This window comes from Stenotrophomonas sp. YJH_SMC_21 (genome assembly GCF_059369555.1).
This window is the reverse complement of record NZ_JCAFSU010000001.1, coordinates 449,848-506,450: the sequence shown is the minus strand read 5'-3', so window position 1 is coordinate 506,450 and position 56,603 is coordinate 449,848. Positions and strand designations below refer to the sequence as shown.

General features: G+C 67.0%; 51 protein-coding genes and 2 tRNA genes (2 of these 53 only partly in view). 32 read left to right on the top strand and 21 right to left on the bottom strand.

Annotated features, from left to right (window positions below; genetic code table 11):
- Positions 1–154 carry the 5' portion of a cAMP-activated global transcriptional regulator CRP gene (gene crp, locus AC5P67_RS02305; RefSeq protein WP_012481435.1) on the bottom strand. The gene continues 536 nt to the left of window position 1, outside the view, so only the first 154 of its 690 coding nucleotides appear in the window; the start codon lies at positions 152–154; the stop codon falls past the left edge of the window.
- A 149-nt stretch (positions 155–303) separates the two neighbouring features.
- Here crp and speD point away from each other — a divergent pair, with 149 nt between their 5' ends.
- Together speD and AC5P67_RS02295 are read left to right on the top strand one after the other, a co-directional pair.
- Positions 304–1,098 (top strand): adenosylmethionine decarboxylase, encoded by a 795-nt coding sequence (gene speD / locus AC5P67_RS02300; RefSeq protein WP_005411315.1) that lies wholly within the window; start codon positions 304–306, stop codon positions 1,096–1,098.
- A 168-nt stretch (positions 1,099–1,266) separates the two neighbouring features.
- Positions 1,267–1,587, top strand: a complete 321-nt coding sequence (locus AC5P67_RS02295) for a DMT family transporter (RefSeq protein ID WP_005411314.1) — start codon at positions 1,267–1,269, stop codon at positions 1,585–1,587.
- Positions 1,588–1,670: 83 nt separating this feature from the next.
- On the opposite strand, the gene coq7 is transcribed toward AC5P67_RS02295, so the two are convergent.
- The gene (gene coq7, locus AC5P67_RS02290; protein WP_005411313.1) at positions 1,671–2,315 is read right to left on the bottom strand and encodes a 2-polyprenyl-3-methyl-6-methoxy-1,4-benzoquinone monooxygenase; all 645 of its coding nucleotides are present in this window, start codon (positions 2,313–2,315) and stop codon (positions 1,671–1,673) included.
- Positions 2,316–2,513: 198 nt separating this feature from the next.
- Here coq7 and rplM point away from each other — a divergent pair, with 198 nt between their 5' ends.
- Positions 2,514–2,942: a 50S ribosomal protein L13 gene (rplM, locus tag AC5P67_RS02285; RefSeq protein ID WP_005414692.1), complete on the top strand. Its 429-nt coding sequence runs from the start codon at positions 2,514–2,516 to the stop codon at positions 2,940–2,942.
- Positions 2,943–2,944: 2 nt separating this feature from the next.
- Entirely contained in the window at positions 2,945–3,337 is a 393-nt protein-coding gene (gene rpsI / locus AC5P67_RS02280; RefSeq protein ID WP_005411311.1) for a 30S ribosomal protein S9, read from the top strand.
- A gap of 323 nt (positions 3,338–3,660) precedes the next feature.
- Here the strand turns inward: rpsI and AC5P67_RS02275 are convergent.
- Together AC5P67_RS02275 and AC5P67_RS02270 are read right to left on the bottom strand one after the other, a co-directional pair.
- Positions 3,661–3,735, bottom strand: a tRNA-Gln gene (locus AC5P67_RS02275).
- Positions 3,736–3,790: 55 nt separating this feature from the next.
- Positions 3,791–3,867: transfer RNA gene (locus AC5P67_RS02270), tRNA-Met, on the bottom strand.
- A gap of 121 nt (positions 3,868–3,988) precedes the next feature.
- On the opposite strand from AC5P67_RS02270, the gene AC5P67_RS02265 reads away from it, so the two are divergent.
- From AC5P67_RS02265 to bfr, 3 genes are all read left to right on the top strand, one after another.
- Positions 3,989–4,609 (top strand): RNA pyrophosphohydrolase, encoded by a 621-nt coding sequence (locus AC5P67_RS02265; protein WP_005411310.1) that lies wholly within the window; start codon positions 3,989–3,991, stop codon positions 4,607–4,609.
- Between the two features lie 108 nt (positions 4,610–4,717).
- Entirely contained in the window at positions 4,718–4,927 is a 210-nt protein-coding gene (locus AC5P67_RS02260) for a (2Fe-2S)-binding protein (RefSeq protein ID WP_005411309.1), read from the top strand.
- A 142-nt stretch (positions 4,928–5,069) separates the two neighbouring features.
- A complete protein-coding gene (bfr, locus tag AC5P67_RS02255) occupies positions 5,070–5,540 on the top strand; it encodes a bacterioferritin (RefSeq protein WP_005414691.1) in 471 nt (156 codons plus the stop codon).
- Between the two features lies 1 nt (position 5,541).
- On the opposite strand, the gene AC5P67_RS02250 is transcribed toward bfr, so the two are convergent.
- Genes AC5P67_RS02250 through AC5P67_RS02240 form a run of 3 tightly spaced genes read right to left on the bottom strand, consistent with a single transcriptional unit; the run spans position 5,542 to position 10,326 of the window.
- Complete coding sequence (locus AC5P67_RS02250) at positions 5,542–7,776, bottom strand: ATP-binding protein (RefSeq protein ID WP_171969053.1); 2,235 nt, start codon at positions 7,774–7,776, stop codon at positions 5,542–5,544.
- A gap of 1 nt (position 7,777) precedes the next feature.
- Positions 7,778–9,664 (bottom strand): EAL domain-containing protein, encoded by a 1,887-nt coding sequence (locus AC5P67_RS02245; protein ID WP_005411306.1) that lies wholly within the window; start codon positions 9,662–9,664, stop codon positions 7,778–7,780.
- A gap of 44 nt (positions 9,665–9,708) precedes the next feature.
- Positions 9,709–10,326, bottom strand: a complete 618-nt coding sequence (locus AC5P67_RS02240) for a DUF4126 domain-containing protein (protein ID WP_005411305.1) — start codon at positions 10,324–10,326, stop codon at positions 9,709–9,711.
- A 179-nt stretch (positions 10,327–10,505) separates the two neighbouring features.
- Here AC5P67_RS02240 and AC5P67_RS02235 point away from each other — a divergent pair, with 179 nt between their 5' ends.
- From AC5P67_RS02235 to ampE, 5 genes are all read left to right on the top strand, one after another.
- Complete coding sequence (locus AC5P67_RS02235) at positions 10,506–11,249, top strand: DUF6776 family protein (RefSeq protein WP_005411304.1); 744 nt, start codon at positions 10,506–10,508, stop codon at positions 11,247–11,249.
- A gap of 4 nt (positions 11,250–11,253) precedes the next feature.
- Entirely contained in the window at positions 11,254–11,718 is a 465-nt protein-coding gene (locus tag AC5P67_RS02230; RefSeq protein WP_005411303.1) for a bactofilin family protein, read from the top strand.
- Between the two features lie 31 nt (positions 11,719–11,749).
- Positions 11,750–12,142: an iron-sulfur cluster insertion protein ErpA gene (erpA, locus tag AC5P67_RS02225; RefSeq protein ID WP_005411302.1), complete on the top strand. Its 393-nt coding sequence runs from the start codon at positions 11,750–11,752 to the stop codon at positions 12,140–12,142.
- A gap of 121 nt (positions 12,143–12,263) precedes the next feature.
- On the top strand, positions 12,264–13,169 hold the full coding sequence (gene nudC / locus AC5P67_RS02220; RefSeq protein ID WP_005414687.1) for an NAD(+) diphosphatase: 906 nt from the start codon (positions 12,264–12,266) through the stop codon (positions 13,167–13,169).
- Positions 13,170–13,303: 134 nt separating this feature from the next.
- On the top strand, positions 13,304–14,191 hold the full coding sequence (gene ampE / locus AC5P67_RS02215) for a regulatory signaling modulator protein AmpE (protein WP_005414686.1): 888 nt from the start codon (positions 13,304–13,306) through the stop codon (positions 14,189–14,191).
- Between the two features lie 565 nt (positions 14,192–14,756).
- Here the strand turns inward: ampE and AC5P67_RS02210 are convergent.
- From AC5P67_RS02210 to AC5P67_RS02170, 9 genes are all read right to left on the bottom strand, one after another.
- A complete protein-coding gene (locus AC5P67_RS02210) occupies positions 14,757–15,182 on the bottom strand; it encodes a DUF2752 domain-containing protein (RefSeq protein ID WP_308310419.1) in 426 nt (141 codons plus the stop codon).
- A gap of 43 nt (positions 15,183–15,225) precedes the next feature.
- Complete coding sequence (locus AC5P67_RS02205) at positions 15,226–15,504, bottom strand: CD225/dispanin family protein (RefSeq protein WP_005411298.1); 279 nt, start codon at positions 15,502–15,504, stop codon at positions 15,226–15,228.
- Between the two features lie 34 nt (positions 15,505–15,538).
- On the bottom strand, positions 15,539–15,826 hold the full coding sequence (locus AC5P67_RS02200) for a CD225/dispanin family protein (RefSeq protein WP_005411297.1): 288 nt from the start codon (positions 15,824–15,826) through the stop codon (positions 15,539–15,541).
- A 182-nt stretch (positions 15,827–16,008) separates the two neighbouring features.
- Positions 16,009–17,898 (bottom strand): MFS transporter, encoded by a 1,890-nt coding sequence (locus AC5P67_RS02195; RefSeq protein WP_099527789.1) that lies wholly within the window; start codon positions 17,896–17,898, stop codon positions 16,009–16,011.
- A gap of 98 nt (positions 17,899–17,996) precedes the next feature.
- Positions 17,997–18,791 carry an SDR family NAD(P)-dependent oxidoreductase gene (locus AC5P67_RS02190; protein ID WP_012481431.1) on the bottom strand — a complete coding sequence of 265 codons (795 nt, stop codon included), beginning with the start codon at positions 18,789–18,791 and terminating at the stop codon, positions 17,997–17,999.
- Positions 18,792–18,947: 156 nt separating this feature from the next.
- On the bottom strand, positions 18,948–21,125 hold the full coding sequence (yccS, locus tag AC5P67_RS02185) for a YccS family putative transporter (RefSeq protein WP_043034292.1): 2,178 nt from the start codon (positions 21,123–21,125) through the stop codon (positions 18,948–18,950).
- A gap of 168 nt (positions 21,126–21,293) precedes the next feature.
- Entirely contained in the window at positions 21,294–24,416 is a 3,123-nt protein-coding gene (locus AC5P67_RS02180) for an efflux RND transporter permease subunit (protein ID WP_005414681.1), read from the bottom strand.
- A 31-nt stretch (positions 24,417–24,447) separates the two neighbouring features.
- The gene (locus tag AC5P67_RS02175) at positions 24,448–27,681 is read right to left on the bottom strand and encodes an efflux RND transporter permease subunit (RefSeq protein ID WP_005414680.1); all 3,234 of its coding nucleotides are present in this window, start codon (positions 27,679–27,681) and stop codon (positions 24,448–24,450) included.
- A gap of 74 nt (positions 27,682–27,755) precedes the next feature.
- Positions 27,756–29,000 (bottom strand): efflux RND transporter periplasmic adaptor subunit, encoded by a 1,245-nt coding sequence (locus AC5P67_RS02170; protein ID WP_043034293.1) that lies wholly within the window; start codon positions 28,998–29,000, stop codon positions 27,756–27,758.
- Positions 29,001–29,188: 188 nt separating this feature from the next.
- Between AC5P67_RS02170 and AC5P67_RS02165 the strand changes: the two genes are divergently transcribed.
- The 11 genes from AC5P67_RS02165 (at position 29,189) to AC5P67_RS02115 (ending at position 41,047) form a co-directional block, all read left to right on the top strand.
- Positions 29,189–30,508, top strand: coding sequence for a M20 family metallopeptidase (locus tag AC5P67_RS02165; RefSeq protein ID WP_005414678.1), 1,320 nt, complete (start codon positions 29,189–29,191; stop codon positions 30,506–30,508).
- A 552-nt stretch (positions 30,509–31,060) separates the two neighbouring features.
- On the top strand, positions 31,061–31,879 hold the full coding sequence (gene queF / locus AC5P67_RS02160; RefSeq protein ID WP_012481425.1) for an NADPH-dependent 7-cyano-7-deazaguanine reductase QueF: 819 nt from the start codon (positions 31,061–31,063) through the stop codon (positions 31,877–31,879).
- Between the two features lie 285 nt (positions 31,880–32,164).
- Positions 32,165–32,458: a LysM peptidoglycan-binding domain-containing protein gene (locus tag AC5P67_RS02155; RefSeq protein ID WP_005411287.1), complete on the top strand. Its 294-nt coding sequence runs from the start codon at positions 32,165–32,167 to the stop codon at positions 32,456–32,458.
- Between the two features lie 45 nt (positions 32,459–32,503).
- Entirely contained in the window at positions 32,504–33,016 is a 513-nt protein-coding gene (locus AC5P67_RS02150) for a hypothetical protein (RefSeq protein ID WP_005411286.1), read from the top strand.
- Between the two features lie 342 nt (positions 33,017–33,358).
- Entirely contained in the window at positions 33,359–35,581 is a 2,223-nt protein-coding gene (locus AC5P67_RS02145; RefSeq protein WP_005414674.1) for an NADP-dependent isocitrate dehydrogenase, read from the top strand.
- A gap of 314 nt (positions 35,582–35,895) precedes the next feature.
- Complete coding sequence (locus AC5P67_RS02140) at positions 35,896–36,858, top strand: hypothetical protein (RefSeq protein WP_495214277.1); 963 nt, start codon at positions 35,896–35,898, stop codon at positions 36,856–36,858.
- A complete protein-coding gene (locus AC5P67_RS02135) occupies positions 36,851–37,399 on the top strand; it encodes a GTP-binding protein (protein WP_495214276.1) in 549 nt (182 codons plus the stop codon). The genes AC5P67_RS02140 and AC5P67_RS02135 overlap by 8 nt, the downstream gene beginning before the upstream one ends.
- Positions 37,392–37,808 carry a roadblock/LC7 domain-containing protein gene (locus AC5P67_RS02130; protein ID WP_005414671.1) on the top strand — a complete coding sequence of 139 codons (417 nt, stop codon included), beginning with the start codon at positions 37,392–37,394 and terminating at the stop codon, positions 37,806–37,808. The genes AC5P67_RS02135 and AC5P67_RS02130 overlap by 8 nt, the downstream gene beginning before the upstream one ends.
- A gap of 53 nt (positions 37,809–37,861) precedes the next feature.
- On the top strand, positions 37,862–38,221 hold the full coding sequence (locus AC5P67_RS02125) for a hypothetical protein (protein WP_005411280.1): 360 nt from the start codon (positions 37,862–37,864) through the stop codon (positions 38,219–38,221).
- Positions 38,222–38,367: 146 nt separating this feature from the next.
- Positions 38,368–40,098, top strand: coding sequence for a bifunctional isocitrate dehydrogenase kinase/phosphatase (gene aceK / locus AC5P67_RS02120; protein ID WP_308310011.1), 1,731 nt, complete (start codon positions 38,368–38,370; stop codon positions 40,096–40,098).
- A gap of 61 nt (positions 40,099–40,159) precedes the next feature.
- Complete coding sequence (locus AC5P67_RS02115; protein ID WP_308310012.1) at positions 40,160–41,047, top strand: energy transducer TonB; 888 nt, start codon at positions 40,160–40,162, stop codon at positions 41,045–41,047.
- Positions 41,048–41,081: 34 nt separating this feature from the next.
- On the opposite strand, the gene AC5P67_RS02110 is transcribed toward AC5P67_RS02115, so the two are convergent.
- The 3 genes from AC5P67_RS02110 to trxA all read right to left on the bottom strand — a co-directional run bounded on the left by AC5P67_RS02110 (position 41,082) and on the right by trxA (position 45,169).
- Positions 41,082–42,656: a sensor domain-containing diguanylate cyclase gene (locus AC5P67_RS02110; RefSeq protein ID WP_005411277.1), complete on the bottom strand. Its 1,575-nt coding sequence runs from the start codon at positions 42,654–42,656 to the stop codon at positions 41,082–41,084.
- Positions 42,657–42,865: 209 nt separating this feature from the next.
- A complete protein-coding gene (gene rho / locus AC5P67_RS02105) occupies positions 42,866–44,611 on the bottom strand; it encodes a transcription termination factor Rho (protein ID WP_005414668.1) in 1,746 nt (581 codons plus the stop codon).
- Between the two features lie 228 nt (positions 44,612–44,839).
- Positions 44,840–45,169 (bottom strand): thioredoxin, encoded by a 330-nt coding sequence (trxA, locus tag AC5P67_RS02100; RefSeq protein ID WP_005411275.1) that lies wholly within the window; start codon positions 45,167–45,169, stop codon positions 44,840–44,842.
- Between the two features lie 510 nt (positions 45,170–45,679).
- On the opposite strand from trxA, the gene rhlB reads away from it, so the two are divergent.
- From rhlB to AC5P67_RS02060, 8 genes are all read left to right on the top strand, one after another.
- Complete coding sequence (gene rhlB, locus AC5P67_RS02095; protein ID WP_065183232.1) at positions 45,680–47,407, top strand: ATP-dependent RNA helicase RhlB; 1,728 nt, start codon at positions 45,680–45,682, stop codon at positions 47,405–47,407.
- A gap of 177 nt (positions 47,408–47,584) precedes the next feature.
- A complete protein-coding gene (ftsE, locus tag AC5P67_RS02090; protein ID WP_005411273.1) occupies positions 47,585–48,271 on the top strand; it encodes a cell division ATP-binding protein FtsE in 687 nt (228 codons plus the stop codon).
- Between the two features lie 3 nt (positions 48,272–48,274).
- A complete protein-coding gene (ftsX, locus tag AC5P67_RS02085) occupies positions 48,275–49,222 on the top strand; it encodes a permease-like cell division protein FtsX (RefSeq protein ID WP_005414664.1) in 948 nt (315 codons plus the stop codon).
- A 7-nt stretch (positions 49,223–49,229) separates the two neighbouring features.
- Entirely contained in the window at positions 49,230–50,072 is an 843-nt protein-coding gene (locus AC5P67_RS02080) for a response regulator (RefSeq protein ID WP_005411271.1), read from the top strand.
- A 9-nt stretch (positions 50,073–50,081) separates the two neighbouring features.
- Positions 50,082–50,795 carry a uracil-DNA glycosylase gene (gene ung, locus AC5P67_RS02075; RefSeq protein WP_005414662.1) on the top strand — a complete coding sequence of 238 codons (714 nt, stop codon included), beginning with the start codon at positions 50,082–50,084 and terminating at the stop codon, positions 50,793–50,795.
- A 278-nt stretch (positions 50,796–51,073) separates the two neighbouring features.
- The gene (gene rpoH / locus AC5P67_RS02070) at positions 51,074–51,949 is read left to right on the top strand and encodes an RNA polymerase sigma factor RpoH (protein ID WP_005411269.1); all 876 of its coding nucleotides are present in this window, start codon (positions 51,074–51,076) and stop codon (positions 51,947–51,949) included.
- A 176-nt stretch (positions 51,950–52,125) separates the two neighbouring features.
- A complete protein-coding gene (locus AC5P67_RS02065) occupies positions 52,126–52,509 on the top strand; it encodes a type II toxin-antitoxin system RelE/ParE family toxin (protein ID WP_060381068.1) in 384 nt (127 codons plus the stop codon).
- The gene (locus AC5P67_RS02060) at positions 52,493–52,825 is read left to right on the top strand and encodes a helix-turn-helix domain-containing protein (protein ID WP_099473492.1); all 333 of its coding nucleotides are present in this window, start codon (positions 52,493–52,495) and stop codon (positions 52,823–52,825) included. Before AC5P67_RS02065 ends, AC5P67_RS02060 begins: the two co-directional genes overlap by 17 nt.
- Positions 52,826–52,984: 159 nt before the next feature.
- Here the strand turns inward: AC5P67_RS02060 and purD are convergent, their stop codons facing one another.
- On the bottom strand, positions 52,985–54,268 hold the full coding sequence (gene purD, locus AC5P67_RS02055) for a phosphoribosylamine--glycine ligase (protein ID WP_495214275.1): 1,284 nt from the start codon (positions 54,266–54,268) through the stop codon (positions 52,985–52,987).
- Positions 54,269–54,329: 61 nt separating this feature from the next.
- Positions 54,330–55,913 carry a bifunctional phosphoribosylaminoimidazolecarboxamide formyltransferase/IMP cyclohydrolase gene (gene purH, locus AC5P67_RS02050; RefSeq protein WP_049459116.1) on the bottom strand — a complete coding sequence of 528 codons (1,584 nt, stop codon included), beginning with the start codon at positions 55,911–55,913 and terminating at the stop codon, positions 54,330–54,332.
- A 223-nt stretch (positions 55,914–56,136) separates the two neighbouring features.
- On the opposite strand from purH, the gene AC5P67_RS02045 reads away from it, so the two are divergent.
- Positions 56,137–56,603 carry the 5' portion of a CDP-alcohol phosphatidyltransferase family protein gene (locus AC5P67_RS02045; protein WP_005411264.1) on the top strand. It continues 151 nt past the right edge of the window, so 467 of the gene's 618 nt are visible here — the first part of the coding sequence; its start codon is at positions 56,137–56,139; its stop codon lies beyond the right edge, outside the window.

Genomic DNA, 56,603 nt, shown 5'->3' with positions numbered 1-56,603 from the left:
CCGCCGGGTCACCGGGTCGGAAGACGTCGGTACGGGTGGGATATCGCCGCCGGTGGCTGTGCGCCAGGAAACGATCGATGGTGGCGATATCCAAGGCCAGTGGACTGCTAGCTAGGCGCACGGTTGACACGATAGGGGCGCTCCCTCTGCGCATGAACGGATTCACGGGGTCGATAGCGGAGCTTAACCAGCGCAATTGTTAAGGGCAAACAGTGTGCCAGAACTCTTGCGTCTTCACGTTCCCCCCGGGGGCAGTTTGCCCCATAATTCCCCCTTTCCCTTCTTACACAGGAATCGACCGCCGTGGTCAAGCCGTTGCCTCGCCTGAGGCTGCAGGGTTTCAACAACCTCACCAAGGCGCTGAGCTTCAACATCTATGACGTGTGTTACGCGCGCACCGAAGAGGAGCGTCAGCGTTACATTGAATACATCGATGAAGAGTACAACGCCGACAGGCTGACTCAAATCTTGACCGATGTCGCCGAGATCATCGGCGCCAACATCCTGAACGTGGCCCGCCAGGACTACGACCCGCAGGGTGCCTCGGTGACCATCCTGATCTCCGAAGAGCCGGTGATCGACAAGAAGCTGGCCGGCAAGGAGCTGATCTCCGACGCCGTGGTCGCGCACATGGACAAGAGCCACATCACTGTCCACACCTACCCGGAAACCCATCCGCAGGAAGGTATCGCGACGTTCCGCGCGGACATCGACGTGGCCACCTGTGGCGTCATTTCCCCGCTGAAGGCCCTGAACTACCTGATCGAGAGCCTTGAGTCGGACATCGTGATCATGGACTACCGCGTCCGTGGCTTCACCCGCGATGTGAAGGGCAAGAAGCACTTCATCGACCACAAGATCAACTCGATCCAGAACTTCCTGGCCAAGAACATCAAGTCGCGTTACGAGATGTTCGACGTCAACGTCTACCAGGAAAACATCTTCCACACGAAGATGCACCTGAAGGACTTCGACCTGGACCAGTACCTGTTCGAGGAAAAGGCCAAGAACCTGTCGTTCAAGGAACGCATGAAGATCGAAGCGCTGCTCAAGCGCGAGATCGAAGAGCTGTTCCACGGCCGCAACCTGTCCGAGTAAGCCCATGTGCGATGCCCGCAGGCATCGCCACCCAGGCGGGACGACCCGCCCCGTGGAACCAGTGCCCCCGCACGCGTTACAGTTCCACGGTGATGTACCGACCCACGGCCCGGTGTGAAAACACCGGGCCGTTTCGTTTTTTTCAAAAAAGGTAAGGAGCCCCCACCCATGCCCTGGATCTACCTGCTGCTGGCCGGCCTGTTCGAGATCGGTTTCGCCCTCGGAATGAAGTACTCCGAAGGCTTCAGCAAACCCCTGCCCACCGCTGCCACGGTGGTATCCGCGCTGATAAGCCTGTACCTGATGAGCCAGGCGATGAAGAGCATCCCGGTCGGCACGGCCTACGCGATCTGGACCGGTATCGGTGCCATGGGCGTGGCGGTGCTGGGCATCTACCTGTTCAACGACAGCGCATCGCCGGCCCGCCTGGCCTGCGTGGGCCTGATCGTGGCTGGTGTGATCGGCCTGAAGCTGGTCTCGCCGAACTGATTGATGGCCCGACCAACGGTCGGGCCCCACCGTCGCCCCCCCGCATCTCCTGGTAGGCCCGCACCGTTGGTGCGGGCGACCCTTCAAATGCGGTAGGCGATGGTCTTCATCACCCTGGAGGCCAGTGCCATCACGCCCGGGATCGGGAACGGCAGGCGGCGAGCGCCGGCCTGCTCGGCGTGGTCCGCATGGCGGGCCTCGTCTTCCTTCATCACCGCGATGACCGCGCGGCTGCGCAGGTCGCCGGCCGGCAGGTCGACCAGGTGCTCGTCCAGGTGGGCCTCCACCTGGCGCTCGGTCTCGACCACGAAGCCCAGGTTCCAGCCGTCGCCGCGCAGCCCGGCCAGGGTGCCGATGGTGTAGCTGCCGGCGTACCAAAGCGGGTTGAACAGGCTCGGACGGCTGTCCAGTTCGGCCAGCCGGGTGGCGCACCAGGCCAGGTGGTCGGTTTCTTCCTGCGCCGCTTCCAGCAGGTGTTCCCGCGTGGCCGGGTCGCGCGCCACGGCGGCCTGGCCGAAGTACAGGCCCTGCGCGCAGACCTCGCCGACGTGGTTGATCCGCATCAGGCCTGCGGCATGGCGCCGCTCGGCGCTGTCCATGCCGGGCTCGCCGGTGTCCGTGGCGGGGTAGGGGCGGGCCGCCGGCGGATTGCCGAACACTGTGTCCAGGGCGCGCTGCGCCTCGGTCAGCAGGTGGTCCAGCGGAGTGGTCTGGCGGAGCACGGTCATGGCAGTACGCGGTGGGGCGGAAGACCCCCCGATTCTCGCCCGGCCCCGCGCCCCTGCCAACCCGGCCCAGGGGACGGGTTGCGCTCCCGCGGCAGGATGAGTACAATCCCGCCTCTTACGCTTCACCTTTTCACAACGCGTGGCAGAGTTCCGGCGAGCCTTTCGCCGCAATGAGCCCGACCTAACCTAGAGTTCTTCATGAGCACTTTCACTGCCAAGAACGAGACCGTCCAGCGCGACTGGTACCTCGTCGACGCCGAGGGCAAGACCCTGGGCCGTCTCGCCACCGAGCTGGCCCGCCGTCTGCGTGGCAAGCACAAGCCGGTCTACACCCCGCACGTTGATACCGGCGACTACCTGGTCGTCATCAATGCAGAAAAGATTGCCGTCACCGGCAAGAAGCTGCAGGACAAGATGTATCACCGTTTCACCGGTTACATCGGCAACCTGAAGACCGAATCCCTGGCACAGGCGCTGGAGCGCCACCCGGAGCGCGTGATCGAGATCGCCGTGAAGGGCATGCTGCCGAAGGGCCCGCTGGGTCGCCAGATGTACCGCAAGCTCAAGGTCTACGCTGGCACTGAGCATCCGCACGCCGCACAGCAGCCGCAGGTTCTGGATATCTAATCATGGCTATCACTCAAAACTACGGCACTGGCCGCCGCAAGTCCTCCACCGCTCGCGTGTTCCTGCGCAAGGGTTCGGGCAACATCACCGTCAATGGCCGTCCGCTGGACGAGTTCTTCGGTCGTGAGACCGCGCGCATGATCGTGCGCCAGCCGCTCGAGCTGACCAAGAACACCGAAAGCTTCGACATCCTGGTCACCGCCGCTGGCGGCGGCACCACCGGCCAGGCCGGTGCGATCCGTCTGGGCATCGCCCGTGCTCTGGTCGAGTATGACGAAACCCTGAAGTCCGAGCTGCGCAAGGCTGGCTTCATGACCCGTGACGCCCGTGAAGTCGAGCGTAAGAAGGTCGGTCTGCACAAGGCCCGTCGCGCCACCCAGTTCTCCAAGCGCTGATTTACCGCGCCTGGTTGGGCTCCTTCGGGAGCCCGCTGGATGGAAAAGCAAAAGCCCGGCTTCGGCCGGGCTTTTGTCGTTCCGGGGTCATGGATTTCCTGGTTGCCGGCCAGCGGCCGGCACTACCCGTGGTTTCGCGTGCCGGGAGGGTGGGGTCAGGGCCTTTCCCTGCGGAAAAGGATCCGACCCCCGGGGTTCTCTCTGGGGAAGAGTCCCCTTGTTGTTCAAGGGGGTGTGCCGACAGGCGCGGGGACAAGGTGGAATGCGCGACCAGATTAAAAACAAAAGGCCAGATCTTTCGATCTGGCCTTTTGTTTTTAATCTGGCTGCCCCGGATGGATTCGAACCACCGAATGCCTGAGTCAGAGTCAGGTGCCTTACCGCTTGGCGACGGGGCAAAACGTGCAACTATTTTCTCACTTTTCACGCTGAAAAACAACTTGATTTTCAGTGTGGTGGCTATGGGTGGACTCGAACCACCGACCCCAGCATTATGAGTGCTGTGCTCTAACCGGCTGAGCTACATAGCCTTGGTGAGCCCGCTATTCTGCGGATGTGTACCGCCCCTGTCAACACTTTTGTGTCGTGCTTGTGGGCCGACAGAGGGCATGGGATAGTCCCGGCCAGTAGATTTTCTTAGGAGTCCGCATCGTGATCGATCCGGACGGCTATCGACCGAACGTCGGCATCGTGCTGATGCGGCAGGACGGCCAGGTGTTCTGGGCACGACGCGTGCGCCGGGACGGCTGGCAGTTCCCGCAGGGTGGCATGAACACCGACGAGACGCCTGTCGAGGCCATGTATCGTGAACTGCAGGAAGAGACCGGCCTGCTGCCCGAGCATGTGGAAGTGCTCGGGGCGACGCCCGGCTGGCTGCGCTACAAGCTGCCGGCGCGGGCCATCCGCCGCAATGAGCGGCAGGTCTGCATCGGCCAGAAGCAGGTCTGGTTCCTGCTGCGCCTGACCGGCGACGAATCCCACGTGAAGCTGGACCACACCGACTCGCCCGAGTTCGACCACTGGCGCTGGGTGGACTTCTGGTACCCGGTGGAGCATGTGGTGATGTTCAAGCGTGGCGTCTATGCGCGTGCGTTGCGACATCTGGCGCCGCTGGCCCGCGGGGTGGCCGGGCAGGGGGTTACCGCCATGCCCAAGAGCGCCGCCGAAGCCTGGATGCCTGGCCATACCGCCGGGCACGACCGCCCACGCAAGCGCCCTCGGACCCGCGGCTACTGGCCGAAGAAGGCCACGGGCGATGGCCCGGCCAGCTGACGGGCTGAACGGTATCGAGAATGGTTCAGGTCTCTGATTGACAACCATTCTCGTTTCCATTGGAATAGCCAACAGGCCGCTTCTGGCCTGCCAGCCCGGTTCACGCCTGTGTACGTCTGCATCTGCAACGGAGTCACCGACCACCAGATCCGCGAAGCCGCCAGCCATGGCGTCAGTACGGTGGCCGAACTGACCATGCGTACCGGCTGTGGCGCTACCTGCGGTTCCTGCCTGGACATGGCCGGCGATCTGCTGGCCAAGGCGCGTGCCACCCACGATCTGCCGCTGCCGGTATTGGGTCTGGCCCAGGTCGCTTGATCGTCTCTTGGCGGCGCGTTGACGGCGCGCTTTCGCATTCTTCACGTGCGGCCGCACAGGCCAATGCGCACGATTCGCGTTCCTTCACGGCTGCAGGCAAGGCGTTAAAGTGCCTGCGTTTTCAGCGTGCAGGAGCATCCCCATGAAGGGCGACACCAAGGTCATCGAATTCCTCAACAAGGTCCTCTACAACGAGCTGACCGCGATCAACCAGTACTTCCTGCATGCCAAGATGCTGAAGAACTGGGGCATCAAGGAACTGGCCGAACACGAGTACAAGGAATCGATCGACGAGATGAAGCATGCCGACATGCTCGCCGACCGCATCCTGTTCCTCGAAGGCCTGCCGAACTTCCAGGCGCTGGGCAAGCTGCGCATTGGTGAGAACCCGACCGAGATCCTGCAGTGCGACCTGTCGCTGGAACGCGATGGCGTGGTCACCCTGCGCGAGGCCGTGGCGTATGCCGATTCGGTCGGCGACTACGTCAGCCGCCAGCTGTTCGTGAAGATCCTCGATTCGGAAGAAGAGCACATCGACTGGCTGGAAACCCAGCTCGACCTGATCGAGCGCATCGGCGAACCGAAGTACCTGCTGAGCAAGCTGGAAGAGTGAGTCAGCCGGCCTGGCCGGCGCGATGCTGTGCCAGGTAGCCCGTCAGTGCCACGCGTGCTCGGGCGAATTCCGCAACCAGCAGCGCCACCGCTACTGCGGGGCGCTGCAGGCTGCCGCTGCGGGCTTCGTGCTCGATGCGCTGCGCGACTGACGACAGCGACAGTGCGCCCACGTTCGCGCTGGATGACTTGAGGCTGTGCGCGACGGCCTGCAGGCGAGGCTCGTCGCCGTTCTGCGCGGCCTGCTGCAGCTGCTGCACCATTGCCGGCGCATCCTCCAGGAACACCGAGACGATCTGGATGGCGCTCTCCCCGATCACTGCATGCAGTTCGTCCAGCACGTCGCGGTCCAGCACCGGCTGCGGCTTGGAGCCGACTCGGCTGTCATCGTCCTGTAGAGCCGAGCCATGCTCGGCTGATGGAGCGCGACGGCTATCGGCCGTCAGCCGGGCATGGCTCGGCTCTATCGAAGGCCGTGCAGGTGATGCGGTTTTGCCGCCGCCCCAGCGCTGCAGCAGCGCATGCAGGGTGGCGCGTGCAATCGGCTTGGACAGATAGTCGTCCATGCCGGCCTGCAGGCAGCGCTCGCGGTCACCGGCCATGGCATTGGCGGTCATCGCGATGATCGGCAGGCGCGGGCGCCCGTTTTCCACTTCCTCAGCGCGCCAGCGGCGGGTGGCGGCATAGCCGTCCAGCACCGGCATCTGGCAATCCATCAGCACCACATCCACGTCGTCTTCGCGCAGGGCAAGCAACGCCTGCTCGCCATCGGCGGCGTTGCGCACTTCGCACTGGAACACGCGCAGCAGCTGCTCGGCCACCATGCGGTTGACCGTGTTGTCCTCCACCAGCAGCACGCGCAGGTGCAGCGGCGGCAGCGTGGGCGTGGGCTGGCCCTGTCCGGCGTTGGCCAGCAGCGCGGCAGGGCGCGCATGCGCAACCGGTGCAGCCAGCAGTGCATGCAGCCCAGCGTCGTCGAAATGCGAGGGTAGCTGCCGCTGGCGTGGGCGTGGCGGAAGGGCATCGTCCTGCAGCCACAGCACCTGCAGCCCGTCGTCTTCGCCACGTTCGGCCAACGCCTGTTGCAGCGTCGCTTCACCGATGCGGCGCGCACGTGCATCGACCAGCAGCCACGCCGGTGCCGGTTGCCCCGGCCTCGGCACCGCGCGCAGGCGCTCGACCACGGCATCGAACTGCGCCAGGGCGTGCACCAGCAGTCCATGATGGGCCGCGATGCGCTCGATGCGTGCCTGCAGGATGGCATCGCTACTGAACAGCAGCACCGCGTCTGGCGTGCGCGCCATGGCCGGCAGGTCGCCGGGCACCTTCAACAACGGGATCTCGAACCAGAACGTGGCGCCTTGGCCGGGCGTGGACAGCACGCCGATGCGCCCGTGCATCAGGTCGATGATGCGCTTGCAGATCGCCAGGCCCAGGCCGGTGCCACCGTAGATGCGGGTCGTTGAGGCATCGGCCTGGCTGAAGGACTGGAACAGGCGCGCCTGCAGTGCGTCGTCGATGCCGATGCCGGTGTCGATGATCTCGAAGCGCAGCTGGTGCTGTGCGGGACCTTCGCCCAGGCGCTGCACGCGCAGCTGTACCTGGCCGCGCGCGGTGAACTTGATCGCGTTGGCCAGCAGGTTGCTCAACACCTGGCGCAGGCGTACCGGGTCGCCACGCACCGGCAGGCGCACCGACGGGTCCAGCTGCAGCCCCAGCGACAGGCCCTTGGCGTCGGCGGCGCGCTGCATCAGCTGCACCACGCCATCGAGCAGGTCGCGCAGGTTGAAGCTGGTGATCTCCAGTTCCAGCGCCTGTGCTTCCAGCCGCGAGTAGTCGAGGATGTCGTCGACGATGCGCAGCAGCTGCTGCGAGCTGGCCGAGGCGGTGGCCAGCATCTGCCGCTGGTCCTCGCCCAGCGGGCCGCGTGCGATCAGCTCCAGCATCGGCAGGATGCCGTTGAGCGGCGTACGGATCTCGTGGCTCATCGTGGCCAGGAACTCACCCTTGGCCAGCACCGCCGCCTCGGCGGCCTGCTTGGCCTGCAGCAGCTGCTGTTCCAGCTGCCCCTGTCGTTCGGTGGTGCGGCGCAGCTGGTCACGTTCGGCGGCCAGCAGGCTGCGCTCGCGTTGCAGCTGGGCCAGTACCCGGTTGCGCGCGCGCAGCCGCAGGCCCAACAGCAGCGCGCTGATGGAGGCCGCAGCAAGGGCAACCAGCAGCGCGACCCACATCGGCACGTCAGAGCACCGCGTTGTGGAAGTCGAAGTTCAGATCGCTGCCGGCCGACTGCACCATGTTGCCCTGGATGTAGTCGACACCGCCCACCCACATCGCGGCGGCGGCCTGCGGATCTTCGATCTGCTGGCCGATGATCTGCTGCCCGGCGGCGTGCGCCCGCTCGATTGCCCGGCGCAGCTCTTCGCGCGTGGCCGGATTGGAATGACTGCTGGAGAAGCGCGCGGCCATGCGCACGAACGACAACGGCAGCTGGGTCAGCAGCGCATCGGCTTCGCCCCCGGGTTCGAACTGGCTCAGGCAGAAGCGCACGCCGGCGCCGGCCATGCGCTGGCAGAACTGCTGTAGCGGCACGGTATGGATCAGCGCGTCGGGCAGGCGGACGTCGATCACCAGCGCGCTGCCGGGCAGGTCGCGCTGCTGCAGCGATTCCAGCAGCCAATCCGCGAACGCATCGCGTTGCAGGGTGCGCAGCGACTGCGAAACGAACAGGTTCAGTGGTTGCGTCGCGTGCCGGTAAAGGTCGAGAAGGCCCAGTGCATGGTCCATCACCTGCTGGTCGAGATCGGCGATGCGCCCGGCAGCCTCTGCGGCCGGGATCACCTGGCCTGCCGCCAGCAGCGTACCGTCGGCCTGGCGAAGGCGCAGCAGCAGCTGGTACTGCGCGGTGTTGCCGCCGGCGACGGCGACGATCGGCTGGTAGGCCAGCTCAAGCTGGCCTTCCAGCAGTGCCAGGTGTTCCTGCTCGCTGGTCACGTCGCGGTGCACGTGGCCGGCCACGCCGGCGCTGAGCAGCCGTGCCTGCAGGGTGGTGCGCTCGACTGCTTCCAGCGCGCTGTTGGCATCGTCGAAGCCCGGCGACAGCGGTGCATAGCCGACCACGCCCCGCAGATGCACCGATTCGTCATCGCGGATCACGAAGGCCCGCGCCGACAACTGCTCGCGCAGCGCAGCGGCAATGCCTTCCAGGCTGTCCTCGCTGACATTGCGCGCAAGCAGCAGGAAGCTGTTGTCGTTCAGGCGCGCCAGCAGGTGCGGGTGGCCGGCTTCTGCCAGGCGTTGCCCGGCCTGCACCATCAGGCGCTCGAAGGCGGCATAGCCATAGCGCTCGCGCAGGCCCAGTGCGCTGGATATCTCGACGAACAGCACGCCGCCCTGGTCGCGGTGGGCGAGCGCGGCGTTGAGCTGCTGCAGCACGTGATGCCGCGTCGGCAGCCCGGTTTCCGGATTGCTGGTGGCCGGGGTGCCGGATACGCCGGGCAGGGTTGCGGCCTGCGCCCGCGCGCGGCGGATGCGGTTGGCCACGGCGGCGATCAGGTGGCGCGGGCGGATCGGCTTGCTCAGGTAGTCGTCGGCGCCACTGTCGAGCACCTCGAACTGGCGTTCCGGGTCCGGGTCGCCGCTGAGGAACACGATGGGCAGCAGCTGCAGGCCGGGCTGCTGGCGGATCAGCGCGGTCAGGCGCATGCCGTCCAGACCGGGCAGGTGCAGGTCCATCAGGATCAGGTCGGGGCGATGTTCCTTGATCGCCTGCAGCGCACCGTCGGCATCGCTGTGCACGATCGCCTGCATGCCGGCGCCATGCAGCACGCTCTGTGCGAACAGTGCCTGGGCGCGATCATCCTCGACGATCAGCACGCGGTAGGGCGAATCGGAATGCAGCGGTGCCGGGTCATTGCCGCCGGCCTCGGCCAGCAGGGATGGGCCGGGCAGCGGCGGCGGTGCGCTGCCGATCGATGCGGGTGCGTCGGAGGCGGCCAGCGGCGGAACCGCTGCCGGCGCTGCGGCGACGGCGCTCGCCGGTTCAGCGGTCCAGCGTTGCCAATGATCGGCCGGAGGGGTTTCAGCGCGTCCCGGGCGGGCGCCCGCGGGGGATTCGTTTGCGGCCATCGGTGCTCCTGGTGTTCGCGTCCATTATGCGACAAGCCCGGCGATCAACCGGTGCCGGGCTGGCGTGGACTGTCGGGCGACGCACTGCGTGCCAGCCAGCGCACGCCCTTCCACAGGGTGCGCCAGACCAGCCACACCAGCAGCGCACCCGCCAGGCTGCAGGCCAGCACCACGATCAGCGCGATCCACGGGTGTGCCAGGGCCAGGGCCAGGCCACCGACCACCACGGTGTCCTCGGCGGCGGAGGCCACCCAGTTGCTGGCAGGCTCGGGCGAGGTATTGAGCAGGGCGCGGGTGCCTGCCTTCAGGCCGTGGCTGGCCAGCGCGACACCTGCACCGGCAGCAAGTGCGCCGGTGCCCAGCTGCCCATCCGGCGACAGCGTGGCTGCGGCAAGGAAGGCACCTGCGGGTACACGTGCCAGGGTCTGCACCAGATCCCACGCCGAGTCGACGCCGGGAATCTTGTCGGCGAAGAATTCGGTCACCGCCAGCGCCGCCGAGGTGCCCAGCACCCACCACGATTCAGTGGCCTGCAGGGCCGGTGGCAGGTCGACCCAGCCGAGCAGGCCGGCCAGGCCGACACCGAACACGGTGAGGTAGACGCGGATGCCGGCCAGCCAGGCCAGCAGGATGCCGATCACGAACAGGTGGGCTTCGGTCATGGCGATGCTCCGGCGACGGAACTGTGCAGGGGACCACACTATCGACGATGGCATGCCTGAACGCCACAGACCGTGGCTCGCCACTGCGCAGGAAACCCACCCGTCCTGTCATACACTAGCCCGTCGTTTGCCACAGGGGCCGTACCGGTGTCGCCCTCGCGATGCCCCGGAATCCACCCATGACCAACCGTCCTCCCATGCGCGTGCAGGTCCGCCTGCCCGGCGCGCCGCAACCGCCGGCCGACCGCCGCCGCCTGCTGGTGATCGGCGGCATCTGGCTGCTCAGCCTGGTGCTGGCGGTGCTCGGCGGCTGCTGGATGGCCACCCCGCGCGATGCGCAGGGCCAGCGCCTGCAGGCCGCCGAGAAGCGTGCCGAGACGCTGCAGGCGCAGCTGACCGAACTGCGCCAGAAGCAGGCCACGCTGGAAGCCTCCGACCGCATCAGCCGCGCCGCCAACACCGAGGTGCAGTCCTCGCTGGCCGAGCGCGATGAGGAAATCGCCGGCCTGCGTGCCGACGTTGCTTTCTATGAGCGCCTGGTGGGTTCGACCAGCCAGCGCAAGGGCCTGAACACCCATTCGATCGAGTTCAGCCCGGAAGCGGCCGGCACCTGGCAGTACACCGCGGTGCTGACCCAGAACCTCAACCGCGGCGCCATCAGCCAGGGGCAGATGCGCTTCACCGTGGAAGGCGTCAAGAACGGCAAGCTGGCCACGATCAGCTGGGATGATCTGCACCAGCGCAGCAAGGTACCGGGACAGGATTACTCGTTCCGGTACTTCCAGCAGCTCACCGGCAGCGTGATGCTGCCGGCTGACTTCACCCCGCAACGCGTGCGGGTGACATTGGGGAGTGGTACGGGGGGTACCACCCAGGTATTCGACTGGAAACAGGCCGGTGCGCCGGCCAGCAAAGGGGAGTAGGCAGATGTTCGGAAGCAGCAAATCCAACCGCGAAGGCCAGCTGGTGGTGGATGCCCTGATCGGCAACCAGGTGGTGATCCGCGGTGATGTGGAATTCAGTGGTGGCCTGTACGTGGAAGGCCGCATCCATGGCAAGGTGATCGCCGCCGAAGGCGCCAGTGGCGCAACCCTGACGGTCGCCGAGCATGGCGTGATCGAGGGCGAGATCCGTGCCCAGGTGGTGGTCATCAGTGGCCGCCTGGACGGCGACGTGCACGCCAGCGAGAAAGTCGAACTGACCCCGAGTGCGCGGGTCAACGGCAACGTCCATTACCAGGTGGTGGAGATGAATGCGGGCGCCCAGCTGAACGGTCGCCTGATCCACGCCAGCGCCCCGATGGCCGCCCTGCCGGCCCCGGAAGCTGATGAGGCCACTGGCGGCAAGGGTGACACCGCCGCGCGCCGCAAGCTGGCCGAGGCGATGGCTTGAAAGCCATCGTCGGCACCCCCATGCTGACACCATGAGCACGCTAGTCTCCCTGCCCGGCGCCACCCCGGCCGCCGCGCCCGATTACCAGTCGCTGGAGCGCCCGCTGAACTTCACCGAGTCGGCGGCCGCCAAGGTCAAATCCCTGATCCAGGAAGAGGGCAACCCCGACCTGGCCCTGCGCGTGTACATCGAAGGTGGTGGCTGTTCGGGCTTCCAGTACGGGTTCGAGTTCGACGAGAACCGTGCCGAGGACGATCTGGCGGTACAGACCAGCGGGGTGACCCTGCTGGTCGACCCGTTGAGCCTGCAGTACCTGATGGGCGCCGAGGTGGACTACACCGAGAGCCTGACCGGTGCACAGTTCGTGATCCGCAACCCGAACGCAAAGACCACCTGCGGCTGCGGCAGCAGTTTCAGCATGTAGGCGGGGCGCGGGGCCTGCGTCCCGCGCGACAAGGTGTGTGGAGCACAAGCTCCACACCCACAGATGGCTTCGGCAAAGCCCGCGGCTTGCCACCCGCATCGATTGGCGGCACGCTTGCAGGATGCCCAATACTCCTTCGCCGCTTTCCGGTTTCGCCTTCGTGGGCGAACCGCTGGAGCGCGCCGATGCCCTGCGCGAAGATGCCGATGCACTGGCGCGCCTGTGGCCGGGCGCGCACATTCTGGTGCTCGATCAGGACGGCAGCGCCTTCACCGGCGATGACGACCAGCCGCTGGCGCTGACCGGCGCCGACATCGGCGGCGGTCCCGGCTCCGCGATCTTCCTCGGCCTGCGCGGGGAACAAGCGTGGTTCTCGGTTGAAGCCGCCAGCGTCACCGTCACCGCACCACGTCGCCTCGACCTGCGCCAGGCCGCCCTGCTGTGGTCGGTGGCTGATGCGACCGCTTTCAGCTACGCACGTGGCATGTCCTACTGGCACTCGCGCACCCGTTTCTGCGGGGTATGCGGTGGTGCCGTGGCGTTTGCCCGTGGCGGCTTCGTGGGGCGTTGCGCGCAGTGTTCCACCGAGCACTATCCGCGTGTCGACCCCGCTGTGATCGTGGCGGTTGAAAACCAGGGCCGCCTGCTGCTCGGCCGCCAGTCGAACTGGGCGCCACGTCGCTACTCGGTGCTGGCCGGCTTCGTCGAACCGGGCGAGACCTTCGAGCAGACCGTGGTACGCGAAGTCCACGAAGAGAGCAAGGTGCGGGTGACCGCTTGCCAGTATCTGGGCTCGCAGCCGTGGCCGTTCCCGGGCGCACTGATGGTCGGCTTCAGGGCGCAGGCGCAGGATGACCTGCCGACCGTGGACGGCGAGCTGGAAGACGCGCGCTGGTTCAGTGCCGACGAGGTCGGCGCGGCACTGGCGCGCGATGTGGAGGACGATGGCCAGGGCATCCGCCTGTCGCCGCCGATCTCGATTTCGCGCGGCCTGATCGAGCACTGGTACCGGCAGCAGAAGGGCTGAGAGGGGCCGGCTGGGGCGATTGCATTGCCGCCACCTGAACACGGCACGGGTTACAGTCCGGTTCACCGCTGAGGGCGCCGCTGCGACAGGTAAGGTAGCGGCGCCGAGCGTTCTGTTTCGTAGGGAGACCCGCCATGTTCACCACTCTGGCCGCCGTGCTGGTGGCACTGGCCCTGGGCCATGTTGCTCCGGCCGCTGCTGCCTCGCTGCGCCGTTTCGACGGTTTCCGGCGTTGGCTGGGCTGGCTGGATGCGCGTGGTGGCAAGGCCTGGCAGGGACCGGCCGGCGTTGCCTTGGCCCTGCTGCCGCCGCTGTTGCTGATGGCGCTGCTGGCGTGGCTGTTGCGCGGGGTGCTGTTCGGCCTGCCGTCGCTGCTGCTGGGCGTGGCGGTGCTGGCCTGGTGCTGGGGCCCGCGTGACCTGGACCGCGATATCGAGGCCATCATCGATGCCGATGATGCGGCGACGCGGCAGGCTGCAGTGCGCAACCTGCAGTCGGCCGGCGGCAGCCTGCGCGAGGACATTCCGTCACTGGTCGAGGCGACGGTGCTCAACGCACTGCGGCGCTGGTTCGCGGTGCTGTTCTGGTTCCTGTTGCTGGGCCCGGCTGGCGCGCTCGGTTACCGGTTGCTGGCGCTGATGGCGGAAAGCCCGATGCGTGCCCGCGTGCCGGTGGAGCCGCTGGCGCTGGCGCAGCGGCTGCTGGGCTGGATTGAGTGGCCGGTGGCACAGCTGATGGCGTTCTCGATGGCGCTGGTGGGCAACTTCGATACGGCGTGGAAGGCGTGGCGCCAGGCCCATGGCGAGCGCCTGACCGGCAACACCGGGTTCCTGGGTGCGGTGGCGCGGGCCAGCGTCAACGCCGAACTGCGCGAGGATGCGCACGACTACACCGAGGCGGGGCTGTTGCCGGTGTGGCAGCGGTTGCCGGACCTGCGTGATGCGATGAGCCTGGTGTGGCGGATGCTGCTGCTGTGGCTGGCGATCCTCGCCCTGCTGGTGATTGCAGGCTGGGTGACGTAGGTGTTTTGGCAGGGCTTGCAGCCCTGCACCTGCAGAGGCAACAGAGCAACAGCAACAGCAACAGCTGGATTGCTGCGGGTTGGCGGGGTGGGTCGGATGGCGGGGGACACCGTGAATCCGTCCATGGAGGCTTGGTCGCCGCTTGCTCGTGTGCGCTGTCCTGCGCACACGGCAAGACCCGGGTTGGGCGTCCTGCCCAACCCGCCCGAGGCATGCCTCGGGCCCATGCGGCTCACACCCCCGCCATCCAACCCACCCCGCCTTCGACAGTTTTCCGCGCACGGACGTTCTCCAGAGCCGAGCCATGCTTGGCTCCGAGCGAGCGTAGCGAAGCGATCCGCTTCTGCTTTTGATCTTTTCTTTCTTTTCCGTGGTGGACGCGCACGGAAACTGTCCGTGGCCGGGCGGGATGGGTTTGCGGGGGTGTCCGCGGCATGGATGCCGCGGCCAAGCCTCCACGGACGGATTCACGGCGTCCCCCGCAAACCCATCCCGCCCGGCCAACCCCAAGGCTTCTGCCTTCAAACGCCGCCCACCACGAGGGGCTGCGCCGTTGGCTGGAAACCTAGATCGGTGCCAGTGCAGTGAACGGTGCCCACGGCAGGTTGCGCAGCAGCGCATACCCGGGCAGCACCCAGAGCCAGAACACAGGATTGGCCAGCACCCGCATCAGCGGGTCGAGCACGCGTGGGCGGATGCCGGCGATGTTCAGCAGCATCAGCAACAGGAACGGCAGGCTGATGACCAGCAGCGGGTTCATCGCCATCGCGCCGGGCAGGTCGAAGTGGACCAGGGAATACAGGCAGCGCGTGCTGCCACAGCCCGGGCAGTACAGGCCGGTCAGGGCGTACAGCGGGCAGCTCGGCAGTGGATTGCCGGCGACATACGGATTGACGTTGCGCAGCATCACCGTGGCACCCACGGCCAGGCCGGCGGAAGCCAGCAGTGGTGCCCAGCGGGCGAGTCGGGAACGAGCGGGAAGCGCGGACATGCAACAACGGATCCGGCGCAGGCGCCGGATCCGTCCAGGCGTATCAGTAGCCGCTGTTGCTCATCGCGCCCATGCCGCCGAGCACGACGAAGAACAGCACGTACAGCACGACCAGCACGGCCCAGGCAATGGCCGACCAGATGGCCCACTTCTTGGCCTTGGCGGCGGAGTCCTGGGCGCCGGCGATGTCGCCAGCGGCCAGCTTGCCGTTGACCTGTGCGGCGTAGACGATCGACACGATGCCGGCCGGCAGGCAGCAGAACAGGGTGGTCAGGATGGCCCAGACCAGGTTGTTCGGGACCTGCGGAGTAGCGGTATTCATGGGTTCAAGCTCCTTGATGGGTGGTGGTGGTGAATCATTGGTCGGAAAGAGCGCCCAGTACGGCCAAGCCGCCGAACAGCCCGAGCCACAACAGCAACAGGACCGGCAGGGCCACGGCCGAAGCCACTGCCCACCAGCCCGCCTTGCGCGACGCGCTGTAGGCCCCCGGCAGATCGCCAGCCGCGCGGCGGCCATCGACCTGGGAGGCATAGACGATCGACACCACGCCCAACGGCAGGCAGCAGAACAGCGTCGTCAGGATCGCCCAGACCAGATGGTTGGGGATGTAGACCGGACGGCTGAGCGGTGGTGGTTGATTCAAAGCGAGACTCCATTCCTTGGTGGCCGGCCTTGGTGAATCGGCCGAACCTCCCCCCTGTGGGTGCGTAATCTACCGCAACCGGCGTTGCATGTATGCGTTTACACGCACGGCATGTCGTGTTCGCCACTGGACGGTGGCGTATGCGGGGGAGGTTGCCGGGCCTGCCTGTCAGTCCGATTCTGTCAGGCGTGATCGCCGCGCAGGGCCCGCACCTGGGCTTCCAGCGCCTGGGCGTTGGTGGTGTGGCCGTCCATGGACGGTGCCGCCACTACCTCGACGGTGGCTCGGAAACGGCGCGGCACCCGCATGCGGCCGAGGCGGCTGTCGCGCCGGCTCCACATGCTCGACCACATGCCGCGCAGGGCCATCGGCACCACCGGCACCGGCCGCCGTTCGAGGATCTTCTCGACGCCGGACTTGAACGGGGCGATTGCACCATCCCTGGTCAGTGCGCCTTCCGGGAAGATGCAGACCAGCTCGCCTTCGGCCAACGCGGCGTCGATGTCATCGAACGCGCGCTGCATCAGCGCCGGGTCTTCGCGCGCACCGGCGATCGGGATCGCCTTGGCGGTACGGAAGATCCAGCGCATCACCGGGATGTTGAAGATCCTGTAGTACATGACGAAGCGCACCGGACGCGGAATCGTCGCCGACAGGATCAGTGCGTCCATGTAGCTGACATGGTTGCAGACCAGCAGCGCGGCGCCTTCGTCGGGCACGTTGGCTTCGATGCCGTGCGGGCGCAGCCGGTACAGGGTGCGCACCATCAGCCAGCTGAGGAAGCGCATCAGGAATTCGGGAACGATGGTGAAGATGTAGATCGCCACCAGCGCGTTGGCGATGGCCAGCGCCAGGAACTGCTGCGGGATGGTCCAGTGCAGCAGCTTGTGCGCGGCCAGCGACAACAGGGCTGCGCCGACGATGAAGCCGGAATTCTGGATGTTCAGCGCCGCGAACACGCGCGACATCTGCGCCTTCGGCGTGCGGCTCTGGATCAGCGCGAACAATGGCACCACGAAGATACCGGTGAACAGGCCGATGCCGATCAGGTCGATGACGATGCGGATGCTGCCCGGCTGCTGCAGGAAGGTGCCGATGGTCAACCCGTGCACCGTCGCCTCGCCGCTGCGCGCGAAGTACAGGTCGAGCAGGAACGCGGTCATGCCGAACGCGCCCAACGGCACCAGGCCGATTTCCACCGTGCGCGCCGACAGCTTCTCGCACAGCAGCGAGCCAACGCCGGTGCCGACCGAGAACAGGGCCAGGGCGAACAGATACAGTTTGGGTTCGCCGCCGAGGTTGGCCAACGCGTAGTTGGGCAGTTGCGAGGTCAGCACGGTGCCGACGAACCAGAACCAGGACACCCCGAGGATGGCGTTGCGCACCGCCTTCTGCTGCCGTGCCATGCGCAGCACGACCCGCGACTCCGGCAGGGGGTTCCAGTTGATCTTCAGGTTCGGATCGCCGGCGTCGACCTTGGGGATCAGGCGCGCGGCGATGTTGCCGCAGATGGCTAGAACGATCACCGCTGTGGCGGCCACGATCGGGCCGTGGCTCCCCGCAAGCAGGAACACCGAGCCGCCGATGATCATGCCGGACAGGATCGAGATCGAAGTACCCATCTCGACCAGGCCGTTGCCGCCAGTCAGTTCCTCGGGTTTCAGCACCGAGGGCAGTACCGAGTACTTCACCGGGCCGAACAGGGTCGACTGCATGCCGGTACAGAACAGCGCGACCAGCAGGAACGGCAGGTTCTCGGTAACGAAACCGACAGCCGCCATCGACATGATCACGATCTCCATGGTGGTGGTGATCACGATCAGCCGCGATTTTTCCAGTTTGTCGGCGATCTGCCCGGCCAGCGCCGAGAACAGGAAGTACGGGAGGATGAAGATGGCTGGCGCCAGCGTGGTGTAAAGCGAACGCTGCTCCTCCGAAACGCCCAGATAAAACAACAGGCCGATGATCGCCTGCCGGTACACGTTGTCGTTGAACGCACCCAGCGCCTGGACGACGAAGAACGGCAGGAAACGGCGCTGGCGCAGCAGGGCGAACTGGTTGTGACCGGACATGGAACCTCCTTGACCGGCGCAGCCTAGCATTCCTGCCTATCCGCTGTGGATGCGGACCTGTGGGTGCGGACCGTTGGTCCGCACACCTGTCGATGGTCTCAGACGATATCGTCGACCACGCCGCCATCCACGCGCAGTGCTGCACCGGAGGTGGCGGAAGCCTGCGGCGAGGCCAGGTACACCACCATGTTGGCCACTTCCTCGACCGTGGCGGTGCGCTGGATCACCGAAGACGGCCGGTGTGCCATCACGAACTCGCGGCCGATCTGCTCCAGCGGCTTGCCGCTGCGCTGGCGTTCATCTTCGAACATCGCCGCGAAACCGTCGGACAGGGTCGGGCCGGGCAGCACCGCGTTGACGGTGACGCCACTGCCGGCCACGCGCTTGGCCAGGCCGCGCGACAGCGACAGCTGCGCGGTCTTGCTGACACCGTAATGGATCATGTCGGCGGGAATGTTGCGTGCCGATTCGGAGGAGATGAACAGCACGCGGCCCCAGCCGGCGTCGACCATCGCCGGCAGCAGTGCCCGCGACAGACGCACGCCGGACATCACATTGGTCTGCCAGTAGCGCTCCCAGGTGGCGTCTTCGGTCTCGAAGAAGTCCTCGGGGCCGAAAATGCCGGCGTTGTTGACCAGGATGTCGACCTTGGGCAGGCCGGCCAGCAGCACATCGACACCGGCTGCATCGGAAAGGTCGGCGGCGACGCCGATCACCTCGGCACCCGGAACGGCGGCGAGCAGGCGCTGGCGGGCGCGTTCGACACTGTCGGTGCTGCGGCCGTTGAGAATGACCCGCGCACCCGCCGCGGCAAGACCCTGGGCGATCGCCAGGCCGATGCCGGCGGTGGAAGCGGTAACGAGCGCGGTGCGGCCGGCGAGTTCGATCTTCATGGGGGGAGTCCAGGAGCAGGGGATCACCCAGTATCCGCGCAGGAACGTGATCGGGATGCAGCGCCAGGCGCAACACACGGTTGCACACGGTGCAGTAGATCCACGCCATGCGTGGATGGACTGCGGGTCGCGCCAGGCCCTGCCCGGCGCCGGCCTTCAGGTGAGCGTGCGCACGGCCTCATTCGCCGCCGCCCGCACCTTCGGCAGCATCCGCAGCACCAGCGCCATCTGCGTGCGGATCAACTGCAGCTTCGCCGGCATCGCCTCGTCGATCTGCTCCAGCTCGGCCGCCACCGCGCGATCAGCGTCGTTGTCGTCCTCGTTGACCGGCTGCCGTGCGGTCAGGGCCGAGGCCAGCTGCTGCAGCGCTTTCCGCACGCGGTCACCGGCGGCCAAGGCCAGCGGATCGCCGGCGTAGCTGTCCACCTGGTCGCGGTGTGCACCCAGCGCCGACAAGTGCCCAAGCAGCGTGTTGGAGAGCGCCAGGAAGTGGAAGCCGGCATCCAGGTTGCGGCGCACATGACCGGGTTCGCGCAGCATGTTCGACAGCGCGGTGGACAGCGCGGCGTCGGCGTTGTGCATGTCGCGGCGGGCGATGCGATAGGCCAGGTCATCGCGCATGCCGCTGCGGTACTGGCCCAGCACCGAATCCAGGTAGCGCGCGGCGGTATCCAGCACCCGCGCCAGCACAAGGTGCAGCTGGCGGCCCTGCCAGTCGGGCAGGATCAGGAACGCGGCGGCAGCGGCAATCGCGCAGCCCAGCAGCGTGTCGACCATGCGCGGCACGATCAGCACGAAGCCATCGCCGATCAGGTTGAAGCAGGTCAGGGCCATCACCGTGATCGCCGCCGATGCCACCAGGTAGCGGTCGGTGCGGGTGAAGAAGAACAGCAGCGCCGACAGCAGCGCGATCAGCAGTTGCACGTGCAGTTGCGGGAACAACTGCAGCAGCGCCCAGGTGAGCACGAGGCCCGCCACGGTGCCGACGATGCGCTGCGCCAGGCGTTGGCGGGTGGCGCCGAAGTTGGGCCGGCACACGAATACGATGGTCAGCAGCACCCACGAGCCGTTCTGCGCATTGAACAGACGGATCGCGGCGAAACCGGCGATCAGCGCCAATGCCATGCGCAGGCCGTGGCGGAACAGGACCGAGCCGGGCGTGAGCTGCTGGCGCACGCGCACGCCCATCTCGCGCAGGGTATGCGGGTTGCTGTCGCGCAGGCGCGTATCGACATTGTCGAGGCTGGCCTCGGAGCGTTCGGCGTCCAGCAGGCGGCGTTCGATGCTGCGCAGGTTGTGCACCAGCAGGTCCAGCGAACCCAGCAGTCGCTGCCACTGCGGGCGCTGCTGGTCGCGCAGGTAGGCCAGCGCATCGGCCAGGTCGCGCCCGGCCTGCTGGTTGGTTTCGCCATACACGAACGGGCGGCGCAGGCGGATCGCCTCGCCCAGGCGCGCGCAGGCCTGGCCCTGAAGATCGAGCAGGCGCTGGCAGCGGTACAGCACGTCGCTGTGGAAGAACGCATCGACCAGGGCGCCGTAAGGGTAGTGCGAGGAACTGGCGCGCTCGTGGAAATCCTGTGCCATGTAATAGAGGCGCAGGTACAGGCCGGAGTTCACGCCCGGCCGCCCGGAACGGCCGAAGCGGGCGAGAATCGCGGTCTTGGCCTCGTTCAACGCGCCGACCACGCGCCGGTTCTGCTCGGCCAGGTCGAGCTGGCGGCGTTGCAGGTCGGCCTCACGTACCGGTTCGAACAGGGCGGCCTTCAGCTGCAGGTAGCGGCCCAGCTCGATGTAAAGCCGCGCCACGCGCTCGCGCACCGGTCGGTTGGCGAACAGTGCGGTCCACAGGATCGACAGCAGTCCGTACCAGACGGCGCCCGCCAGCAGGTGGCTGACCGCTTGCAGCGCGGTATGCAGGTCGCTGGCACCGTGCTGCTCCAGCCCGATCATGGTGTAGATCGCCAGCGTTACCGTGGCCTGGGCGATGGATGCGTAGCGCTCGCCGAGCGCGCCCAGCAGGGTCAGGCCGAAGGTGGACAGTGCCAGCGCGCCGATGAAGATCCACGGCCAGGGGAACAGCCAGATCACCGACGCCGCAGCGATGCAGAAACACAGCAGCGACAGCGCCACCGCCTTGGTCCGGCCCCACCAGTTGTCGTCGGTCTCGGCGATGGCGCTGGCGATGATGCCGAGGAAAACGCCGGGCAGGGCGGTCAGCGCATCCAGCTGCCAGCACACGGCAAGCGCTGCGGTCAGGGCGATGAACACGCGCAGGCCGTAACTGGCCTTCTCGTGGGCCCACAGGCGGCTGAGGCGGGATTGGCGGGCGGGCATGCAGGCTCGGCGGAAGGATCTCCCACCATTATTGCGGGGTGCGCGTGAAATATGGAGGGCGGACCACCGCGGTAGTGCCGGCCGCTGGCCGGCAGATTTGCCGTACCGAGAAAGCCGGCCAGCGGCCGGCTCTACCCTTAGATCCACGCCATGCGTGGATGGGCCGTTCTACGCACGCTGCGCGCGCTTGAGCAGCTTCGCTTCGCGCTTGCGCGCGCGACGGGCCCGCCAGCGTTCGGCCAGACACGAGAAGATCACGTACAGCGCCGGCGTGCTGAGCAGGGTCAGGCTCTGCGAGAACAGCAGGCCGCCGATCATCGCGATGCCCAGCGGGCGGCGCAGTTCGGAGCCTTCGCCCAGGCCGATCGCCAGCGGCACCGCCGCCAGGATCGCCACCATCGTGGTCATCATGATCGGGCGGAAGCGCACGATGCTGGCCTCGCGCGCGGCATCGCGCGGTGCCAGGCCATGCTCGCGCTGCGCCACCAGCGCGAAGTCGATCATCATGATCGCGTTCTTCTTGACGATGCCGATCAACAGCACCAGCGCGATCATCGAGATCACCGACAACTCGGTGTTGGTGCCGAACAACGCGAGCAGTGCACCCACGCCCGCCGCCGGCAGCGTGGACAGGATGGTGACCGGATGGATCAGGCTCTCGTAGAGCATGCCCAGCACCAGGTACACGGTCAGGATCGCGGCGAACACCAGGATCAGCATGTCGCTGGGGTCGGAGTTGAAGCCGAAGCCCGCATCATCGGCCAGGCGGATGTCACCAGGCATGCGCATGCCGGCCACGGTCGCGTCGATGATCGCCTTGGCCTCACCCATGCTCACGTTCGGAGCCAGGTTGTAGCTGAGGTCCATCGTCGTGTACTGGTTCTCGTGGGTGATCTGCGACGGGGCCAGGCCGGGCATCTGCGTGGCCACCGCGGTGATCGGCACCATGTCGCCGTTGCGCGCACGCACGTACACCTCGTCCAGCGCGGCGGGGGTGGCGGTCTGCGAGGGCAGGGCGTTGACCACCACGCTGTACTGGTTGATGTCCGAATAGATGGTGGAGATCTGGCGCTGGCCGAACGCACCGTACAGCGCACCGTCGATGGCACCCACGGTGATGCCCAGGCGTGCGGCCTTGGCGCGGTCGATCTGGATGTTCTGGCGCAGGCCGGCGTTGTCCACGTCGGTACCGACATCGCGCAGCTTGGGGTTCTTCTTCAGCTCCGCCTGCAGCTTGGGCAGCCATTCCTGCAGCGATGCCAGGTCGTTGCCCTGCAGCGAGATGCGGTACTGCGCGCCCTGGCTGGAACCGCCGCCATCGTTGCTGGGCAGATCCTGGATCGCGCGCAGGCGCAGCTGCAGGTCGGGGTAGCGGTCGGCCTTGGCACTCAGCCGTGCGAGTGCGTGCGCGGTGGTCTCGCGACGGCCATCGCTGCGCGACTTCAGCTCGATGTTGAACTGTGCGCTGGAGCCCTGGCGGCCGCTGCCCAGGCGCACGCCCACGGTCTTCACCGCGGGGTCGGCCATCAGCATGTCGGTGATGCGGCGCTGGCGGGCGACCATGTCCTCGAAGGACACCGTGGCGCTGGAATTGGCGCGGCCCCAGATCAGGCCGGTGTCCTGCGGCGGGAACGCGCCCTTTTTCACCGCGCCGAACAGGAAGACGGTGGCGCCGATCAGGATCAGCGGGGTCAGCGACAGCAGCAGCGCGTGGCGCAGCGAGAAGTCGAGGAACACGGTGTAGACGCGAAGCATGCGCTCATGGCCGGCATCCAGCCAGCGGCCGAAGCGCGACGGCGGCGCGCTGTGGTCGTGCGCGCTGAGGAACCGGCTGCACAGCGCCGGAGTCAGCGTCAGCGAGACGATCATCGAGACCACGATGGCCGCCACCAGGGTGACGGTGAATTCGCGGAAGAACGCACCCATCATGCCGCTGGCGAACAGGAGCGGGATGAACACCGCCACCAGCGAGGCGGTGATCGAGACGATGGTAAAGCCGATCTCGCGCGCGCCGGTGAGCGCCGCCTGCATCCGCGGCATGCCTTCGTCGAGGTGGCGCATGATGTTCTCGATCACCACGATCGCATCGTCGACCACGAAGCCGATGGCGATCACCAGCGCCAGCAGGCTCAGGTTGTTCAGGGTGAAGCCCATCACGTACATCACCAGCGCGGCACCGGCCAGCGACAGCGGCACGGTCACCGCAGCGATCAGCGTGGGTGCCAGCCGGCGCAGGAACAGCGCCATGGTCAGCACCACCATCGCCAGGCTGATCAGCAGGGTGATCTGCACTTCATGCAGCGACGAGCGGATGGTCGGCGTACGGTCGAAGTACGGCGTCATCGTGGTGCCGGGCTGCAGGTAATCGCGCAGGGTCGGGATCTGCGCCTTGACCCGGTCCACGGTCTCCACGATGTTGGCGCCGGCACGGGTGAACACGTACATCACCACCGCCGGTTTGTGGTCGAACCACGCGGCCTGGTAGGCATCCTGCTGGCCGTCGTAGACGTTGGCGATGTCCTTCAGGCGGATCACCCGGCCATCGCCCTGGGTCTTGACCACCAGGTCGGCGAAGTCGGCGGCACGCGCCACCGAGTCGTTGGCGATGATCGCGGTAGTGGTGTTGCCGTCGCTGAGGAAGCCGGTGGGCGAGGTCACGTTGGCCGCGCGCACGGCGTTGCGCAGGTCATCGGCGGTCAGGCCGAGCGCGTTCATCAGGCGCAGGTTGACGTCCACACGCACCGCCGGCGTCGAAGCGCCAGCGATGTCGACCGAAGCAACGCCGCTGATCTGGCGGATGCGCTGGGCCAGCAGCGAGTCGGCGACGTTGTACAGCTCGTCGGCCGACTGCGTCTGCGAGGTCAGCGCGATGGCGATGACCGGGTCGTCGTTCGGATTCGCCTTCTGGTACATCGGCGAGCCCATGCCCGAAGGCAGGTCGGCCTGCGCCGAGTTGATCGCGGTCTGCACGTCCAGCGCGGCCGAATCGATGTTGTGGCCGCTCTGGAAGATCATGAACACCAGCGAGCTGCCTTCCGAGCTCGACGAGCGCATGCGGTCGATGCCCGGCAGCTGGCCGAGGTGGCGCTCCAGCGGCGCGGTGACTGTCGAGGCCATGGTCGCCGCATCCGCGCCGGACTGGCTGGCGTGCACGAAGATCACCGGGATCTCGATGTTCGGCAGTGCCGATACGCCCAGGCGCAGGTAGCAGATCAGGCCGACCATGAACAGGCCGATGGCCAGCAGCGCGGTGCCGATCGGGCGGCGGATGAAGGGGCCGGACAGGTTCATCGTGCGGCCCACCGCAGCAGCGGGGCGTGGATCATGCCTGCGGCTCCTGCAGCGAACCGTTGCGCAGTGCGCGCTGCTCGCGGCGGCGCGCCAGCCATTCGGAGAAGCGTTCCATGTACAGGTAGATCACCGGCGTTGTGTACAGCGTGACCAGCTGCGACAGCAGCAGGCCACCGACGATGGCGATGCCCAGCGGGCGCCGCAGCTCCGAGCCGATGCCGGTGCCCAGCGCCAGCGGCAGCGCGCCGAGCATTGCCGCGGCGGTGGTCATCATGATCGGGCGGAAGCGCAGCAGGCAGGCGCGGCGGATCGCTTCATGCGCGTTGGCACCGGCGCGACGCGCCTCGATCGCGAAGTCCACCATCATGATGCCGTTCTTCTTGACGATGCCGATCAACAGCACGATGCCGACGATGCCGTCCACCGACAGGCTCAGCCCGCACAGCATCAGCGCCAGCAGCGCGCCGACGCCGGCCGGTGGCAGCGTGGAGATGATCGTGATCGGGTGGATGTAGCTCTCGTAGAGCACGCCGAGCACGATGTAGATCACCACCAGCGAGGCCAGCAGCAGCCACACCACATCGGTCTGGCTGCCGGTGAATTCGGCAGCCTTGCCGATGAACTCGGCATGCAGGTGTGCCGGCATGTCCAGGCTGTCCTTGGTTTCCTGGATCGCACGCACCGCTTCGGACAGCGAATAGCCCGGCGCCACGTTGAACGAGACCGTCACTGCCGGCAGCTGCTGCTGGTGGCTGACCACCAGCGGCGCACTGCTGACCTTGCCTTCGGCCAGCGCCGACAGCGGGATGATGTTGCCGGCGCCGACCGTGATGCCGGTGTTCTGCGCGCCGATGCCGGTGGCGGTGGACGAGTTGGACGAGGTGACCTGGCCGAAGCTGGTGGCATTGGTGCCGGTCAGCGCGCCGGCGCCGTTGGAAGCCACGGCCAGCTGTTCCATCAGCGCGGTGCTGGTACGGAACTCCGGCGCCACTTCCAGCACAACCCGATACTGGTTGAGTTCGGTGAAGATGGTCGAGATCTGGCGCTGGCCGAACGCATCGTAGAGCGTGTCGTCGATGGTCTGCATCGGCACGCCCAGCACACTAGCCTTGTCGCGGTCGATGTTCAGTTCAAGCGCGCGGCCCTGGTTGGACAGGTTGTTGTCCACGTCGGCCAGTTCCGGGCGCTTGCGCAGCGCTTCGGTCAGGCGCGTGGCCTGCGTGGCCACTTCGGCGCTGTCCACGTCCGACAGCGAGTACTGGTATTCGGTGGCGGCCACGCGGGTATCGAGGGTCACGTCCTGCACCGGTTTCAGGTACAGGGCCACGCCCGGAATACCGGCTACCGCCTTCTGCAGGCGCGGCAGGATCTCATCCAGGCCATCACGCTGGCTGCGCTCCTTCAGCACGATCGACAGCTGGCCCTGGTTGAGCGTGGGGTTCATGCTGCCAGCACCGATGAACGCCGACACGCCGGTCACGTCCGGATCCTGGCGCAGCGCTTCGGCAACCTGCCTTGTGCGCTGTTCCATCTGCGGGAAAGCGATGTTCTGGTCGGCCTGCACCACGCCGGTGATCAGGCCGGTGTCCTGCTCGGGCAGCAGCCCCTTGGGAATCAACACGTACAGCAGCACGGTCAATACCAGCGCGCCACCGGCCACGGCCAGGGTCAGGCGCTGGTGGCCCAGCACCCAGTCCAGGCTGTGCTCGTACAGGCCGACGGTGCGCGTCCACAGGTTCTGTTTGCCGGCCGCCGCTGCGCGCTCATGCGCATCCTCGCCCTCGGGCAGGGCGTCGGGCTTGAGCAGGTAGGCGCACATCATCGGGGTCAGCGTCAGCGAGATCAGCATCGACAGCACCACGGCGATGCTCAGCACCCAGGCGAACTCGTGGAACAGGCGGCCGGTGACGCCGGGCATCAGCAGCAGCGGCAGGAACACCGCCACCAGCGAGACCGTCAGCGACAGCACGGTGAAGCCGATCTGGCGCGCGCCGATCTCGGCCGCTTCCTTGCCACTCTTGCCCTGCTCGATGTAACGCACGATGTTCTCGATCATCACGATCGCATCGTCGACCACGAAGCCGGTGGCCACCACCAGCGCCATCAGCGAGAGGTTGTCCAGCGACATGCCGGCAAAGGCCATCACCGCGAAGGTGCCGGCCAGCGACAGCGGCACCGCCACCGAGGGAATGATCGTGGCCCACAGCCGGCGCAGGAATACGAAGATCACCGCCACCACCAGGCCGATGGTGAGGATCAGGGTGAACTGCACTTCGTGCACCGAGGCGCGGATGGTCTCGGTGCGGTCGTTGAAGATCTCCAGGTGCACGTCGGCCGGCAGCACGCCCTGCAGCTGCGGCAGGATCGCGCGGATGCGCTCGACGGTCTGCACGATGTTGGCGCCCGGCTGGCGGCGCACTTCCAGCAGCACCGCCGGCTTGCCATCGGCCCAGGCCGCCAGCTGGTCGTTCTCCACGCCGTCGACCACCTCGGCCACGTCGGACAGCCGCACCGGGCGGCCGTTCTTGTAGCTGATGATGGTGTCGCGGTACTCGGCGGCGCTGGCCAGCTGGTCGTTGGTGCCGATGCTGTAGGACTGGGTCTTGCCGTTCAACGAGCCTTTGGGCGCATTGACGTTGGCCTGGGTGAGCGCGCTGCGCAGCTGTTCCAGGGTCAGGCCCATGTTCGACAGCTGCGCCGGATTGACCTGGATGCGCACGGCCGGGCGCACGTTGCCGGCAATCGAGACCAGGCCGACGCCCTGCACCTGCGACAGGCGCTGGGCCAGGATCGAGTCGGCGTAATTGTTGACGTCGCGCAGCGGGCGCGTGTCAGAGGTCAGTTTCAGGGTGACGATGGCCGCGTCGGCCGGGTTCACCCGGTTGTAGACCGGCTGGTAGGGCAGCGACGAGGGCAGGGTGGCCTGGCGGATCGCCGCCTGCACGTCCTGCGCGGCGATGTCGATGTCGCGGTCCATCGAGAACTGCAGGATGATCGTCGACAAGCCAGCCGACGAGTCGGAGGTCATCAGCTCCAGCCCGGAGATCTGCCCGAACTGGCGCTCCAGTGGCGTGGTGACCAGCGAGGCCATGGTGGTTGCGTTTGCGCCGGGGTACTGGGTGGTGACCACCAGGCTGGGCGCATCGATTTCCGGCAGCGCCGACACCGGCAGCTTGCGGTAACCGAGGATGCCCAGCAGCAACAGGCCCGCCATCAACAGCGAGGTAGCGATCGGGCGGCGGATGAAGATCGTCGAAAAGCCCACGGACTGATCCTTGCTGGCACTTCAATGTCGGCGCCGGCGGGTCCGCCGGCGCGAGGGAGAACCGTGGCCTGCGCTCAGCGCGGACCGCCACCGCGACGGCCACCGCCGCCACCGTTCTTCTGTTCGGCCGCCTTCAGCTCGGCCTCGGTCGGTGCGGCCGGGGTTTCGCCCGGCTTCAGCGCGGTGACCTTGCTGCCCGGCTTCAGGCGGAACTGGCCTTCACTGACCACCCGCTCGCCGCCCTTCAGGCCTTCGGCGATCTGCACCTGGCTGTCGCCCACTTCCACGCCGCTCCGCACGGTCTGCATCTTCACCGTGTTGTCGCCCTGCACGACGTAGACGTACTCGCCATCCGGCCCACGCAGCACGGCCTGGGTCGGAATGACCACGCCGCCGGCAATCGTGCGCAGCTGCATGCGCACGTTGACGAACTGGCCCGGCCACAGGCCGTTGTCGGTGTTGTCGAACAGCGCGCGCGCCTTGAAGGTGCCGCTGTCGGCACTGATCAGGTTGTCGACCACGTCCAGCTTGCCGTCGCCGGACAGCACGTGCGAGTCGGCGCGGTCCAGTGCCGCCACCGGCACCGCGCCGGCGGCCTGCGCCTGGCGCACGTCGCCGAGCTGGCGTTCGGGCAGGTTGAACAGGACGTGGATCGGGTGGATCTGGGTCAGGGTGACCAGCGCGGTGCCCGCGTTGACCACGTTGCCCGCGTCGACCGCGCGGATGCCGGCGATGCCGGTGATCGGTGCGGTGACCCTGGTGTACTGCAGCTGCACCTGTGCCGAGCGCATGCTGGCCTCGTTCGCCGCGACTGCGCTTTCGTACTGTGCCACTTGGTTTCGCTGTGTATCCAGATCGGTCTTGGCGACGAACTGGCGGTACTCCGGCGCATTGGAGCGCTGGTAGTTGGAGCGCGCGGTGGCCAGCAGCGCCTCGTTCTGGCGCTTGGCTGCCGCGGCCTGGTCATAGCTGGCCTGGGCGGTGCGTGGATCGATCACTGCCAGCACGTCGCCCTTCTTCACTTCCTGGCCTTCGCGGAAGTTCAGGCTCATCAGCTGGCCACCGACCTGCGGGCTGACGGTGACGGTGTTCATTGCCGTCACGGTACCCAGTGCGCTGGCATACACCGGTACGTCCTGGTGCGTGGCCTCGACCACGGTCACCGGCACCGGGCCGGCATCCGGGTCTTCGCCACCCTGGCGCGCTCCCGCTGCCGGCTTTCCAGCCTTGTCCTTGCCCCCGCCGATGACGCGCAGGCCGACCACGGCCAGCACCAGAACCGCCACGACCAGCAGCACGATCTTCCAAACACGTGACATTACGAGGACTCCAAGAGGGCTGGACGGGGCGCGGCCCCGGTTGGCAATGCGCAAAGCATACCTGTGCCACATCACGTTTCCTGCATGACGGATGGGACGGGCGCTAAGACCGGATCCGGCCGCGGAGGTTCCCGTGGCGGCGGTGTTGCCCTACATTCAGCTGGACCCCTCTTGCTGTGGAGATTGCGATGCGCCGTTCGCTGCTGCTGTCCGCCCTGCTGCTGGCCCTGCCGGCCGTTGCCCACGCCCAGGACGGGCAACGCCCCGAAGTGACCGCCGCTGCCCAGCGCCTGCAGGCCAAGGTGGTTGAATGGCGCCGCGACTTCCATCAGCACCCGGAACTGTCCAACCGCGAGGTGCGCACCTCGGCCGAGGTCGCCAAGCGCCTGCGTGCGATGGGCTTGAAGCCGAAGACCGGCATCGCCCACCACGGCGTGGTGGCGATCATCGAAGGCGGCAAGCCCGGCCCGAAGATCGCGCTGCGTGCGGACATGGACGCGCTGCCGGTGACCGAGCAGACCGGGCTGCCGTTCGCCTCCAAGGCCACCGACCAGTACCGCGGCCAGACCGTGGGCGTGATGCATGCCTGCGGCCATGACGCGCACACCGCTACCCTGCTGGGCGTGGCCGAAGCGCTGGTGTCGATGAAGAAGGACCTGCCGGGCCAGGTGATGCTGATCTTCCAGCCGGCCGAGGAAGGCGCACCGCCGCCGGAAGAGGGCGGTGCCGCGCTGATGCTGAAGGAAGGCCTGTTCGCCGACTTCAAGCCGGAGGCGGTGTTTGGACTGCATGTGTTCTCCAGCGTGCAGGCCGGCCAGATCGCGGTGCGCGGTGGCCCATTGATGGCCGCCTCGGATCGTTTCGGGATCAAGGTGATCGGTCGCCAGACGCACGGCTCGGCACCGTGGAACGGTGTCGACCCGATCGTGGCCACCGCCGATCTGGTCGGCACCGCGCAGACCATCGTCAGCCGCCGCGCCAACCTGTCCAAGCAACCGGCGGTGCTGACCTTCGGTGCGATCAACGGCGGCATCCGCTACAACATCATTCCGGACGAGGTGGAGATGGTCGGCACCATCCGCACCTTCGACGAGGGCATGCGCCAGCAGATCTTCGCCGACCTGCGCAACGTCGCCGAGCACACCGCCGCCGCGCACGGTGCGAAGGCGGTGACCGACATCTACGAATCGGAAGGCAACCCGGCCACGGTGAACGACCCGGCGCTGACCGCGAAGATGCTGCCGAGCCTGCAGGCGGTGGTGGGCAAGGACAACGTGTACGAGCCACCGCTGCAGATGGGCGCGGAGGATTTCTCGCTGTACGCGAAGGAAGTGCCGGGGATGTTCTTCTTCGTTGGTTCCACCAGCGTGGGCATCGACCCGGCGACGGCGCCCGCCAATCATTCGCCGAAGTTCCTGCTGGATGAGAAGGCGCTGGATGTCGGACTGCGCGCGCTGCTGCAGGTGAGCCTGGATTACCTGCACGGTGCCGGCACTCCGGCGGGGTGAGGGTTTCCGGCAGGGCTTGCAGCCCTGCACCCGCTTGGATCAACGGCAACGTCAACGTCAAAAGCGGGCATTCCGTGGGATGGCGGGGTGGGTCCGGTTGAGGGGGACGCCGTAAACCCGTCCATGGGGGCTTGGCCGCGGCATCCATGCCGCGGACACCCCCTCAACCGGACCCACCCCGCCTTCGACAGTTTCCCGCGGCTGTTGGTGCCCGCTGCTGTTGGTGGGTGCCGACCGTTGGTCGGCACGGCAGGCGTCATGAATGTCTGAAGGATCGGCTTCTGATTTTGATTTTCCTGATCTTTCCCGTGGTGGTGGTGGCGCGCAAGGAACTGTCAGGGGCCGGGTGGGTGGGCGGGGCGGGGGTGTCCGCGGCATGGATGCCGCGGCCAAGCCCCCAAGGACGGGTTTACGGCGTCCCCCGACCCGCCTACCCACCCGGCCAAGCCGATAGACCGCCTTCCACGACCAACCAACAAAACCACCACGGAGGGGCTCCGCCGTTGGCCAGCCCGGCCGAAGGCCCGCCGTCCGCGCGATACAATGACCCCCATGAACACCCCACAGGATTCCAGCCTCGGTCGCGAGGTCAGTTACCCGTCGCAGTACGATCCCGGCCTGCTGTTTCCCATCCCCCGCAGCGGCGCCCGCGCCGAAATCGGCCTCGATGACGCCGCGCTGCCGTTCGTCGGCCATGACCGCTGGCACGCCTTCGAGCTGAGCTGGCTCGACCCGCGTGGCAAGCCGCAGGTGGCCGTGGCCACCGTGCAGGTGCCGTGCACCTCGCCGCGGCTGATCGAATCGAAGTCGTTCAAGCTGTACCTCAACTCCCTCAACAGCACCCGCATCGACAGCGCCGAGGCACTGCGCGCGCGCATCGTGGCGGATCTGTCAGATTGTGCCGGTGCGCCGGTCCAGGTCGAGTTCGGGCTGCCGGGCCTGCGCGAGACGCCGCTCGGTGAATCCATCGACGGGCTGGAGCTGGAGATCGACTGCTACGGCCCGCCGCAGGCGGACTTTCTCTCGGCCAATGCCGGTGAGGTGGTGGAGGAGACCCTGGTCTCGGCACTGCTGAAGTCCAACTGCCCGGTCACCGGCCAGCCGGACTGGGCGACGGTCAGCCTGCGTTACCGCGGGCCGAAGATCGATCGTGCCGGCCTGCTGCGCTATCTGGTGAGCTACCGCGAGCACGCCGAGTTCCACGAGCAGTGCGTTGAGCGGATCTTCAGCGAGGTGTCTGCGCGCTGCCAGCCGCAATGGCTGGAAGTGGAGGCGCGCTATACCCGCCGTGGCGGCCTGGACATCAACCCGTGGCGCGCCAGTCCCGGCATTGCCGCCCCGGCCGCGACCTACCGCGAACTGCGCCAGTAACCGCCGCAGGCGGTTGCCCGCTGTGCCGGGCCATGCCCGGCGAACACCGGCCAGCGGCCGGCACTACCATGATTCGCAGGCGGTTACGGGTAGTGCCGGCCGCTGGCCGGCAATCGGCCAAGGCCGGATCCCCCTGGCACAGCCGGCCAGCGGCCGGCACTACCGGGCACCGTCTCTCCCGATTGTTCAGCCGCCCCCCGGGGCGGCTTCACATCTGCACCATCCCCATTTAACAACCGCCATGGCACCGTGCGAGCCACGTAGTCATGCAGACGGGAGTTGTGGATGAGTACCGAGAAGAAAGCCGATTTCTCCGGCGTCAGCGCCAGCGTCGACAGTACCGCCGAGCAGGTGCCGAAGGCGGACTTCTCCGGCGTGAGCGCTTCGGTGGACAGCACCGCCGAGATCGTCAGCGGCGGCACCTATACCGTGCAGAAGGGTGACTCGCTGTCGAAGATCGCCAAGCAGCATCTGGGCGACGCCAACGCCTGGAAGAAGATCTTCGAAGCCAATCGCGATGTGCTTGACGACCCGGACAAGATCTTCCCGGGCCAGACCCTGAAACTGCCGCCGAAGTAAGCCGGCGATCAAACGCCGTCCGACAATCCCTGGGAGGAACCCCGAATGATCAAGACCACCCCGCTCCAGACCGCCCTGATCGCCGCCCTGTTGGGCAGCGTTGCCTTGGTCGGTTGCAAGAAGAAGGAAGAGTCGACCGACACCAACGCCGCTCCGGCCGCCACGGCTCCGGCCGAGCCGGCAGCGCCGGCACCGATGACCGGTGCACCGCCGCCGATGGCGGAAGCTGCCGCGGTCAGCGTTTCCACCGTCACCGTGGGCAAGACCGCTGCCGCCGACAAATCGGTCGCCCCGGCTGCACTGTTCTCGCCGAAGGATGATGTCATCGTCTCGGTCAAGACCGATGGCGCCGCCAACAACGTCAATGTCGGTGCCAAGCTGACCTTCCAGGACGGCCAGGTGGCCGGCGAACAGACCGCGACCCTGAATGCCAGCGGCGCGGAGACCACCAACGTCACGTTCAAGAATGCAAAGGGCTGGCCGGCCGGCAAGTACCGCGCCGAGGTCACGGTCGATGGCAAGGCGGCTGGAACGCCGCAGGAGTTCGAGGTCAAGTAAGTCCTGCCGACTCTCTCCCGGCAGGACTCACGATGGACGCAGCCGCAAGGCTGCGTCCTTTTTTATTGGCCGGTGGCTGGCTTCATCCATGCATGGCGTGGATTCACTGACGGCGGCGTTCGCGCAGATCCACGCCGCGCGTGGATGGATCACAGCGTTGCCGCCGTGCAGTACCGCCGCGTATGGCGCGGCTTTGCCCCGCGCGGCTGAAAACGCGACAATGCAGGGGTTTCCCCGCCGCGCGCCCACCCTGACGGCGACGGGGGAAAGCGACACGGTTGCACGTGGCCCGGCGCTGGCGCCGGCCTTCCCCTGAGCATTGCTACAGAGTCCAAGTCCCCCATGTCCAAGATCCTCTACACGCTGACCGACGAAGCACCGTTCCTGGCGACCCAGTCGCTGCTGCCGATCGTCGACGCCTACACCGCCACTGCCGGCATCGTGGTGGAAACCCGTGACATCTCGCTGTCCGGCCGCATCCTGTCGCAGTTCCCGGAACTGCTGTCCGACGCGCAGAAGGTCAGCGACGACCTGGCCGAGCTGGGCCAGCTGGCGACCACCCCGGACGCCAACATCATCAAGCTGCCGAACATCTCCGCCTCGGTGCCGCAGTTGAAGGCGGCCATCAAGGAACTGCAGGACCAGGGCTATCCGCTGCCGGATTACCCGGAAACCCCGGCCGACGACCAGCAGCGCGACTACAAGGCGCGCTACGACAAGGTCAAGGGCAGTGCGGTGAACCCGGTTCTGCGCGAAGGCAACTCCGACCGTCGTGCACCGCTGTCGGTGAAGAACTACGCGCGCAAGCACCCGCACCGCATGGGCGCCTGGGCGTCGGATTCGAAGTCGCACGTCGCGCACATGGCCGCCGGCGATTTCTACGGCAGCGAGAAGTCGGCCACCCTGGCCAACGCCGGTGCGCTGAAGATCACCTTCCACGGCAAGGACGGCAGCGCCGTCGTGCTGAAGGAAAAGACCACGGTCAAGGCCGGCGAGATCGTCGATGCCGCCGTCATGAGCCGCAAGGCGCTGGCCGCGTTCATCGGTGAGCAGATCGCCGATGCCAAGGCCCAGGGCGTGCTGTTCTCGCTGCACCTGAAGGCGACCATGATGAAGGTCTCCGACCCGATCATGTTCGGCGTGGCGGTCAACGAGTTCTACAAGGACGTGCTGGCCAAGCACGCCGACGTGCTCAAGCAGGCCGGTTTCGATGCCAACAACGGCATCGGTGACCTGGCCGCGCGCCTGCCGTCGCTGCCGGAAGCCACCCGCGCCGCGATCGAAGCGGACCTGGCCGCCGAGTACGCGCAGCGTCCGGGCGTGGCCATGGTCAATTCGGACAAGGGCATCACCAACCTGCACGTGCCGAGCGACGTGATCGTCGACGCCTCGATGCCGGCGATGATCCGCGACTCGGGCAAGATGTGGAACGCCGAAGGCAAGCTGCAGGACACCAAGGCGGTCATTCCGGACCGCTGCTACGCCGGCGTGTACCAGGCCGTCATCGACGACTGCAAGGCGCACGGCGCCTTCGACCCGGCCACCATGGGCTCGGTGCCGAACGTCGGCCTGATGGCGCAGAAGGCCGAAGAGTACGGTTCGCACGACAAGACCTTCCAGATTGCTGCCGACGGCGTGGTCAAGGTCACCGACGATGCCGGCAACGTGGTGTTCGAACACGCCGTGGAAGCCGGTGACATCTGGCGCATGTGCCAGACCAAGGACGCGCCGATCCAGGACTGGGTCAAGCTGGCCGTCGAACGCGCCCGCCTGAGCAGCACCCCGGCCGTGTTCTGGCTGGATGCCGCCCGCGCCCACGACGCGCAGGTCATCGCCAAGGTCGAGCAGTACCTGAAGAACCACGACACCACCGGCCTGGACATCCGCATCCTGCCGCCGGTGGAAGCCACCGCGTTCTCGCTGGACCGCATCCGCAAGGGCGAGGACACCATCTCGGTGACCGGCAACGTGCTGCGCGACTACCTGACCGACCTGTTCCCGATCATGGAGCTGGGCACCAGCGCCAAGATGCTGTCGATCGTGCCGCTGATGGCCGGTGGCGGCCTGTTCGAGACCGGCGCCGGTGGTTCGGCCCCGAAGCACGTGCAGCAGTTCGTCGAAGAGGACTACCTGCGCTGGGATTCGCTGGGTGAGTTCCTGGCCCTGGCCGCGTCGCTGGAACATCTGGGCAACCGCTACGACAACGCCGCCGCCCGCGTGCTGGCCAAGGCGCTGGACGAAGCCAACGGCCAGTTCCTGGACAACGACAAGTCGCCGTCGCGCAAGCTGGGTGGCATCGACAACCGTGGCAGCCACTTCTACATCGCGCTGTACTGGGCGCAGGCGCTGGCCGCACAGGACGAAGATGCGGCACTGAAGGCACGCTTCGCACCGCTGGCCAAGGCACTGACCGACAACGAGCAGAAGATCGTCGAAGAGCTGATCGCGGTGCAGGGCAAGGCCGTGGACATCGGCGGCTACTACCGCCCGGACGTCGCCAAGGCGAGCAAGGCGATGCGCCCGAGCGCGACCTTCAACGCCGCGCTGGAGCAGCTGCGCGGCTGATCCATCGCCGTTCGGTCGTGACACCGGAACCCGCGCTTCGGCGCGGGTTTCTTTTGGGCTCCGGGTCAGAACCCTTTTGCCATGCAAAAGGGATCTCACCCCATTCGACCCGCGTCCAGAACCGTGATTCCCGTCGGCTGTCGGAATGTCGTCAACGAGGCATGAAACTTGCCCGCGATGGCCGTCGCAGAACTGATCGGACACCGTCTGCAACCGCCCTCGATCTGAGCAGTCGATCACGACGGCTGCCGCTGGCGATGCCCTAGCCTTGGCGACGCGAGGCCACCGGGGAGGTGGCCGCACGGGGAACACGGATGGCACGCGTGCTGGTAGTGGGAACCGACATCCAGGGTGAGCAGGCCCTGCTGCAGCGGCTGCGCGTGGCATCGGCCCTGCCGGACGGCCAGATCCGCCGCAGCCAGGACCTGGATGATTGCGACCTGCTGGTCATCCGCGATACGCCGGCGCTGCGCAACGCGGCCCTGCGCATGCGCCAGCAGCGTCCGCGACTGCAGTGCTGGATCGAAGACATCGGCGGCCAGCTGCGTGATGGCGACGGGCACCAGGACGTGCTTGACGATGGTGCCATCGGCCGCGCGCTGCGCTGCATGCAGTTGGCAGTGGAGCCCTTGGCCATGCACGCACCCGCACCGATCCGCCTGGCTGATGGTGCGCATGCCATCACCCGTCTGCTGCGCGAGCGGCTGCCGCTGCGACAGGGCCAGGCCCTGTTGAGTGATGCGGGCGAGCCTCTGCTGCTGATGGACCTTGAGCATGACCAGGCCGTGCTGCTGCAGGAACCGGCTACGGCCCTGGTGGAGCGTTTGGCCGATGCCTTCGAACGCCTGCAGCTGGATGCGCTGACACCCGCACGCCTGCATGGCCTGGCCGGCGAGCGGCCACGCCAGCCACTGCGGCCGCTGCTGTGGCAATGGGCGCAGCGCAGCCGCCATTGGCAGGCACTGGACGAACGCCTGCGCGGTGCTTCGGTAAAGCTGCTGCGCTGGCCCGATTTCCGTGTGCTGGGCCATGACCATGATGGCTTCCGCCTGTGCTCGCTGCTGCTCAAGCGCGCGTGCACGGTGGACGAGTGCGCGATGTTGCTTGATCTGCCGCCTGCGGCCGTGCGCGATTTCATCCATGCCGCTTACCTGTGCGGTTACGCGCAGCTGCAGGCAGCACCGGCGGTACCGCTGCCGGAACGCGCTGCCGGCGCTGACAACGGCCTGCTCGCCCGCCTGTGGCGTCACCTGCGTGGGAGCGAACGCAATGCGTGAGCACAAGGTGGTGGTGCTGGGTGGCATGGGCAGTGGCAAGTCGACCCTGGTGCGCAGCATCGCGGCCGGCGGGGTGGTCGACACCGACGTGGCCAACAGCGACCGCCTCGGTGCCGACAAGGCCTCCACCACCGTCGCCCTGGACTATGCAGATATCGACCTGCCCAATGGCGAGCGGCTGCGCCTGTATGGCACGCCGGGACAGCAGCGTTTCGATTTCCTCTGGCCGATCCTGCTGCAGGGCGCCCGCGGCGCCGTGCTGCTGCTGGATGCGCGGCGCGCGGGCGTGGTTGCCGAACTGGAGGATTATCTGCAGGTGTTGCGGCCGTTCGCATCGTCATTGGCGCTGGTGGTGGCCGTCACCCATCTCGACCAGGCACCGCACGCCGCGCTGGATGACTGGGCCGCCCTTGCCTGCCTTGATGACCAGCCGCTGCCGCTACTGGCCGTGGATACCCGCGACCGCGAACAGGGATTGCTGCTGATGGATGTATTGATGGGCGAGATGGAAGCGCACGCACTGGTGGCCGCGCATGGCTGACGGGCAGGTGGCGCTACTGCCCGACGCCGGCCAGCGTGAGCGCCTGCAGCCCTTGCTGCGAGACCTGCAGCAGCGGGTGGAAGGCATACGCACGGTGGTGCTGGCCAGTGTGGATGGCTTCGCCCTGGTCAGTGCCGGTGCCGAAGGGCGCGGTGAACGCCTGGCAGCGATGACCAGCGCGATGCTGGCGCTGGCTGCAGCAGTGGGGCGCGAACTGGTGCTTGGGGATCTGCAGACGCTGATGCTGGAAGCCGCGGGCGGCAAGGTGCTGATGCTGGCGATCCAGGCCGAGGGACGCGCACCGCTGCTGCTGATGGCGGCTTGCGACCAGCGCAGCGTGATCGGCCAGGTGCTGTGGCAGAGCAGGGAATGTGGCCAGGCGATCCTGGCCGAACTCGGCGGATCGTGAGCCCGGCCGCAGGGGAACGAGGGGCTCGAACCAACATCGACAAGGGGTGCGACGTGGCTGGACTGAATGAATCGTTGAACGCACTGATGGGCATCGACGGCGCGCAGGCAGTGGCGCTGGTCGACTATGAAAGCGGCATGCTGCTGGGCGAAGCCGGTGCCGGCATGGACATGGAAGTGGCCGCCGCCGGCAACACCGAAGTGATCCGTGCCAAGATGAAGACCGCCGCATCGCTGAACCTCAACGACAGCATCGAGGACATCCTGATCTCGCTGGGCAAGGCGTACCACATCATGCGCCCGGTGGCGAAGAAGAAGGGCCTGTTCTTCTACATCGTGCTGGACCGTACCAGGTCCAACCTGGCATTGGCGCGGCGCAAGGTGCAGGACGTGGAAGCCGAACTGGCGATCTGAGCCAGTAGTGCCGGCTGCTGGCCGGCATCTGCATCGATCCATCGACGGTCCAGGTGCTGCCGGCCAGCGGCCGGCACCACCTCCGCGCTCGACGGCATCGCACACGCCAGCGTATGGTGAAGCCGGTCCTTCCGGGTGAGCCATGCATGTCCAGGCCTGACATCGCTGCCGAGCTGGCACCGCGCATCGCGGTAGCCATCCGCGACGGTTTCGAGCAGTACCACGCCCGCTTTGCGGCGATCACCGCGCGGGCGCGGCAGCGCTTCGAGCAGCGCAACTGGGCCGGTGCGCGACAGGATGCGGTCGAGCGCATCGCCCTGTACGACCTGTGCATCGCCGAGCAGATGGATGCGCTGCGCCGCCTTGCCGGTGACGTGATCGGCGAGCGCGTGCTGTGGTTGCGGGTGCACGCCCGCTATAGCGCGCTGCTGCAGGGCCTGATCGACGCCGAGCTGTACAAGACCTTCTACAACACGTTGTCGCGGCGCCTGTTTGCCACCCGGGGCGTGGACCCGGCGCTGGAGTTCATCGCCTTCGATGTCGAACCCTCCGATGCCATCACCCACCCGGTGGCGCGGCATACCTACGCGGTTTCGCCGACGCGGCCGGTGGAGGCGCTGCAGCGGGTGCTGGCCGACTATCGCTTCGATATCCCCTATGCGCACCAGCTGCGCTGCGCCGCGGCCATCGCGGTGCGCCTGCAGGATGACCTGGCCCACTGGGGCGATACGCCGGTACGCAGCATCGAGCTGCTCGACACGGTGTTCTACCGCGAGCGCCGCGCTTACCTGGTTGGCCGCGTGTTCGGCGAGCACCGGTTCTCGCCGTGCGTGATTGCCCTGGTGAACGACGAGCGTGGCCTGCGCGCCGATGCAGTGCTGACCCGGCGCCGGGACGTGGCCCACCTGTTCGGCGTGTCACGCAGCTATTTCCAGGCCAACCTGGCCACGGTCGGTGATGCGGTGGTGTTCCTGCGCAGTCTGCTGCCGGGCAAGCCCATCGATGAGATCTACACCGTGCTGGGCCGCGCCAAGCAGGGCAAGACCGAGCGCTACCGCACCTTCTTCCGTCATTTCAACGAGCACCCGCAGGAGCGGCTGGTGCATGCAGAGGGCACGCCGGGCATGGTCATGGCGGTGTTCACCCTGCCCAGTTACCCGCTGGTGTTCAAGCTGATCCGCGACCGTTTCGCGTGGCCCAAGGCGATGTCGCGGCAGCAGGTGGAAGAGAAGTACGCACTGGTGTTCAACCTCGATCGTGTCGGCCGTCTGCTCGACGCACAGCCCTATCGCCACCTGCGCTTTCCGCGCGACCGCTTCGCGCCGGCCCTGCTGGGTGAACTGCTGCAGCAGTGCGCGCAGAGCGTACGCATCGATGGCGACGAGGTCGAAGTCGCACTGTGCTATGTGCAGCGTCGTTTTCGTCCCTTGAATCTGTACCTGCGCGAGCAGGGCGCGGAGGCGGTGCGGGCGGCGGTGCTCGACTATGCGCAGGCGATCACCGACATGGCACGCAACAACATCTTCCCCGGTGACATGCTGCCGAAGAATTTCGGTGTGTCGCGGCACGGCCGGGCCGTGTTCTACGACTACGACGAACTGTGCCTGGTCAGCGACTGCGTGTTCCGCGCCTGGCCGCAGCCGCGTACGCCGGAGGAAGCGATGTCCGACGAGCCATGGTTCCATGTGGGTCCGCGCGACGTGTTTCCCGAGCGCTTCGGCCCGTTCATGGGCCTGCCCGCTGCAGAGCTGGCAGCGGTGCGCGAGCACTACCGGCACCTGTTCGACCCGGGCTGGTGGCAGGGCCTGCAGGAACGCTTCGCCCGAGGTGACTATCCGGACACGCCGCCCTATGCTGGCGCGCACCGGTTGGCGTGAGCCAGCTGTCATGGGTGTTGGGACTGAGGTACTCTCGCCCTTCATCACCAAGGATCCGGCAATGATGCGTTCCCCATTGTTCCTCGCTCTCGCGTTGGCCGTTGGTGCCGGCGCTCCGCTGTTCGCCGGCGATGCCAACGCGCAGACCACGCGCGCTGTTCGTGCCACCACCGAATTGAGCATGACACTGACCGGAAAGATCGAGGTCACGGCAGAAGGCGCAGTCAGCGCTCTGGTGCTCGATCAGAAGGCAAACATCAGCCCGGGTGTTGCCGCGTTTGTTGAACGCACCATTCGCCCTTGGCGTTTCGAGCCGACGCGGGTCGATGGCAAGGCCGTCGCCGCACAGGCACCGTTTCGGGTGCGTCTGCGTGGCAAGTCCACGGGCAAGGGCGACTACGAAGTCAGCATGACCAGCGTGGATTTCAGCGAGTACGATCCAAAGGCCACCGATTCGGTGACCGCAGAGCGCCTGGCGCCGCCGCGCTATCCGGACGAGGCAATGAGGATCGGTGGTCAGGGCGATGTGATCCTGATCATCAAGGTCGCCCGTGATGGCACGGTGGCCGACGTCATCGCCGAGCAGGTCAACATGACCGTGGCGGGGCCGGAGCGGACCATGGCCAAGCTGCGCGATGTGCTGGCCAAGGCCAGCATCAATACCGCCCGCAAGTGGACCTTCATTCCTCCAAGCAGCGGGAAGGACGTCACACGGGAATTCTGGTCGGTACGCGTGCCGGTCAACTATGCGTTCTCGGATGATCGCAATGCCGCTGCCGAGCGCTATGGCCGCTGGCGCGCCTTCATTCCAGGACCGAAGCAGCGCGCACCGTGGGTGACCGGTGACGCGGCGGAAAACGGCAGCGACCTGCTGCCCGAGGGCGGCATCTACATGGTGGACGGCACCAAGCGCGGCCTGCGCCTGCTGACGCCGCTGGAGCAGGGCTGACGATCACTGCGGAGCCGGCCCGCCCGGCTCCGCGTCAATCGGCGTAGGGGTAGACCACCACCCGGTTGCGGCCCTGTTCCTTGGCCAGGTACAGCGCCTTGTCGGCCAGCCGCAGTGCCTGCTCGGCATCGACATGGAAACTGGGGAAGTGGGCCACGCCCAGCGAGACGGTGATGGTGCCGACCGGTTCAAACGGATGGTCGGCAATGTGCTGGCGCAGACGCTCGCCAGCCTGTCGCGCTGACTCGGCGCTGATGCCTGGCAACAGCAGCAGGAACTCCTCGCCACCGGCGCGGCAGAGGATGTCGCTGTCGCGCGAGTAGCGGCGCATCTGGTTGGCGATGTGGACGATGGCAGCGTCGCCGACGTCATGGCCGTGGTTGTCATTGATCGATTTGAAGCGATCGATGTCCAGCGCCAGGATCGCGAACGGGATGCCCTGTACCTGCAGGGCATCCAGCGCCTGCTGCAGGCCGCGGCGGTTGAGAAGACTGGTCAGCGGATCGGTGCGGCTGGCGCGGTTGAGCGTGCCGATGCGGTCCTGCAGCGCATTGAAGCTGTGCAGTACCGCCTGCTTGAGCTGGGCGACCTCGAAGTACCACGCGCGGATGCCGCTGACGTGGCTGATCGCATTGCCAGTGTCTTCGCCGCCCTGCACGTTGCGTGCGAGCTGCCACAGCGGCATCGAGATGCGACGGGCGAACCACCAGGTGATCAGCAGCGACAGCAGGCCCAGCGGGATTGCGTTCCAGATTACCGCAGTCATCAACCGCGACAGCGGCTGCAGCGTGGCCTCGGTCGGTCGCTGGGCGATGATGCCCCAGCCGGTGGCCGCCACCGGCGCATAGCCGGCCAGCATCGACACGCCCAGGTTGTTGCGCACCTGCTGCGCGCCACGCTCGCCGCGCACCACGGCCTTTACTGCGGGGTTGCCGACCACGTAGTCGCCCACCCGCTTGCCATCGGCGTGGTACAGCAGGCGGCCATGGCGATCGACCACGTACAGGTAGGAACCATCACGGTAGTAGTGCTTGCCCAGCAGCGTGTGCAGTGCGCTGCGCTGGCGCAGGTACAGGGTGCCGCTGACGTAACCACGGTAGTGGCCCTGCCGATCGAAGATCGGGTGCGACAGCGAGACCAGCAGCTTGCCGGTGGCCGACTGGTACGGGTCGCTGATCATCGGCTGGCGCGCGGCCAGCGCGGCATTGTTGCCGACGCTGTGCAGCACTTCGCCCTGCAGCTGCAGGGTCTGCGGCGAGGTGGCGATCACCAGGCCGTCGGCATCCACTACCAGCGAAGAGTTGAAGCTGTTGGTCTGCAGCTGCAGGCGGCTGGCTTCGTCCTGGGCCTGTGCCGGGTCGAGGTTGCCCTGGCCGAGCCGCGTGGCGGCGTAGGCCAGTTCCTGCTGGGCAGCCAGCAGGAAGTTCTGGGTCGTTTCGGCCAGTTTGGTGGCGTAGACGCGGTTGGCCTCCAGGGTGTTGCCGACCAGCTGGTCGCGCTGCACCCGGTAGCTGGCCAGCAGGGTGTTGGCCAGCGCGATGATGGCGCTGAGCAGGGCCAGGGCGAGGATCAGCTTGCCCAGGTTGAGGCGGGGAGACAGCGTTCGCATGCGTCGACGGATCCGGCAGGAGGCTGGACCCGACCGGTTCTCCGGAAGGGGCGACAGCGGGAATCGGTGGCCAGGCCCTCGGGGCCGGGCAGGGCATCGGGCGGATTATCGCCAAAACCGGGCGGCGGTGAAGTGAAGTGGGTCGCCCTGCAGGTAAAAAAAAACCTGCCGCAGCGAGCGGCAGGTTCTTTTCGATGCAATGCCGTGGCTCAGCGCTTCATCGAACCGAAGAACTCGTCGTTGGACTTGGTGTTCTTCATCTTGTCCAGCAGGAACTCCATCGCCGCCATTTCATCCATCGGATGCAGCAGCTTGCGCAGGATCCAGATCTTCTGCAGCAGTTCCGGTTCGATCAGCAGGTCTTCGCGGCGGGTACCCGAACGGTTGATGTCGATGGCCGGGAACACGCGCTTTTCAGCGATACGACGGCTCAGGTGCACTTCGCTGTTGCCGGTGCCCTTGAACTCTTCGTAGATCACCTCGTCCATCTTCGAGCCGGTGTCGACCAGCGCGGTGGCGATGATGGTCAGGCTGCCGCCTTCTTCCACGTTGCGCGCGGCACCGAAGAAGCGCTTCGGGCGGTGCAGGGCGTTGGCGTCCACGCCACCGGTCAGCACCTTGCCCGAGCTCGGCACCACGTTGTTGTAGGCGCGGGCCAGGCGGGTGATCGAGTCGAGCAGGATCACCACGTCCTTCTTGTGCTCGACCAGGCGCTTGGCGCGCTCGATGACCATTTCGGCCACCTGCACGTGGCGCGCGGCCGGTTCGTCGAAGGTCGAGCTGATGACCTCGCCGCGCACGGTGCGCTGCATTTCGGTCACTTCTTCCGGGCGCTCGTCGATCAGCAGCACGATCAGGTGCACGTCCGGGTGGTTGGTGGTGATGGCGGTGGCGACCTGCTGCATCATCATGGTCTTGCCGGCCTTCGGCTGCGACACGATGAGCGAGCGCTGGCCCTTGCCCTGCGGCGCCATCAGGTCGAGGATGCGGCCGGTGATGTCTTCCGACGAACCGTTGCCGCGCTCCAGGGTGAAGCGGCGGCGCGGGAACAGGGCGGTCAGGTTCTCGAACAGCACCTTGTTCTTCGACGCTTCGATCGGCTCGCCGTTGATGGTGTCGACGATGTTCAGCGCGAAGTAGCGCTCGCCGTCCTTCGGGAAGCGGATGCGGCCGGAGATGTGGTCGCCGGTGCGCAGGTTGAAGCGGCGGATCTGGCTGGGCGAGATATAGGTGTCGTCCGGGCCGGCCAGGTAGCTGGCTTCGGCCGCGCGCAGGAAGCCGAAGCCGTCCGGCAGGATTTCCAGCACGCCGTCGGCGGCGACGCCGTCACCGTGGCGGGTCAGCACCTTCAGCAGGGCGAAGATCACATCCTGCTTGCGGGCGCGTGCCACGCCTTCGGAGATCTGCAGCTGCTCGGCGATTTCCAGCAGCTTCTGTGCCGGCATGCGCTTGAGGTCGCTCAGCGAATAGACCGGGAAGCCTTCCGGCACGTTGGCGTGCGGACGCGGCACGAAGGGCTGCTGCTCGCCGCCGTCGTTGGGCATGCCGTCGTCGCGGAAGCGGTTGTTGTTGCGGTCACGGTCGCGGCGGTTGCGGAAGCGGTCACGGCGGTTGCCCTGGCCTTGCCCCTGGCCCTGCTGGCCGTTCTGGTTGTACGGGTTCTGGCCCTGGTTCTGGCCACCGCCCTGGTGGTTCTGCTGCCGCGGCTGGCCGGATTCGCGACCCTCACCACCTTCGCCACCGCCACTGCTGGCAGGGGCCTCGGCGGCGGGCGCGCTCGGTGCGGGGGCGGGCGCCGGTGCCTCGGGCGCGGCGGCCAGCGGCAGGGTCGGCTGCGCCGGAGCGGCGCTGGTTTCGGCGGCTGCCGGGGCGGCGGCCTTGCTCACGCGGGGCTTGCGCACGCGCTTTTCGGCGGGCGCATCGGCGCTGCCGGTTTCGGAAGTGTTATCGGACAAGAGCGTTATTCCTCGCTTGAAGGTGCGAGCGCCCGGCTGGGGCGGCGAACGTTGGGAATGGGTCTGGAAGAAACTGCGTCCAGAGGGTGCGGCACGCGAACGCGGCCGGATGTGCCGACACTATCATCGGCCTGCGGCGCCGTGCAAGGGCTGCCGGGAACAGCATTCATCATGGACGCAGGGCGTCCGCCGGCAGCCGCGGGTGGCGGCTGCCGGAAAACAGCAGGATCAGGCCAGGGCCTTGTCCAGCAGGCCGGCCAGCTGGGCCTTGCCCACCGCACCGATCTGCTCGCCGACCTTCTCGCCGTCCTTGAACACGACCAGGTACGGGATCGAACGCACGTGGTACTTGGCGGCCAGCGCACGATTGTGGTCGACGTTGACCTTGGCGATCTTGGCGCGGCCCTGGTAGGCATCGGCCAGTTCGTCCAGCGCCGGGGCGATCATCTTGCACGGGCCACACCATTCGGCCCAGAAATCGACCAGCACCGGTTCCTTGGAATTCAGCACTGCGCTATCAAAGTCGGCGTCGCCGACATGTACAACCTTGTCGCTCATCTTGGTTTCTCGTCTTGGATTGCACCCGGCCATGCCGGAGGTGGGTGAACTGGGCCATGCCCGGTGGCGCGACCCTCGTCGTTGCCTCGCGGCGCACTGCCGCGGTGCGTTCGGCGGGATGCCTGGACGCTCACGGCCGGCAGTGTACCCCTATCGCAGGGCGGGGACAGGCGCCGGCTGGAACCCAGCGTATCGTGATCGCTTCGAAGCCCGGTATGTGTCGGATTTCACTGTCTTCCCGAAGATGGGGGTGGCAGCGGGCGTCACCAGCGGGACCGGCGGGGTCGTTCAAGTGCCGTGTGGCTGGATGAAGGCGCGCCGTCTCTCCATCCGGTGAGACAGGGCATTCCGGTTTGCCGGCCCGAGTGCGTTAAACTGGGCCATTGTGCGGCGCGCGGACCGGGTGGTCCCAGCCTGCCAACCCGCCGCAGGGGCCGCAGTTGCGACGGTGCCCCTAGACGATGAAGTGCCAGCCGCCCCACGGGCCGGCGGCCATACCAAGACGGACTCATGAGCGACAAACCGCTGACCGATTTGACCTTTTCCTCCTTCGAGCTGCACCCGGCCCTGCAGGCCGGCCTTGAAGGAGCCGGATTCACCCGCTGCACCCCGATCCAGGCGCTGACCCTGCCGGTCGCGCTGCCCGGCGGTGATGTCGCCGGCCAGGCCCAGACCGGCACCGGCAAGACCCTGGCCTTCCTGGTCGCTGTCGTGAACCGCCTGCTGACGCGTCCGGCGCTGGCCGATCGCAAGCCGGAAGATCCGCGTGCGCTGATCCTCGCCCCGACCCGCGAGCTGGCCATCCAGATCCACAAGGATGCGGTGAAGTTCGGTTCCGACCTGGGCCTGCGCTTCGCCCTGGTCTACGGCGGCGTGGATTACGACAAGCAGCGCGAGCTGCTGCAGCAGGGCGTGGACGTGATCATCGCCACCCCGGGCCGCCTGATCGACTACGTCAAGCAGCACAAGGTGGTGTCGCTGCACGCCTGCGAGATCTGCGTGCTGGACGAAGCCGACCGCATGTTCGACCTGGGCTTCATCAAGGACATCCGCTTCCTGCTGCGCCGCATGCCGGAGCGCACCACCCGCCAGACCCTGCTGTTCAGTGCCACCCTCAGCCACCGCGTGCTGGAGCTGGCCTACGAGCACATGAACGAGCCGCAGAAGCTGGTGGTCGAAGCCGAGACCATCACCGCCGCGCGCGTGCGCCAGCGCATCTACTTCCCGGCCGACGACGAGAAGATCCCGCTGCTGCTGGGCCTGCTGTCGCGCAGCGAAGGCGCGCGCACCATGGTCTTCGTCAACACCAAGGTGTTCGTCGAGCGCGTGGCGCGTTCGCTGGAAAAGGCCGGCTACCGTGTCGGCGTGCTGTCCGGCGACGTGCCGCAGAAGAAGCGCGAGAGCCTGCTCAACCGCTTCCAGAAGGGCCAGCTGGAAATCCTGGTGGCCACCGACGTGGCTGCGCGCGGCCTGCACATCGACGGCATCAAGTACGTCTACAACTACGACCTGCCGTTCGACGCCGAAGACTACGTGCATCGCATCGGCCGCACCGCGCGCCTGGGTGAAGAGGGCGACGCGATCAGCTTCGCCTGCGAGCGCTACGCCATGGGCCTGCCGGACATCGAGGCCTATATCGAGCAGAAGATTCCGTCCGAGCCGGTCACCAAGGAACTGCTGACCCCGCTGCCGCGCCCGGAACGCCCGGCTCCGGCTGCAGGCGAGGAAGGCGAGGACAACGAAAGCGTCGGCCAGATCTTCCGCGAAGCGCGCGAAGCCCGCGCCGCCGAGGAAGAGCGTCGGGGCGGTGGCCGCAGTGGCGGCCGTTCCGGCGGTGGTGGTGGTGGCCGTGGTGGCCGTGACGGTGAGCGCAGCGGCGAACGCCGTTCGCGTGGCCCGCGCAAGCCACGCGCGGTAGGCGAGCAGGGCGCTGCCGCGCCGGCCGCCGGTGCCGAAGGCGCCGCTGCCCAGGCCCCGCGTCCGCCGCGTCCCCCGCGTGCCGAAGGCGCACCGGAAGGTGCGGTGGACGGCGAGCACAAGCCGCGCAAGCGCCGCCGCCGTCGCCACGGTCGTCCGGTCGAGGGTGCCGAGGGCGTGCAGAACGCCGCCGGCAATGGCGCCAGCCCGGTCACGCCGGTGCAGGTGGTGGCCAAGCCGGTGCGCACGGCTGCTGATACCGGCGATTCGTTCCTGACCCGCATCGGCCGCAAGATCCGCCGGATGCTGTCGGGCAGCTGATCGGCGCTGCCGATCAGCGGGTAGCACCCGACCGTTGGTCGGGTGGCTTCAAGGGCGTGCCGGCCAACGGTCGGCACCCACCCTGGCCAGCAGCTGTGTGGGTTGCCGGCCAGCGGCCGGCACTACCGATCGTGTGACCGTCTCCACGACGTCGCGCCGGTCCTGCATAATCGGGGCATGAGTGTCCTGCGCTTCGACAATGTCAGCAAACAGTACGCCGGTGGCCACGAGGCACTGACCGATGTCAGCTTCGAGGTCGCGCCGGGCGAGATGCTGTTCGTCACCGGCCATTCCGGTGCGGGCAAAAGCACCCTGCTCAAGTTGATCCATCTGGACGAGCGGCCCAGCCGTGGCGCGGTGGTGTTCGACGAGCGCAACCTGCTGAAGGTGCGTGGCGGCGATGTGCCCCGCCACCGTCGCGCGGTGGGTGCGGTCTACCAGGACCACCGCCTGCTGATGGACCGCTCGATCGCCGAGAACGTGGCGCTGCCGCTGATCCTGCGCGGCACCCGCCGTGGCGACATCAGCAAGCGCGTGCGCTCGGTGCTGGAACGGATGGGCCTGGGCCACCGCGAGAAGGCGCTGCCCTCGCAGCTGTCGGCCGGTGAGCAGCAGCGCGTCGGCATCGCCCGTGCCATCGTCGGCGAACCCAAGCTGCTGGTGGCCGATGAGCCGACCGGCAACCTCGACCCGACCCTGGCGGCGGAGATCATGGCCCTGTTCGCCGAGCTGCCCGCGCGCGGCACCAGCGTGCTGGTGGTCAGCCACGACCTGCCGTTGCTGCGCCGCATGCGCAAGCGCGTGCTGATCCTCGACCACGGCCGGCTGGTGGATGACATCTCGCCGCAGGATCTGGCGGAGTAACGCATGGCGAAGAACGAAAACAGCGAAGCCGCCGCCCCCTCGCGCGTGGGCGTCTGGTTCCAGCACCACGCGCACAGCGTGGTGTTCAGCCTCGGCCGTGCCTGCCGCAAGCCGTGGGCGACCCTGCTGACGGTGATGGTCATGGCGCTGGCACTGGCCCTGCCGTTGGGCCTGTCGATCGCGCTGGACAACCTCAAGCAGTTCGCTGGCAGCGTGCAGCAGTCGCGCGACATCAATGTGTTCCTCAAGGGCAACGTCGATGGCCCCGGCGCGCTGCGCCTGGCCGGCCAGCTGCGCGACCGCGACGACGTGGCCGAAGTGAACGTGCGCACGCCCGAGCAGGGCCTGCAGGAACTGCGCGACGCCGGCCTCGGCGAGGCGATCGACGCACTCAATGACAACCCGCTGCCCTCGCTGCTGGTGATCACCCCCGGCCAAGGCAAGGACGACGCGCGCCTGGCACGCGCGCTGGAAAGCCTGCCCGAGGCCGACCTGGTGCAGCACGATGCACTGTGGCGCCAGCGCCTGGATGCCTGGCTGGCGTTCGGCGCGCGGCTGGTGCAGGTGCTGTCGGTCCTGCTCGGCGTCGGTGCCGCGCTGGTGGTCGGCAACACCGTGCGCCTGGACATCCAGGCCCGCCGCGAAGAGATCGGCGTGCTGCAGCTGCTCGGCGCCAGTGATGGCTTCATCCGCCGCCCGTTCCTGTACCTGGGTGCGTGGTATGGCCTGGGCGCCGGCGCGGTTGCGCTGGCGCTGATCGGCGCCGCCGGTGCCGCGCTGCGCGTGCCGCTGGCCGAACTCTCGCGCAGCTACGGCAGCCCGTTCGTGCTGCACGGCCTGGACCTGCTGCACGGTGGCCTGGTCCTGCTCGGCACGCTGCTGCTGGGCTGGCTGGGTGCGTGGCTGGTCACCGGCCACTTCCTGCGCCAGACCCGCCCGACCGACACCTGAGACCGGCATGCAACCGCAAGCGCTGAAGCACCTTGAAGGGCCCGCGACGCGGGTGATGGTGGTCGATGGCTCGAAGCTGGTCCGCAAGCTGATCGCCGACGTCCTGCAGCGCGACCTGCCAGGCGTGGAGGTGATCGGCTGCGACAGCATCGAGGATGCGCAGCAGGCGCTGGCGCAGGGCCCGGTGGACCTGGTGACCACCTCGCTGACCCTGCGTGATGGCGACGGCCTGGCGCTGGCGCGGATGGTCCGCGAAGCGGCCGGCCAGGCCTACGTGCCGGTGATCGTGGTGTCCGGCGATGCCCAGCAGCATCTGGAGCAGCGTCGCTTCACCGAGTACGTCACCGACTATTTCGACAAGGCGCTGGGCCACGAGGCGCTGGCGACCTTCATCCGCGGCTATGTGCAGCCGCAGACCATTCCCGGCGCGACCATCCTCTATATCGAGGACAGCCGCGTGGTGGCCGAGGCCACCAAGCGCATGCTCGAACGCCAGCAGTTGAACGTGCTGCACGTGGTCAGCGCCGAAGAGGCGTTCACCCTGCTCACCGCCGAGTCGCTGGGCCGCAGCCGCCATCGCATCGACCTGGTGCTGACCGACGTCACCCTGAAGGGCGAACTGAGCGGCCGCGACGTGGTGCAGCGCGTGCGCGTGGACTTCGGCTACGGCAAGCGCCGCCTGCCGGTGCTGGTGATGACCGGCGACGGCAACCCGCACAACCAGACCGGGCTGCTGCAGTCCGGCGCCAACGACCTGGTACTCAAGCCGATCGAAGAACGGCTGCTGGTCACCAAGGTGCTGTTCCAGCTGCGCCTGGCCCGGTTGAACGATGGACCCCTGATTCGATGAAGTGGTGCAATGATTGATGAAGTAGCGGACACCCCGACGATCCAGCTGGAACCGAGCTGGAAGCAGCATGTCGGCGATTACCTCCTGCAGCCGCAGATGCGCGAGCTGTCCGGCTTCCTGCGCCAGCGCAAGGCCAGCGGTGCGGCGGTATTCCCGCCCGGCCCGCAGATCTTCGCCGCATTCGACGCCACGCCATTCGAGCAGGTGAAGGTGGTGATCCTCGGCCAGGACCCGTACCACGGCCGTGGCCAGGCGCATGGCCTGAGTTTCTCGGTGCCGCCGGGCGTGCCGGTGCCGCCGTCGCTGCTGAACATCTACAAGGAGATCGAGAGCGATCTCGGTATCCCGCGCCCGGACCACGGCTGCCTGATCCCATGGGCGCAGCGCGGCGTGCTGCTGCTCAATGCCGTGCTGACGGTGGAGGAGGGCAAGGCCGGCGCACACCAGGGCCGCGGCTGGGAAGGCTTCACCGATCACGTGGTGGACGTGCTCAACCGCGAACGCGAAGGCTTGGTGTTCATGCTCTGGGGTGCCTACGCGCAGCAGAAGGGCAAGGTCATTGATACCCGTCGCCATCGCGTTCTGAAGGCCCCGCATCCGTCGCCGCTGTCGGCCCATCGTGGCTTCCTCGGCTGCCGCCATTTCTCGATGGCCAACGAGTACCTGCAGCGTCGCGGCCAGGCCCCGATCGACTGGTCGCTGCCGCCGCGCTCGGTGCTCTGAGCGCCGGCTGGCGGCCGGGCCTGAACGCCGGACAACGTTCCCTGGCCTGAATGGGCCTCCAGAACGGCCCGTTCAGCTCCGCTTGACCGGAATCGGCCGGCTTCCGGCAGGTAATTGCTTGAATTCCAAGGGATTGTGAATCCCGAAAAGCGCGCTCGCCACTGTCATCAAATCGCGTTACGGTAGGGCTCTGTTTGGGACCAGTGTTGCATCAATAGGATGCTGGAACTTTTTCCTCCTTTAGCAGTCCAAATCCCGGACTGCTAAGATGGGTGCCTATGAGCCAGAACACCTCTACTGCCCTTGTGGCAAACAATCTCCCGATTCCCAGTGCGCTCGGTTCGCTGGACGCCTACATCGGTGCCGTGCACCAGATCCCGGTGCTGTCGGTCGATGACGAACAGGACCTGGCCCGTCGCTTCCGCGACGGCAACGATCTGGACGCCGCCCGCGAGCTGGTGCACTCGCACCTGCGCTTCGTGGTGCATGTGGCCCGCGGTTACAACGGCTACGGCCTTGCCCTGGGCGATCTGATCCAGGAAGGCAACATCGGCCTGATGAAGGCGGTCAAGCGCTTCGACCCGGACATGGGCGTGCGCCTGGTCTCCTTCGCCGTGCACTGGATCCGTGCAGAGATGCACGAGTTCATCCTGAAGAACTGGCGCATCGTGAAGGTGGCCACCACCAAGGCGCAGCGCAAGCTGTTCTTCAACCTGCGCAAGTCGAAGACGCGCCTGGGCTGGATGAACGCGGCGGAAGTGAGCGCGGTGGCCAAGGACCTGAACGTGTCCGAGCGCGAAGTCATGGAAATGGAGTCGCGCCTGTCCGGCCGCGATATCGGTTTCGATGCGCCGACCGACGAGGACAACGAACACGCACCGCCGTCGCCGGCTGCGTTCCTGGTTGCCGATGACGAAGATCCGTCGATGGCCTACGAGCGCGAGGACAGCGAAGACAACCAGATGCAGCTGCTGCGCGAAGGCCTGGCGGAACTGGATGCCCGCTCGCGCGACATCATCCGCCGTCGCTGGCTGGACGCCGACAGCAAGGTGACGCTGCAGGAGCTGGCCGACGAGTACGGCGTGTCGGCCGAGCGCATCCGCCAGGTTGAGGCGAACGCGCTGAAGAAGATGAAGGCGCTGTTCACCGCGTAAGGCGCGGGTGGCGTTGAAGTACTGAAAAGGCCCGGTAATGCCGGGCCTTTTTCATTTGTGGGGCTTAGCCACGCATGGCGTGGCTCTACTCTGACGCCAGGGCGGTGATTGCGCCGACCGGGTCATGTGCTGGGTGCTGATGTTCACGCCGTACCACGCAGTGGCACGGTATGATCATGCCACGCATCTTCCGCACACGAAGTTTCAATCGCAGCATGCGCAGGACCACCCTGTCCGACGCTGCGCTGTACCGGTCGGTACGTGAAATGGAAGCGGGTCTGGTGGATGCTGATCTTGGCGGCGGAATCTTCAAGAAGCGCGTTGCGTTGCCGGGGCGAGGAAAGCGTGGGAGCGTTCGAATCATCGTCGCCACGCAGCGAGGCGGGCATTGGTTCTTCCTTTTCGGCTACGAGAAGAATGAACGTACTGCGATCACGAATGCGGAACGGGATGCGCTGCAGTTGTACGCATCGGAGTTCCTGAAAATGAGTACGGCGCAGCTGAATCGTGCCTTGGAATACGGGGATCTACAGGAGATCGGCCATGACGAAGCCCCCTGAGCGACGGCGCGCGAAAAGTGCGCTTCTTGAAGCGGTGCATGATGCGGCTGTGAATCTGCACGCGCATGGCTTCATTGATAAGCGTCGGTTGAGCAGCTACGAAGCGCTTTGCCTTGAGCCGGTCCCTGAATACAGCAGTGCCCAGATCCGTGCCCTGCGTACGTCATTGCAGCTCAGTCAGCCGGTATTTGCGGGAGTTCTCAATACCAGCGTTTCCACCGTACGCAGCTGGGAGCAGGGCGAAAAGAAGCCCAGCGGACCGTCACTGAAGTTGCTTAACCTGATTGAACGGAAGGGCCTCGAAGCAGTTCTGTAAAGCAAAGGCCCGGCGATGCCGGGCCTTTGCTTTACCGTGGTATTCAATCCACGCATGGCGTGGATCTACCGCGAGCCTCGCATGATCGACGCCATGCATGGATGCGGCAAGATCAGGTAGATCCACGCCATGCGTGGATGCCCCGATCCCGCGTGGGCCTCACCCCTCGCGTGCGATCGCGCGCCAGCCAATGTCGTTGCGGTGGAATTCGTTGGCCCAGGTCACCTTGGCCACGCCGGCATAGGCGTTCGCCTGCGCGTCGCGCACGCTGTCACCCAGTGCAGCCACGCACAGCACGCGGCCGCCGGCACTGAGCACCTGGCCCTGTGCATCCAATGCCGTACCGGCGTGGAATACCTTGGCAGTGGCCGGCACTTCATCCAGGCCGGAAATCACGTCGCCGGTGATCGGCGCTTCCGGGTACGGCTTCGCCGCCAGCACCACGCCCAGCGACGGCCGCGGATCCCACTGTGCGTCGATCTGGTCCAGGCGGCCGTCGATGGCCGCTTCCACCAGTTCGACCAGATCCGACTGCAGGCGCAGCATCACCGGCTGGGTTTCTGGATCGCCGAAGCGCACGTTGAACTCGATCACCTTCGGCGCGCCGCTGGCGTCGATCATCAGGCCGGCATAGAGGAAGCCGGTGAACGGGATCCCGTCGGCGATCATGCCTTGCACGGTCGGGTTCACCACGTCGCGCATCACGCGGGCATGCACTTCCGGCGTGACCACCGGGGCCGGCGAATACGCGCCCATGCCGCCGGTGTTCGGACCGGTGTCGCCGTCGCCGACGCGCTTGTGGTCCTGCGAAGTGGCCATCGGCAGCGCGTGCACGCCGTCCACCATCGAAATGAAGCTGGCTTCCTCGCCATCGAGGAACTCTTCGATCACCACGCGCGCACCGGCATCGCCGAAGGCGTTGCCCGACAGCATGTCACGCACCGCGTCTTCGGCTTCGGCCAGGGTCATCGCCACGATCACGCCCTTGCCGGCGGCCAGGCCATCGGCCTTGACCACGATCGGGGCGCCCTTCTCGCGCACATAGGCCAGCGCGGCATCCACCTCGGTGTGCACGGCGTAGAACGCGGTGGGGATGTTGTGGCGGGCCAGGAAGTCCTTGGCGTAGGCCTTGCTGCCTTCCAGCTGCGCGGCGGCGGCGGTCGGCCCGAAGATGCGCAGGCCGGCGGCGCGGAAGCGGTCTACCACGCCGGCCACCAGCGGTACTTCAGGGCCGACCACGGTCAGTGCCATGCCTTCGGCCTGGGCCAGCGCCAGCAGACCGTCGATGTCGGTGACTTTCACCGCCACGTTGCGGCACTTGTCTTCGCTGGCGGTGCCGGCGTTGCCGGGTGCCACGATCACTTCGGTGACACGGGAGGACTGGGCCAGCTTCCATGCCAGGGCGTGTTCGCGGCCGCCAGAGCCGATGACGAGGATCTTCATGGGACAGGGTTCTCGGGTACGGAAGAGAAAAGCCGGGCAGGGCCCGGCTTCGTGATGCGGATCAGTGGCGGAAGTGGCGCACGCCGGTGAACACCATCGCCAGGCCATGTTCGTCGGCGGCGGCGATCACTTCGGCATCGCGCATCGAACCGCCCGGCTGGATGACCGCCTTGATGCCGGCGGCAGCAGCGGCGTCGATGCCATCGCGGAACGGGAAGAACGCATCGGAAGCCATCACCGAACCCTCGACCACCAGGTTCGCATCGGCGGCCTTGATGCCGGCGATGCGGGCCGAGTACACGCGGCTCATCTGGCCGGCGCCCACGCCAATCGTGCGGTTGTCCTTGGCGTACACAATCGCGTTGGACTTCACGAACTTGGCCACCTTCCAGGCGAACAGCAGGTCGGTGAACTGCTTGTCGGTCGGCGCCAGCTTGCTGACCACCTTCAGTTCGTCGCGGGTCATGCCGCGGTTGTCCGAGGACTGCAGCAACAGGCCCGAGCCCACGCGCTTGCTGTCGAAGTTGTTCAGGCCATCACCATGCGGGATGCGCAGCACGCGCACGTTGGCCTTCTTCTGCGCGTATTCCAGCGCGGCCGGCTCGTAGTCCGGGGCAATCAGCACTTCCACGAACTGGCGGTCCAGGATCACCTTGGCAGTGGCGGCGTCCAGCGGCTTGTTGAAGGCGATGATGCCGCCGAAGGCGCTGGTCGGGTCGGTGGCGTAGGCCAGCTCGTAGGCATCGCCGTTGCCGGCACCGACGGCCACGCCACACGGGTTGGCGTGCTTGACGATGACGCAGGCCGGTGCATCGAACTGGCGCACGCATTCCCACGCCGCGTCGGCATCGGCCAGGTTGTTGTAGCTCAGTTCCTTGCCCTGCAGCTGCTGGAAGGTGGCCAGCGTGCCCGGCACCGGGTACAGGTCGCGGTAGAACGCGCCGCTCTGGTGCGGGTTCTCGCCGTAGCGCAGGTCCATCACCTTCACGAAGGTGGAGTTCATCTGCGCCGGGTACTCGGCACGTGCCGGTACGGCGGCGTCGGTGGCGGTGACCGCCGACAGGTAGTTGCTGATCGCCGCGTCGTATTGGGCGACGCGGTTGAACGCGGCCACCGAGAACGCGAAGCGGGTGGCGGCCGTCAGCTGGCCGTTGTTGGCCGCCAGCGAGGCCAGCAGTTCGGCGTACTGCGACGGGTCGGTGGCCACTGCCACGCGGGCGAAGTTCTTGGCCGCCGAACGCAGCATGGCCGGGCCGCCGATGTCGATGTTCTCGACCGCGTCGGCCAGCGTGCAGTCGGCCTTGGCGGTGACCGATTCGAACGGGTACAGGTTCAGCACCAGCAGGTCGATGGCACCGATGCCGTGCTCAGCCATCACCGCATCATCCAGGCCCGAACGGCCCAGCAGGCCGCCGTGCACCATCGGGTGCAGGGTCTTGACCCGGCCGTCCATCATTTCGGGGAAGCCGGTGACGTCGGCCACGTCCTTCACGGCCAGGCCCGCATCGCGGATCGCCTTGGCGGTGCCGCCGGTGGACAGCAGCTCCACGCCGCGTGCCGCCAGCGCAGTGGCCAGCTCGACCAGACCGGTCTTGTCGGAAACGGAGAGGAGGGCCCGGCGGACGGGCAACAGATCAGCAGTCATGGGACAGAATCGGCAGCGGAGCGGGGCCGATATTGTAGGCGGTGGGGGCCGGTGGCGGGCGCTGGAAGGGGTAATTTGCCGTGGCGATCGACGCAAGGCCGGGTCGGGCACACCGATCCGGCCCGATCCGGGGGCTGGCCTGCGGACCAGAGCAGGGTTGTCGGAATCTGCCAACGATGGGGTAGGCTGTGCCCGCACTGCCAAGGATCAGCGGGTACGGATCATGTCGATCTATGCATTGAAAGGACGTTTCCAGGACCTGTTGCGTCCAGCCGTACGCGGTCTGTACCGCATGGGGATCACTGCCAATACGGTGACCGTGGCCGCTGCCGTGGTCTCGCTGCTGGTGGCCGCCGCCGTCTGGTGCTGCGCGCCGGCCCAGCCCCTGCTGTACCTGCTGCTGCCACTGTGGATGCTGCTGCGCATGGCGCTCAACGCCGTGGACGGCATGCTGGCCCGCGAGTTCGGCCAGCAGTCGCGGCTGGGCGCCTATCTGAATGAGCTGTGCGATGTGATCGCCGACGCGGCGCTGTACCTGAGCCTGCTCAGCGTGCCGGGCGTGCGCCCCGAGATGCTGTGGCTGCTGGCCTGGACCGCGGCCCTGAGCGAGTACGCCGGGGTGCTGGGGCTGATGGTCGGTGCCAGCCGCCGCTACGACGGCCCGATGGGCAAGAGCGACCGCGCGTTCGT

Bases quoted from the DNA above. Each gene is read 5' to 3' on its own strand.
- AC5P67_RS02295 (WP_005411314.1), top strand. From the start codon at position 1,267: ATGCCCTGGATCTACCTGCTGCTGGCCGGCCTGTTCGAGATCGGTTTC.
- coq7 (WP_005411313.1), bottom strand. From the start codon at position 2,315: ATGACCGTGCTCCGCCAGACCACTCCGCTGGACCACCTGCTGACCGAG.
- rplM (WP_005414692.1), top strand. From the start codon at position 2,514: ATGAGCACTTTCACTGCCAAGAACGAGACCGTCCAGCGCGACTGGTAC.
- rpsI (WP_005411311.1), top strand. From the start codon at position 2,945: ATGGCTATCACTCAAAACTACGGCACTGGCCGCCGCAAGTCCTCCACC.
- bfr (WP_005414691.1), top strand. From the start codon at position 5,070: ATGAAGGGCGACACCAAGGTCATCGAATTCCTCAACAAGGTCCTCTAC.
- AC5P67_RS02245 (WP_005411306.1), bottom strand. From the start codon at position 9,664: ATGGCCGCAAACGAATCCCCCGCGGGCGCCCGCCCGGGACGCGCTGAA.
- AC5P67_RS02240 (WP_005411305.1), bottom strand. From the start codon at position 10,326: ATGACCGAAGCCCACCTGTTCGTGATCGGCATCCTGCTGGCCTGGCTG.
- AC5P67_RS02235 (WP_005411304.1), top strand. From the start codon at position 10,506: ATGACCAACCGTCCTCCCATGCGCGTGCAGGTCCGCCTGCCCGGCGCG.
- AC5P67_RS02230 (WP_005411303.1), top strand. From the start codon at position 11,254: ATGTTCGGAAGCAGCAAATCCAACCGCGAAGGCCAGCTGGTGGTGGAT.
- erpA (WP_005411302.1), top strand. From the start codon at position 11,750: ATGAGCACGCTAGTCTCCCTGCCCGGCGCCACCCCGGCCGCCGCGCCC.
- nudC (WP_005414687.1), top strand. From the start codon at position 12,264: ATGCCCAATACTCCTTCGCCGCTTTCCGGTTTCGCCTTCGTGGGCGAA.
- ampE (WP_005414686.1), top strand. From the start codon at position 13,304: ATGTTCACCACTCTGGCCGCCGTGCTGGTGGCACTGGCCCTGGGCCAT.
- AC5P67_RS02210 (WP_308310419.1), bottom strand. From the start codon at position 15,182: ATGTCCGCGCTTCCCGCTCGTTCCCGACTCGCCCGCTGGGCACCACTG.
- AC5P67_RS02205 (WP_005411298.1), bottom strand. From the start codon at position 15,504: ATGAATACCGCTACTCCGCAGGTCCCGAACAACCTGGTCTGGGCCATC.
- AC5P67_RS02195 (WP_099527789.1), bottom strand. From the start codon at position 17,898: ATGTCCGGTCACAACCAGTTCGCCCTGCTGCGCCAGCGCCGTTTCCTG.
- AC5P67_RS02190 (WP_012481431.1), bottom strand. From the start codon at position 18,791: ATGAAGATCGAACTCGCCGGCCGCACCGCGCTCGTTACCGCTTCCACC.
- yccS (WP_043034292.1), bottom strand. From the start codon at position 21,125: ATGCCCGCCCGCCAATCCCGCCTCAGCCGCCTGTGGGCCCACGAGAAG.
- AC5P67_RS02180 (WP_005414681.1), bottom strand. From the start codon at position 24,416: ATGAACCTGTCCGGCCCCTTCATCCGCCGCCCGATCGGCACCGCGCTG.
- AC5P67_RS02170 (WP_043034293.1), bottom strand. From the start codon at position 29,000: ATGTCACGTGTTTGGAAGATCGTGCTGCTGGTCGTGGCGGTTCTGGTG.
- AC5P67_RS02165 (WP_005414678.1), top strand. From the start codon at position 29,189: ATGCGCCGTTCGCTGCTGCTGTCCGCCCTGCTGCTGGCCCTGCCGGCC.
- queF (WP_012481425.1), top strand. From the start codon at position 31,061: ATGAACACCCCACAGGATTCCAGCCTCGGTCGCGAGGTCAGTTACCCG.
- AC5P67_RS02155 (WP_005411287.1), top strand. From the start codon at position 32,165: ATGAGTACCGAGAAGAAAGCCGATTTCTCCGGCGTCAGCGCCAGCGTC.
- AC5P67_RS02150 (WP_005411286.1), top strand. From the start codon at position 32,504: ATGATCAAGACCACCCCGCTCCAGACCGCCCTGATCGCCGCCCTGTTG.
- AC5P67_RS02145 (WP_005414674.1), top strand. From the start codon at position 33,359: ATGTCCAAGATCCTCTACACGCTGACCGACGAAGCACCGTTCCTGGCG.
- AC5P67_RS02140 (WP_495214277.1), top strand. From the start codon at position 35,896: ATGGCACGCGTGCTGGTAGTGGGAACCGACATCCAGGGTGAGCAGGCC.
- AC5P67_RS02135 (WP_495214276.1), top strand. From the start codon at position 36,851: ATGCGTGAGCACAAGGTGGTGGTGCTGGGTGGCATGGGCAGTGGCAAG.
- AC5P67_RS02130 (WP_005414671.1), top strand. From the start codon at position 37,392: ATGGCTGACGGGCAGGTGGCGCTACTGCCCGACGCCGGCCAGCGTGAG.
- aceK (WP_308310011.1), top strand. From the start codon at position 38,368: ATGTCCAGGCCTGACATCGCTGCCGAGCTGGCACCGCGCATCGCGGTA.
- AC5P67_RS02115 (WP_308310012.1), top strand. From the start codon at position 40,160: ATGATGCGTTCCCCATTGTTCCTCGCTCTCGCGTTGGCCGTTGGTGCC.
- AC5P67_RS02110 (WP_005411277.1), bottom strand. From the start codon at position 42,656: ATGCGAACGCTGTCTCCCCGCCTCAACCTGGGCAAGCTGATCCTCGCC.
- trxA (WP_005411275.1), bottom strand. From the start codon at position 45,169: ATGAGCGACAAGGTTGTACATGTCGGCGACGCCGACTTTGATAGCGCA.
- rhlB (WP_065183232.1), top strand. From the start codon at position 45,680: ATGAGCGACAAACCGCTGACCGATTTGACCTTTTCCTCCTTCGAGCTG.
- ftsE (WP_005411273.1), top strand. From the start codon at position 47,585: ATGAGTGTCCTGCGCTTCGACAATGTCAGCAAACAGTACGCCGGTGGC.
- ftsX (WP_005414664.1), top strand. From the start codon at position 48,275: ATGGCGAAGAACGAAAACAGCGAAGCCGCCGCCCCCTCGCGCGTGGGC.
- AC5P67_RS02080 (WP_005411271.1), top strand. From the start codon at position 49,230: ATGCAACCGCAAGCGCTGAAGCACCTTGAAGGGCCCGCGACGCGGGTG.
- ung (WP_005414662.1), top strand. From the start codon at position 50,082: ATGATTGATGAAGTAGCGGACACCCCGACGATCCAGCTGGAACCGAGC.
- rpoH (WP_005411269.1), top strand. From the start codon at position 51,074: ATGAGCCAGAACACCTCTACTGCCCTTGTGGCAAACAATCTCCCGATT.
- AC5P67_RS02065 (WP_060381068.1), top strand. From the start codon at position 52,126: ATGCCACGCATCTTCCGCACACGAAGTTTCAATCGCAGCATGCGCAGG.
- AC5P67_RS02060 (WP_099473492.1), top strand. From the start codon at position 52,493: ATGACGAAGCCCCCTGAGCGACGGCGCGCGAAAAGTGCGCTTCTTGAA.
- purD (WP_495214275.1), bottom strand. From the start codon at position 54,268: ATGAAGATCCTCGTCATCGGCTCTGGCGGCCGCGAACACGCCCTGGCA.
- purH (WP_049459116.1), bottom strand. From the start codon at position 55,913: ATGACTGCTGATCTGTTGCCCGTCCGCCGGGCCCTCCTCTCCGTTTCC.